General features: G+C 61.4%; 45 protein-coding genes and 2 pseudogenes (1 of these 47 only partly in view). 23 read left to right on the top strand and 24 right to left on the bottom strand.

Translation table 11 applies throughout. From position 1 onward, the window contains the following. Positions 1-114 precede the first annotated feature (114 nt). The 3 genes from BCA01S_RS21725 (at position 115) to BCA01S_RS21715 (ending at position 2,372) form a co-directional block, all read left to right on the top strand. Complete coding sequence (locus tag BCA01S_RS21725; RefSeq protein WP_027778730.1) at positions 115-690, top strand: sigma-70 family RNA polymerase sigma factor; 576 nt, start codon at positions 115-117, stop codon at positions 688-690. 5 nt (positions 691-695) lie between these two features. Then, positions 696-1,340, top strand: a complete 645-nt coding sequence (locus BCA01S_RS21720) for a DUF1109 domain-containing protein (protein ID WP_027778729.1) — start codon at positions 696-698, stop codon at positions 1,338-1,340. Positions 1,341-1,499: 159 nt separating this feature from the next. Beyond that, positions 1,500-2,372 carry an alpha/beta fold hydrolase gene (locus BCA01S_RS21715; RefSeq protein WP_027778728.1) on the top strand — a complete coding sequence of 291 codons (873 nt, stop codon included), beginning with the start codon at positions 1,500-1,502 and terminating at the stop codon, positions 2,370-2,372. Positions 2,373-2,489: 117 nt separating this feature from the next. Here the strand turns inward: BCA01S_RS21715 and BCA01S_RS21710 are convergent, their stop codons facing one another. The 6 genes from BCA01S_RS21710 to BCA01S_RS21685 all read right to left on the bottom strand — a co-directional run bounded on the left by BCA01S_RS21710 (position 2,490) and on the right by BCA01S_RS21685 (position 9,006). Beyond that, positions 2,490-3,074, bottom strand: a complete 585-nt coding sequence (locus tag BCA01S_RS21710) for a CGNR zinc finger domain-containing protein (RefSeq protein WP_027778727.1) — start codon at positions 3,072-3,074, stop codon at positions 2,490-2,492. Positions 3,075-3,195: 121 nt separating this feature from the next. After that, positions 3,196-4,506 (bottom strand): MFS transporter, encoded by a 1,311-nt coding sequence (locus BCA01S_RS21705; RefSeq protein ID WP_244146017.1) that lies wholly within the window; start codon positions 4,504-4,506, stop codon positions 3,196-3,198. A gap of 55 nt (positions 4,507-4,561) precedes the next feature. Next, on the bottom strand, positions 4,562-5,134 hold the full coding sequence (locus BCA01S_RS21700; protein ID WP_027778725.1) for a hypothetical protein: 573 nt from the start codon (positions 5,132-5,134) through the stop codon (positions 4,562-4,564). A 23-nt stretch (positions 5,135-5,157) separates the two neighbouring features. Further along, positions 5,158-5,970: a hypothetical protein gene (locus BCA01S_RS21695; RefSeq protein ID WP_244146016.1), complete on the bottom strand. Its 813-nt coding sequence runs from the start codon at positions 5,968-5,970 to the stop codon at positions 5,158-5,160. Positions 5,971-6,109: 139 nt separating this feature from the next. Continuing rightward, the gene (locus BCA01S_RS21690; protein ID WP_027778723.1) at positions 6,110-7,486 is read right to left on the bottom strand and encodes a sigma-54-dependent transcriptional regulator; all 1,377 of its coding nucleotides are present in this window, start codon (positions 7,484-7,486) and stop codon (positions 6,110-6,112) included. Then, positions 7,468-9,006 (bottom strand): sensor histidine kinase, encoded by a 1,539-nt coding sequence (locus tag BCA01S_RS21685; protein ID WP_027778722.1) that lies wholly within the window; start codon positions 9,004-9,006, stop codon positions 7,468-7,470. Before BCA01S_RS21685 ends, BCA01S_RS21690 begins: the two co-directional genes overlap by 19 nt. 425 nt (positions 9,007-9,431) lie before the next feature. Between BCA01S_RS21685 and BCA01S_RS39645 the strand changes: the two are divergent. Then, positions 9,432-9,821 (top strand): annotated as a pseudogene (locus BCA01S_RS39645) (GGDEF domain-containing protein); the annotation flags it as partial. Positions 9,822-9,837: 16 nt separating this feature from the next. Here BCA01S_RS39645 and BCA01S_RS21675 read toward each other — a convergent pair. Next, entirely contained in the window at positions 9,838-10,572 is a 735-nt protein-coding gene (locus BCA01S_RS21675) for a response regulator transcription factor (RefSeq protein WP_027778720.1), read from the bottom strand. Positions 10,573-11,160: 588 nt separating this feature from the next. Between BCA01S_RS21675 and BCA01S_RS21670 the strand changes: the two genes are divergently transcribed. The 5 genes from BCA01S_RS21670 to BCA01S_RS21650 all read left to right on the top strand — a co-directional run bounded on the left by BCA01S_RS21670 (position 11,161) and on the right by BCA01S_RS21650 (position 20,733). Further along, the gene (locus tag BCA01S_RS21670; RefSeq protein ID WP_027778719.1) at positions 11,161-11,838 is read left to right on the top strand and encodes a type 1 glutamine amidotransferase domain-containing protein; all 678 of its coding nucleotides are present in this window, start codon (positions 11,161-11,163) and stop codon (positions 11,836-11,838) included. 40 nt (positions 11,839-11,878) lie between these two features. Continuing rightward, entirely contained in the window at positions 11,879-12,718 is an 840-nt protein-coding gene (locus tag BCA01S_RS21665) for an enoyl-CoA hydratase/isomerase family protein (RefSeq protein WP_027778718.1), read from the top strand. A 136-nt stretch (positions 12,719-12,854) separates the two neighbouring features. Next, positions 12,855-18,818 (top strand): AAA family ATPase, encoded by a 5,964-nt coding sequence (locus tag BCA01S_RS21660; protein ID WP_027778717.1) that lies wholly within the window; start codon positions 12,855-12,857, stop codon positions 18,816-18,818. Between the two features lie 192 nt (positions 18,819-19,010). After that, positions 19,011-19,370, top strand: a complete 360-nt coding sequence (locus BCA01S_RS21655; protein ID WP_027778716.1) for a BON domain-containing protein — start codon at positions 19,011-19,013, stop codon at positions 19,368-19,370. A gap of 43 nt (positions 19,371-19,413) precedes the next feature. Beyond that, positions 19,414-20,733, top strand: a complete 1,320-nt coding sequence (locus BCA01S_RS21650) for an epoxide hydrolase family protein (protein ID WP_027778715.1) — start codon at positions 19,414-19,416, stop codon at positions 20,731-20,733. A gap of 56 nt (positions 20,734-20,789) precedes the next feature. Here the strand turns inward: BCA01S_RS21650 and BCA01S_RS35100 are convergent, their stop codons facing one another. The 3 genes from BCA01S_RS35100 to BCA01S_RS37265 all read right to left on the bottom strand — a co-directional run bounded on the left by BCA01S_RS35100 (position 20,790) and on the right by BCA01S_RS37265 (position 24,593). After that, the gene (locus BCA01S_RS35100; protein ID WP_027778714.1) at positions 20,790-21,059 is read right to left on the bottom strand and encodes a hypothetical protein; all 270 of its coding nucleotides are present in this window, start codon (positions 21,057-21,059) and stop codon (positions 20,790-20,792) included. A 117-nt stretch (positions 21,060-21,176) separates the two neighbouring features. Further along, positions 21,177-23,006 (bottom strand): hybrid sensor histidine kinase/response regulator, encoded by a 1,830-nt coding sequence (locus BCA01S_RS21640; protein WP_084166902.1) that lies wholly within the window; start codon positions 23,004-23,006, stop codon positions 21,177-21,179. 342 nt (positions 23,007-23,348) lie between these two features. Further along, positions 23,349-24,593, bottom strand: a complete 1,245-nt coding sequence (locus tag BCA01S_RS37265; RefSeq protein ID WP_169740540.1) for a sensor histidine kinase — start codon at positions 24,591-24,593, stop codon at positions 23,349-23,351. Between the two features lie 523 nt (positions 24,594-25,116). Here BCA01S_RS37265 and coxB point away from each other — a divergent pair. Genes coxB through BCA01S_RS21610 form a run of 5 tightly spaced genes read left to right on the top strand, consistent with a single transcriptional unit; the run spans position 25,117 to position 30,645 of the window. Beyond that, complete coding sequence (gene coxB, locus BCA01S_RS21630) at positions 25,117-26,175, top strand: cytochrome c oxidase subunit II (RefSeq protein ID WP_027778712.1); 1,059 nt, start codon at positions 25,117-25,119, stop codon at positions 26,173-26,175. Between the two features lie 26 nt (positions 26,176-26,201). Next, on the top strand, positions 26,202-28,193 hold the full coding sequence (ctaD, locus tag BCA01S_RS21625) for a cytochrome c oxidase subunit I (RefSeq protein WP_027778711.1): 1,992 nt from the start codon (positions 26,202-26,204) through the stop codon (positions 28,191-28,193). Beyond that, on the top strand, positions 28,186-28,785 hold the full coding sequence (locus tag BCA01S_RS21620) for a cytochrome c oxidase subunit 3 (protein WP_027778710.1): 600 nt from the start codon (positions 28,186-28,188) through the stop codon (positions 28,783-28,785). The genes ctaD and BCA01S_RS21620 overlap by 8 nt, the downstream gene beginning before the upstream one ends. A 7-nt stretch (positions 28,786-28,792) precedes the next feature. Beyond that, on the top strand, positions 28,793-29,296 hold the full coding sequence (locus BCA01S_RS35090) for a hypothetical protein (RefSeq protein WP_244146014.1): 504 nt from the start codon (positions 28,793-28,795) through the stop codon (positions 29,294-29,296). Between the two features lie 5 nt (positions 29,297-29,301). Next, positions 29,302-30,645, top strand: a complete 1,344-nt coding sequence (locus BCA01S_RS21610; RefSeq protein WP_042319091.1) for a c-type cytochrome — start codon at positions 29,302-29,304, stop codon at positions 30,643-30,645. A gap of 58 nt (positions 30,646-30,703) precedes the next feature. Here the strand turns inward: BCA01S_RS21610 and BCA01S_RS21605 are convergent, their stop codons facing one another. Both BCA01S_RS21605 and BCA01S_RS21600 read right to left on the bottom strand, forming a co-directional pair. Further along, positions 30,704-31,576, bottom strand: a complete 873-nt coding sequence (locus tag BCA01S_RS21605; RefSeq protein ID WP_027778707.1) for a YsnF/AvaK domain-containing protein — start codon at positions 31,574-31,576, stop codon at positions 30,704-30,706. An 89-nt stretch (positions 31,577-31,665) separates the two neighbouring features. After that, positions 31,666-32,043, bottom strand: coding sequence for a YsnF/AvaK domain-containing protein (locus BCA01S_RS21600; protein ID WP_244146013.1), 378 nt, complete (start codon positions 32,041-32,043; stop codon positions 31,666-31,668). Positions 32,044-32,329: 286 nt separating this feature from the next. Between BCA01S_RS21600 and BCA01S_RS21590 the strand changes: the two are divergent. Further along, positions 32,330-32,494: pseudogene (locus BCA01S_RS21590) on the top strand (STAS domain-containing protein); the annotation flags it as partial. Between the two features lie 110 nt (positions 32,495-32,604). On the opposite strand, the gene BCA01S_RS35085 reads toward BCA01S_RS21590, so the two are convergent. The 3 genes from BCA01S_RS35085 to BCA01S_RS38050 are packed head-to-tail and all read right to left on the bottom strand — an operon-like array spanning position 32,605 to position 34,823. Further along, positions 32,605-33,615, bottom strand: coding sequence for a porin (locus tag BCA01S_RS35085; protein WP_244146012.1), 1,011 nt, complete (start codon positions 33,613-33,615; stop codon positions 32,605-32,607). A gap of 18 nt (positions 33,616-33,633) precedes the next feature. Then, the gene (gene tehA / locus BCA01S_RS21580; RefSeq protein ID WP_042319089.1) at positions 33,634-34,656 is read right to left on the bottom strand and encodes a dicarboxylate transporter/tellurite-resistance protein TehA; all 1,023 of its coding nucleotides are present in this window, start codon (positions 34,654-34,656) and stop codon (positions 33,634-33,636) included. Then, positions 34,656-34,823, bottom strand: a complete 168-nt coding sequence (locus BCA01S_RS38050) for a hypothetical protein (RefSeq protein ID WP_156955072.1) — start codon at positions 34,821-34,823, stop codon at positions 34,656-34,658. The genes tehA and BCA01S_RS38050 overlap by 1 nt, the downstream gene beginning before the upstream one ends. Before the next feature lie 256 nt (positions 34,824-35,079). On the opposite strand from BCA01S_RS38050, the gene BCA01S_RS21570 reads away from it, so the two are divergent. Together BCA01S_RS21570 and BCA01S_RS21565 are read left to right on the top strand one after the other, a co-directional pair. After that, a complete protein-coding gene (locus tag BCA01S_RS21570; protein ID WP_084166906.1) occupies positions 35,080-35,670 on the top strand; it encodes a biliverdin-producing heme oxygenase in 591 nt (196 codons plus the stop codon). An 18-nt stretch (positions 35,671-35,688) separates the two neighbouring features. Beyond that, positions 35,689-37,362, top strand: a complete 1,674-nt coding sequence (locus tag BCA01S_RS21565; protein WP_027778702.1) for a sensor histidine kinase — start codon at positions 35,689-35,691, stop codon at positions 37,360-37,362. Between the two features lie 100 nt (positions 37,363-37,462). Here BCA01S_RS21565 and BCA01S_RS21560 read toward each other — a convergent pair whose 3' ends face one another. From BCA01S_RS21560 to BCA01S_RS21530, 7 genes are all read right to left on the bottom strand, one after another. Next, positions 37,463-37,900 carry a response regulator gene (locus BCA01S_RS21560; RefSeq protein ID WP_027778701.1) on the bottom strand — a complete coding sequence of 146 codons (438 nt, stop codon included), beginning with the start codon at positions 37,898-37,900 and terminating at the stop codon, positions 37,463-37,465. A gap of 4 nt (positions 37,901-37,904) precedes the next feature. Continuing rightward, entirely contained in the window at positions 37,905-40,283 is a 2,379-nt protein-coding gene (locus tag BCA01S_RS35080; protein ID WP_042319087.1) for an ATP-binding protein, read from the bottom strand. A gap of 99 nt (positions 40,284-40,382) precedes the next feature. Beyond that, positions 40,383-41,198: an amidohydrolase family protein gene (locus BCA01S_RS21550; RefSeq protein ID WP_027778700.1), complete on the bottom strand. Its 816-nt coding sequence runs from the start codon at positions 41,196-41,198 to the stop codon at positions 40,383-40,385. Then, a complete protein-coding gene (locus BCA01S_RS21545; RefSeq protein WP_027778699.1) occupies positions 41,195-42,202 on the bottom strand; it encodes a hydroxyacid dehydrogenase in 1,008 nt (335 codons plus the stop codon). Before BCA01S_RS21545 ends, BCA01S_RS21550 begins: the two co-directional genes overlap by 4 nt. A 4-nt stretch (positions 42,203-42,206) precedes the next feature. Next, complete coding sequence (locus BCA01S_RS21540; RefSeq protein ID WP_042319085.1) at positions 42,207-43,286, bottom strand: LacI family DNA-binding transcriptional regulator; 1,080 nt, start codon at positions 43,284-43,286, stop codon at positions 42,207-42,209. Between the two features lie 19 nt (positions 43,287-43,305). Next, positions 43,306-45,201 (bottom strand): TRAP transporter large permease, encoded by a 1,896-nt coding sequence (locus BCA01S_RS21535; protein ID WP_027778697.1) that lies wholly within the window; start codon positions 45,199-45,201, stop codon positions 43,306-43,308. 15 nt (positions 45,202-45,216) lie between these two features. Continuing rightward, the gene (locus tag BCA01S_RS21530) at positions 45,217-46,248 is read right to left on the bottom strand and encodes a TRAP transporter substrate-binding protein (protein WP_027778696.1); all 1,032 of its coding nucleotides are present in this window, start codon (positions 46,246-46,248) and stop codon (positions 45,217-45,219) included. A gap of 736 nt (positions 46,249-46,984) precedes the next feature. On the opposite strand from BCA01S_RS21530, the gene BCA01S_RS21520 reads away from it, so the two are divergent. From BCA01S_RS21520 to BCA01S_RS21495, 6 genes are all read left to right on the top strand, one after another. Then, entirely contained in the window at positions 46,985-47,410 is a 426-nt protein-coding gene (locus tag BCA01S_RS21520) for a hypothetical protein (protein ID WP_027778695.1), read from the top strand. A 230-nt stretch (positions 47,411-47,640) separates the two neighbouring features. Then, complete coding sequence (locus BCA01S_RS37260) at positions 47,641-50,025, top strand: hybrid sensor histidine kinase/response regulator (protein WP_052369478.1); 2,385 nt, start codon at positions 47,641-47,643, stop codon at positions 50,023-50,025. Between the two features lie 644 nt (positions 50,026-50,669). Continuing rightward, on the top strand, positions 50,670-52,190 hold the full coding sequence (locus BCA01S_RS21510) for a helix-turn-helix transcriptional regulator (protein WP_027778693.1): 1,521 nt from the start codon (positions 50,670-50,672) through the stop codon (positions 52,188-52,190). Positions 52,191-52,263: 73 nt separating this feature from the next. Further along, complete coding sequence (locus BCA01S_RS21505) at positions 52,264-53,745, top strand: ATPase domain-containing protein (RefSeq protein ID WP_027778692.1); 1,482 nt, start codon at positions 52,264-52,266, stop codon at positions 53,743-53,745. A gap of 153 nt (positions 53,746-53,898) precedes the next feature. Then, positions 53,899-54,576, top strand: coding sequence for a heavy metal response regulator transcription factor (locus BCA01S_RS21500; protein WP_027778691.1), 678 nt, complete (start codon positions 53,899-53,901; stop codon positions 54,574-54,576). Then, on the top strand, positions 54,576-56,000 hold the full coding sequence (locus BCA01S_RS21495; protein WP_027778690.1) for a heavy metal sensor histidine kinase: 1,425 nt from the start codon (positions 54,576-54,578) through the stop codon (positions 55,998-56,000). The genes BCA01S_RS21500 and BCA01S_RS21495 overlap by 1 nt, the downstream gene beginning before the upstream one ends. On the opposite strand, the gene BCA01S_RS21490 is transcribed toward BCA01S_RS21495, so the two are convergent. Beyond that, positions 55,981-57,477, bottom strand: a complete 1,497-nt coding sequence (locus BCA01S_RS21490; protein WP_027778689.1) for an efflux transporter outer membrane subunit — start codon at positions 57,475-57,477, stop codon at positions 55,981-55,983. The two genes, BCA01S_RS21495 and BCA01S_RS21490, sit on opposite strands and share 20 nt — an antisense overlap. A gap of 19 nt (positions 57,478-57,496) precedes the next feature. Then, positions 57,497-57,671, bottom strand: partial view of an efflux RND transporter periplasmic adaptor subunit gene (locus tag BCA01S_RS21485; protein ID WP_027778688.1) — the final stretch only. The gene runs 1,067 nt beyond the window's last position; 175 of the gene's 1,242 nt are visible here — the last part of the coding sequence; its start codon lies off the right edge, out of view — the gene reads right to left on this strand; its stop codon occupies positions 57,497-57,499.

Genomic DNA, 57,671 nt, shown 5'->3' with positions numbered 1-57,671 from the left:
GAGGATGCTGTAACTATCGGGCGCCTTCCGCCGACTTAACACTTATGAGGTGTGGCGGACGCAGCATCGCCCGCACGAATTTCTAATTGAGCAAGGGACGATGGATAAGTGTCTGTGATCGCGCCCGATGAAACGACCCATCGCGCGGCTGCGAATGGAGTGGAAGAACGATTGAAAGCTTTGCTACACCGGGCGATCGACGGCGATGCGACGGCGTATGCGTCGTTTCTGCGAATACTTTCCGGTTATCTGCGTGGCATGCTGAGACGACGCTTACGCGCCTACGAGGACGACGTCGAAGACGTGCTTCAGGAAGTGTTATTCGCGCTGCACAACGGGCTGCACACCTATCGGAATCAGGTGCCGTTGACCGCATGGGCGTCCGCCATTGTTCGCCATAAGGTAGCGGATTTTTTGCGGGCCCGTGCCCATCGCGAGGCGCTGCACGATCCGATTGTCGACGATGCAGAACTGTTCGCAGTGTCCGAAACCGAATCGCTCGATGCGCGGCGCGACATCGGCAGCCTGCTCGAACGGTTGCCCGAGCGTCAGCGCGCGCCAATTCAGCACGTCCGGCTACATGGCATGTCAGTAGCAGAAACCGCGAAGTTGACGGGGCTTTCGGAAGCCGCAGTCAAGGTCGGCATTCATCGTGGCATCAAGGCGCTGTCGCGCCTGATTCGAGGATAGGCAACATGAACACAGATCAGGTCATTTCCCTTCTCGCGACGGGCCTCGTACCGCAAAGCCGGCGCGCCGTGTTCAACCGTTTCTGCATTGCGTTGACTATCGGCGTGCTGGCGGCGCTCGTGGCGGTCGTCGTCAGCCGCGGAGTGCAGCCTGGTCTTGCCGCGCTTTTCACCAGGCCCTTGTTCTGGGGCAAGCTCGCGTTTCCGCTGTTGTCCGCAGCCGCCGCCATTCTTGTCGCCGCGCGTCTGTCGATTCCCGGCTTCTCGCCGGGACGCGCGTGGTTCTTGCTCGCCTTGCCATATGCGGCGGTGTGGGCGGCAGCGATTGCCGTGCTGATGGCGGCTCCTGCAGCGGCCCGCGAGGCGCTCGTGTTCGGTCATACATGGAGACAGTGTCCTGTACTGATCGCGTTGCTGTCGGTGCCTTGCTACCTTGCATTGTCGTGGGCGATGCGGGGGCTCGCGCCCACGCGGCTGCGGCTGACCGGTGCAGCCACTGGTCTGCTGTCCGGAGCGCTCGCCACGCTCGCTTATGTGCTTCGCTGTCCCGAAATGAGTGTGCCGTTCTGGGCGGCCTGGTATTCGGTCGGGATGGCGATTCCGGCGCTCGCCGGTTATCTGCTCGCGCGCGTGTCGCTTCGCTGGAGTTGAGCGTGTAAGGCAGCCGCGCCAGATTGTCCAGGGCAACGATCTATAAGCGGATCGAGTAACCAGTAAAAACAACTTTGAAAAGTTACGAAAGACGTCTACGATAGAGGCCACAACTCGCAGCGTAGTCGGCTCGATCCTGCGTCTCTACTGGAGGTCTTCATGTCTAACGGCAACAGCATTCCATCGGTATCGATCAAGCGTATCGAGGCGGATGGCATCGATATGTTCTATCGGGAAGCAGGCGAGAAGGACGCACCGGTGGTCCTGCTTCTCCACGGGTTTCCTTCGTCGTCTCACATGTATCGCGATCTGATTCCAAGACTCGCCGACCGCTATAGGGTCATCGCGCCAGACTTACCGGGCTTCGGCTTTACGAACGTTCCTGCCTCGCGCAATTACAAATACACATTCGATGCGCTGGCGGAGACAGTGGCGGCCTTTGTCGACAAGCTCGAACTTACGAGCTACGCGATTTACGTGTTCGACTATGGCGCGCCGACAGGTTTTCGTCTCGCAGTGAAGTACCCGGACCGCGTGCGTGCACTGATTTCGCAAAACGGCAACGCGTACGAAGAGGGGTTGGGCGACGCCTGGGCGCCGATCAGAAAATTTTGGGCTGAACCCTCGGCGGCCAACCGGCAGGTGGTTCACGACGCAGTGTTGAACTACGAAGGAACCAGGTTTCAGTATGTGCACGGCGTATCGAATCCGGACTCGATCGCACCTGAGTCCTACACACTCGATGCGGCGCTGCTGGAGCGCCCAGGCCAGAAAGATATCCAGCTGGATCTGTTTCTGGACTACGCGTCGAATGTGAAGATGTACCCGACGTTCCAGAAGTTCTTCCGCGACGTGAAGCCGCCTACGCTGGTCATCTGGGGCAAGCACGATCCGTTCTTTATTCCGCCGGGCGCTCAGGCCTTTCGCCGCGATATCCCGCAAGCAACGGTGACGATGCTCGATACCGGACACTTCGCACTCGAAACGCACGCGCAAGAGATCGCGTCGGCGATCAGGGAGTTGCTTGGTTAACTTGCCTGATTCGGGGTGCGTCGTCATCGCTTCGACTGACCGCGCTTCAAAAGTGGATGGCGCGTTCTTGTTATCGGAAAGTAAGGGCGGACGAAATGTAATTGCTCGCGGAGCGCTTTACTCAAGCTCCGCATTGTCTTTCTGACGTTGGCGAAATTGCGCCACTTTGTGGCGGTTCCCGCAAAGGGCCATGCTGCACCACCTTCTACGGTGCGCTTTGGTCCTGTCGTAGAACCATAGTACGCAATCGTCTGCCTCGCACTTGCGAACCAGATCGAAGTCGCCCGTCGCGATCAGCTCCGCGGCAGCTCGGGCTACGGGTGCCAAAAGCTGTTCGGGTGTGTCGATATCAAAGTGATCTCTGACTTCCAACTCGCCGTTGCTTGCCCGCGCCAGTTGCACTGTGTATCTGCCGTGCATTAGAAACGAGTTAAGCGCGCCGATATCAATGTTCTTGCCAAGTTTGCGCTGCGTAAGCAGTTTTCGGATCATTTCTCTCAACGCCCGCGCGCTCTCCGCCAGGACGTCACGCGGAAAGGCGCGCGGGCCCCGTTCGCTCACATAACCCGTTCTCTGCAGCCAGGCTATCACGTCTTTATTCGTTGACAGGTACTCCACCGGCCCGTCTTCACCTTGCGCGAGGGTGTTGAGAAAATCCAGCGCGGGGTTGTCGGCAAGTATCAGGAATTCTTGGGCGGGCATCAGGCGTTCTCCGGTAACCTGATCCAAATTGTAACCGTTGAAATTGCGTATAACAAGTTATTGAGGAGTCTTTGCCAACCGCAATCGCACGCAGAAGCAGAAGCACATATTCTGTGTGCAATCAGTTGCGAGCGGAGATCAATTCTGACGGCCGCGCGTCTGGAGCGGCTTCGGCATCGTCGTCCCGTCGTGTTTCTGGCATGAATACCGCGAAGAAGACAAGCGCAAACACGCTGATTGCAGCCAGGGTGAGAAACCCCGGGGCGAAGCCGAACTTCTCGACGACATAGCCACCCGTCACATTGCTGAGTGCCGCGCCTATTCCGACCGCAAGCGCCATCAGACCCTGCGCAAGATTGAACCGGCCCGTTCCGCGCATCACGTCGGACGCGATAACCACGCCGATCACGCCGAAGATGCCGGCAGCGATCCCGTCGAGTAACTGGATCAGGACCACCGCATACGGGCTGCTGGTCATGGAAAAGAGCACACCTCGCACCGGCAGCACAGCCAATGCAACGAGGAATATGCTCTTGCGTCCAATTCCCCTGCGTAGCGCGTGACCCACACCCGCCGCGACCGCGACCATGACGAGTTGCGCCGCGATTACGCACGCGCTCAGTGCGATGACATCCATTCCCGGATGCACTTTAGCGATGACCTGGCCCGCAAGCGGCAGCATGGCCGCGTTGCCGAAGTGAAAGAGCATCACGGAGACAATGAACACCTTCAGGTCACGCTTTTTCCATAGCGCTGAGAAGCTAAGCGGATTGTGGCGCGTGGGCTCATCTGAAGTGCTGTCGGCACCGCGTGCAAGCTCATGGTCAATTTCTTTCGGGTTGATCAACAGCACCACGAGGGCGCTCGCTATTGCGAACGCGCATACGAGGTAGAACAGCCATTTGACGCCGACATACTGTCCAAGCCCGCCCGCCAGGATTGCAGCCGTGAAGTTCCCGGCGTGGTTGAATCCTTCGTTTCGGCTGATCCGAGCGGGCATCAGACGGTGACCGACCACGCCAAGGCTCAGCGCGGCAAGGCAGGGAGGAATGATTGCGGACGCTGCGCCGAGCGTGATCTGCGCGGCGAGCACGGTGGGCAGCTTCGGAAAAAACGCGATCAGAATACATCCGGCTGCCACCAGCAAACCCGATATCGCGATCAGCAGCCGCTTCACGCGAACCGTGTCGACAATCAGGCCAGCGGGGATCTGGCAGATCGCCGCTGCAATGCCGCTCGCGGCCATGACGAGGCCGATGTTCCCCGAGCTCCAGTGCTGGGTGCCCTTGAGATACACCGACAGGAAGGGCCCCAAACCGTCGCGAACATCGGCCATCAGGAAATTGAGCGCATCCAGACCGCGCAGGCTTCGGGACGATGGACGCACGGTTGCTTCGCGCTCCAGTGATTGGTGTGCACGATCCGCGTTCACGATTTTCTCCCGTTAGGGTGCGGTTCGAATCCGCTTTCCACCAATGACTTTGCGATCAATCCGCGTTCATTGAAGCGTCATCGTCATCGTCATCGACGAGTTCCGCGATGTGCTCGACTTCGACAGTCTTTCCGTACCGGTTCTTCACTGCGTGACCCCACACCTGTATGTGCGCGCCGGGGGCGAGGTAACTGGACAGTTCGTCTGCGGCGTGCGGAGCCATCCGCAGGGAAGTGCCGTCGCTCAGCAATGCGCCGCGCAGTTCTCCTTTCGGCCCATAAAGCGAGAGCTTTATTTCTCCACTTAACTCGATGGGGCGCGTGTTTGCGTGCGGCTTCTCGTGCTTTTTGACCTGCCCGTGCGGGCCTTCGTCGACAATCTCGACGCCTGTTGCCGTCGTCAACTGAACAGCAGCGACGATATCGGCGGCGCGCGGCTTGACTCCTCGCACGCGAACCTTGTCGCCCACGCTGATGTGTTTGGCGATCTGCTGGGACAGATGCGGCGGGAAATGCACCTGTCTGCCGTTGCCGAGAATCAGGCCGTCCAGTTCTCCATGGGAATTCAGCAGAAACTGGCTGACGGTACCGCGGGTTTCCTGCAGGCAAGTCGGGTCGATCCAATGCATGGTGTAGCTCCAGTAAAGATTAATTAGTTGCGCGTGTCGCTATACAACTGCGTGACGTTGCCGGGCGCGCCGAAAGCGGTAGCCTGCAATGCTTCGCCGTATTGATTGCGCGTTCCGTAGCCGCTCGCGGCAACCACCACATCCGGTCGCAGCAGATTCGCAAACTGTTGCGCGACGGGCGGCGGCATCCTGATGATGGTGCCGTTGGCGAGCATCACGCCGTCGGGTTCTCCGTGGGGCGCCGTCATGACTCGCGCGACAGCGCCCTTAACGCTGAGTTTCACGAGACCCGCGCCGCGTAGTGCGGGCGGCATTGGCGTTGCGCCAAGGGGCGGCGGCTGATCGACGATCTGCTGCGACGTCCGTTCATTTGTGATCCGCTGCGCTGCGACGTCGCCCGCGCCATTGGACACGCCGGCAATCCGAACCGGATCACCTTGATGAACGACGCCCATCAGTTGCGAACCCATATGCGGCGGGAAGCGGACCAGCGAGCCGTCATGCAGAACGAAGCCATCGACATCGCCCTCAGGATTAATCACAAAGCGGCTTACCGTGCCGTTCGCGACTCGTACCTGTTGCTGATCTGTCGGAAGCACGGGTGCACGACCCGGTGGAGGAGGGGCGTCAGGTGCTGCCGTTGCCGGCGCAGGCATGCCTGCGAGCGGCGGCGATGGAGGCGCGCCCGGGCCTTCGGCGGGCCGCGTTTGAGCAGCGCAAGCAATGGTGACGGCACCGAGCGAGAGTGCTACGGCCCGGGCAAGCTTCGCGATGGAGTGCGTGTGACTTGCGGGCGTGGCATGCCGGCAAAACTGGACGGATTCGTTGACAGCCATGATGTTCTCCGATGAACGACACGGAGACTTTTGCAAAGGCTATGCCATGCAGCGCATCCCTTTAGAAAGGGGCTTCGCACCCGATGCAGCAGGATATCTGTCCATCATCCAGACACCTGGTGTCGGCTTGCTTGACACCTCACTCGATCTTGAGCGCGGCCAGCTTTGCATAGAGCGTTTGGCGGCTGATTCCGAGGCGTCGGGCTGCATCCGCACGGTTATTGCTCGCAAGCGTCAACGCGTGGGAGATCAACGCGCGTTCGAGTGTTTCCACTGCGTCGGGAAGCGTCATCTCGAGCAGGCCGGTACCCACTAGTGGCTCGCCAATGTCCGGCTTGCCATTGAGGAAGCCGAGATCCTCCGCCGTGATCATCGCTCCCGGAGCGAGTGCGCCGGCGCGTTCCACTGCATTTCTCAGTTCACGCACATTGCCGGGCCATGCGTAACCCACGAGCAGATGCTGCGCCGGTAGCGACAAACGCAGTTCGCGTGACCTCGCTTTCGCGACCTCAGCAAGAAAGTGTTCGGCGAGCGGAAGGATATCTGCTAGCCGCTCGCGCAGCGGAGGTAACGCGATAGGAATGATCTTCAGCCGGTAAAGCAGGTCTTCCCTGAATTCCCCCGCCTCGACCATGGTCTGCAAGTTTCTGTGCGTAGCGGCAACCAGCCTGATGTCGACGGGAATCACGCGGTTGGAACCGAGCGGGGTGATGTGCCGTTCCTGGATTACCCGTAACAGTTTGGCCTGCATGGGCAATGGCATGTCGCCGATTTCATCGAGCAGCAAGGTTCCGCCGTCTGCCGCTGCAAAGCAGCCGGGCCGGTCCGCGGTTGCACCCGTGAACGCACCTTTGACATGACCGAACAATTCGCTTTCGAGGAGCTCGGCGGGAATCGCCGCGCAATTCACTGCGACGAACGGCTTGCCGCTGCGCCTCGACGCGTCATGAAGCACGCGCGCCGCGACTTCCTTTCCTGTTCCTGTCTCACCGGTAAACAGGACGGTTGCTTCAGACGATGCCGCGCGTCCGATCTGTTTCTGCACCTCGCGCAACGTGTCGCTTACTCCGAGTAGCCGGGGCCTCGCGCCCGCCGACTCCGCGCTGAACGGATGCGATGCGTTTGCGGCGGAATCACTCGTGCCCGTGGAGGCGATGATGCGCGCGAGTAGTGACTGGATTGCCTGTCTACCGACCGGCTTGGTCAAGTGGTCGAACGCTCCCAGCGTCATTGCCCCAATCGTGTTATCGCTCGATGCGAAACCCGTGAGCATCACCACCGGCAACGCCTGTCCCTTTGCCGTTTTTCGAAGAGCGTCCAATACTGCCAGGCCGTCCATGCCAGGCAGGCGGAAATCCAGGAACATGCAGGTGAATGGCGTACCCGTGCTCTCAAGCATTTCCAGCGCCTGTTCGCCGGAGCGTGCCTCGTCCACGCTATGTCCGAGATCAACCAGCGTTTCGACGAGGCCTTCGCGAAAGCCGTTGTCGTCGTCGACTACGAGTATGTGTGCCATGGGACCTCAATGACGAAACACGCGCCGCTCTCCATATCGGCTACATACGCGCGGCCGCCATGCGCCGTAGCCACCTCTCTCGCCACTGCGAGCCCGAGTCCCGAGCCGTCGGGCCGACCCGTGACGAATGGTTCGAAAATGCGTTCGCGGTCGGCTAACGCAACTCCCGGGCCATTATCGACGACGGCAATTCGCATCAGGCTCGCGTGACCGGTTTCGACGCGATTTGCGTTGACGGTGACGTTACCTTGCCGCGGTGCATGCCGGATTGCATTCAGGATCAGATTATCGACTGCTCTTGCCATCTGTAAGGGATCGAACTTCGCCGGCGCGGCGTCAGTACCCCGCTCCGACGACGCCGGCAGGTCGGCATTGACGCTGAGCGTCACGCCCTTGATCCTTGCCTGCTCCTGATGTGTCGCGGCCGTCGACGTCACCCATTGTGCGGCGTCGACTGTCTTCACCGCGAGCGTGACTGGCTGCGTCAAAGCCAGCAGACTCGTTACCTGGGTTTCTATGCGCTCTACCTGGCCGAGAGCCGACGTCAGCGATTGACGCGGTGTGTCTTTTTCATGTGCCAGAGCGTTTTCCAGCTTCAGCCTGACGGCCCCAAGCGGATTACGAATTTCATGCGCGACCTGTGCGGCCAGTTTGCCGAGAGAGGCAAACCGCTCGGCTTGCGATAACTTCTCGTGCAAGGCGGAGGCCTGGGCTTGCGATTCCCTCAGGCGCGCAGCGAAGACGTTGACAGCATTGACAATTTTGTCGAGGTCGGGCTCGCCTGGAGACGGAAGCTCGGAACACGAGGCCGCCGTCCCGGACGATAAAGACTGCTCGAGCTGCGACAGGTTTTTCCGCCAACGGCGCAAGCCCAGGCCCAGGACAAGAGCGAGAAGCAGAATGGCCGTTAGAACGACGACCAGCGATAGCATGAGCATGTGCCCATATTGCCCGAGAGGAGCTTGTGCCCTGGTCAGGGTCCACGCATAGAGCGCAGGGCCACCGGACACGGGACACGCAGAGGCGACGGTTGCGCCTTCTCCTGCAGGAACGGAATCGGAAACGGTCGCACCTGCCGACGCTGCCCGGTGCAGCGCGCGAAGTATCAGCGGTGTTTCTGCTTGCGGAATATCGCGCTTAACGCCAGTGCCTTCATATGTGGGGAATGAATAGGCAAGAAAGCCGTTCGTCGTGCGGGACGTGTCTTCAGAGGCATGCGATGGTCCCGTGGCATCGTTCTTCCAGAAGCCTCCTTCGATTTTCGGAGCCTGAATGAGGACGGTATCGAGTACCGCATGCATCAGGTCGGCATCGTAAGGACTGTTGGCGGCGAGGCGAGACGGAGAGTAACGTGCCGCCACATGCTCGCAAGCCGCAATGGATTGTTGACTCGCGGCGGAAATCTGCCGGCTCTGGTCCGTCTGGAACAGGAGCCAGATCACGCCGGCGAGCAGTGTGCAGACCACGGCGATCAACGCCCAGAGAAGCACAAGCTGGTTGGCGAAAGAGATTCGTCTCATCGTGCGGTGCTCCGCTGCAGGAAGTTGAATCCAGCCCGCGATTCTAGACCGCGCCTTTTATCCAGCGTTCAAAACGCCGCTGAACCCTCTGCTCCGTTTCTATTACCACCGGAAAACTTGCTGTTATCGCATGCCGGCATCCATTGATTGTCGGTGCGCCAGGGAGTCTGATGGCATCAGGCGTGATGGCTATCAGCCTCGCCACGCTCCTCGCCTCCCGTGACGCCGCGATTCAGCATGCGCATGAAACGTCCAGGAATGTCACCGCGGTTCTAGCAACCAACATTGCTCGAACAATCGAAACGTCTGACAGTTCGCTGCGCACCTTGATCGCCGCGCTCGACAAGCCTGCTATCCAGACCATGGATCGGAGCTTGCGTCACGAATTGCTGTTCGACCGGACCGCTGCCGAGTATGTCACCGGCGACAGTCACGGTCATGCTCAAGGTGATATTGCGCTGAAACATCTTGCGGAATGTATCGATCGGCACGTGCGTCGTCGTGGCGATCTTGCCGCGCGATATGGCGGAGAAGAGTTTGTTGTCGTGCTGCCGAATACCGACGAAGCCGGAGCGTTTCAGATCGGCGAAGCTATACGTCGAGAAGTTGAACACCGGGAGCCGTCAGCGTCGTCGGGGGTGATTCCACCGTTCACGGTCAGCATCGGGTGCGCGACCGGTCGGCGGTCGCATCCGTCGTCACTGGAAGAATTGACGAGTTCCGCCGATCTGGCGCTGTACACGGCCAAAAGACGGGGAAGGAATGTGGTTGTCTGCGCCGGCGATATCGTTGAACCGGCTCAGCCGCAGGTCTGATTGCCGTCCCGACACGCTAGATGCGACGAGCGACGCCCGGGTTCTCGCCTGGCGCACCCCACGCAGTGGGCAGAAGAGCCGATGAATTGCCGCGCGTGGCTTCCATGCCGAGAGCCTCGGCCTTTCTGACAAGATCGGGCAAGTTGCGCGACGCCATCTTCTTCATGACTTGCCCGCGATGGATCTTCACGGTGATCTCGCTGAGATTCAACTCATACGCGATCTGCTTGTTCAACATGCCTGTGACGACCCGTTTCATTACTTCCCGTTCACGGACCGTCAATGACTCGAACGAGGAGATCACGGCGGCTAACGCTCTATCGGAAGCTCGACGCAGGGTATCGCGCTTCAGCGCATCCGCGATTGCGTCGACCATATCCTGCTCGCGAAAAGGCTTCTGAAAGAAGTCGAGCGCACCCGCCTTCATTGCTTTCACGCTCATTTCGATGTCACCAAACGCGGTCATGAAAACGATCGGCATGCGAAGGCCGTATCGCGCGAGTTCCGCCTGAAACGTGAGACCGCTCGCGCCTCGAAGCCGGACATCGAGGATAAGGCAGCTCGGGGCGTCGTGCTTCGGGAAGGCAAGAAAGTCTGCAGGCGAATCGAACGTCTCGACCCGCAGCCTGACAGAGCGAGCGAGGCTCTGCAGCGTGAAGCGAATGGACTCGTCATCGTCGACGACATACACCACCGGCGTCTCGTTTTCCGCCTTCGTACTGTTCAAGGTGGACTGCGATCTGGGCACCATGTCTGCTCCTGCGGGAGTAGGCGACGCACGATCAATGGGCCGTTGAATAACGGACTTGGCGAAGCCCCGTTCCGACGCGCCGGATGTAGGGGCGGCGCCGCTCGAGCCTCGGGCAGTTGCGTCCGGCGAACGTCAAGACCGATTCGATGGGAAGTGGGGGGAGGGGAACGACCATCGAAGCGGCCGCGTGGCCGATCCGGCCTGATGTTTGCGGGCCGGTTTTGCGATTGAAGCGCTGACGTCATTAGGGTTTGCTTCAGCGATGCGGCTAACTCTAGCAGACTTCCATGGGAAAAATCTGTCGAGTTGCAGCCGGGTACGTTGGCGATTGCCGACCAAACAGAATCGTTACAGGTCAATTGTTGCTACACGCCAGAGGGCAACATTCTGGTGCATTCACAACAGCCGTTCCACCGAACGATGGCACGACCGCAAGTCACCTGGTCAACGTAGCCCTTAGTGCGCGACCTTGTATAGAACACTATACGTTGGTATGCGCCAGCCGCCCCCGGCGCGGGTTCCATGCCTATAGTTCCTCCACCACGCCACCGCGTGGCACGACGTTATATTCCGACGCAGGGTGCGACCATGAAGATATTGATGGTGATGACTTCACATGACCAACTCGGCAACACCGGCAGAAAAACGGGTTTCTGGCTGGAGGAGTTTGCAGCGCCTTATTTCACGTTTCTCGACGCGGGCGTCGATGTCACCGTGTGTTCGCCGAAAGGCGGACAGCCGCCCATCGACCCGAAAAGCGACACGCCGGAAGGCAAGACCGAACTCACCGAACGCTTCAAGAGCGACCCCGCCGCACAGCGTGTGCTCGCTAACACCGCGAAGCTCGGCGACATGAAAGCCGACGACTACGACACAGTGTTTTATCCCGGCGGCCACGGACCTTTGTGGGATCTCGCTGAAGATCCGCAGTCGGTGGCGCTAATCGAGCGGTTCTACGACAGCGGTAAGCCCGTCGCTTTCGTCTGTCATTCGCCAGGTGTATTGCGTCATGTCAAGGCGAACGGCGAGCCGCTCGTCAAGGGTAAGCGCGTCTCCGGATTCACCAATTCGGAGGAAGAGGCGGTGCAGCTCACTCATGTCGTGCCTTTCCTCGTGGAAGACGAGTTGAAGCGCCTGGGCGGCCGCTTCGAGAAAGTCGACGACTGGCAGCCGCTGTCGATCATCGATGGACGGCTGATCACTGGACAGAATCCCGTGTCGTCGAAATCGGTGGCGCAGGACCTGTTGAAAGTGCTGCGCGGATAGCCCGCATCATCGAACCGATATTGCCTGCATGGAGAGCGTCATGACCCAGGATAGTCCCAACGCGCAGATCCGAATCGAACGTCCCAGCCCGTCCTACTGGCGTGTCGTCTTCGACAATCCGCCCTTCAACATCTTCGGGCCCGATACCACGCCCCAGCTCAACATGGTCGTCAGCGCGATTGAAGCGGACCCGCACGTGAAAGTGGTCGTGTTCGAGAGCGCGGTGCCCGGCTTCTTTCTCACGCACTACGACTTTGTGCCGCCGCTCGACGCGACTACGAGCATGCCGCCGGGACCAACGGGCATGCCGCCGCTGCCCGATATGCTGGTGCGCATCGGGCGGTCGTCTGTCATCTCGATCGCGAAGATTCGAGGACGTGCGTCAGGCGTCGGCAGCGAACTCGCATTGGCGAGCGACATGCGCTTTGCCAGCAACGAGCACGCCTTGATGTCGCAGTGGGAAATCGGCGTAGCGCTTGTCCCCGGCGGCGGGCCAATGACGCGTCTTTCGCGGCTGATCGGCCGCGGGCGTGCGCTGGAGGTGCTGACGAGCGGCAACGACTTTCCCGGCGCGCTGGCCGAGCGGTACGGGTACGTCAATCGCTCGATGCCGGACAGCGAACTGGATACGTTCGTCGACGACCTCGCCACCCGTATCAGCCTGTTCGACAGGCAATCCCTTTCGGTCATCAAGCAGCACGTCAACGCGCAGACCCTGCCGCCTGACGCGAGCGTCGCGACCGAGTGGGACGCCTTCATCGCGTCGGTCGGTCGCCCGGCCGCGCAGGAGAAGATTGCCCAACTGATGGATCTCGGCTTGCAGAAGGTGACGGACGTGGAAGCGAGGCTCGCGGATTACACGGGCTCGCTCTGGCGCTAGCCGCCGAATCAGACGACTCATTCGAGGGGCATTGCGCTCCTCGCGTGCTAGGCTACTTTTCGCTTCGCAGAGTGAGACGTGCCCCTCGGGCACGTGTCGCCTTCCTCGGAAGAGAGCAGCGAGAAGGAGCATCTCCATGGATCTCACCGGCTTTTCGCTCGAACCGCTGCACGAAGACGGCGAACTGTTGTTGTGCCGTGCACAGCGGCCCGGCTCGCATATCTCGATGCTCGCGCTAGTGGCCACGCAGTCCGCGTCGCAGAGCATCATGCGGCTCGAGCACGAATACGGTCTTGCGCCCTTGCTCGAACCGGAGTGGGCCGCGCAGCCACTCGCGCTCGACCTTGGGCGCGTGCCGCCCGTGCTGGTTCTCGACGACAGCGGCGGCGATCCGCTGATCCGGATTCTCGGCAAGCCACTGGAACTGTCGCGGTGCCTGCGCATCGCCGTAAATCTCGCTCAGGCGATCGGACACGCGCACGAGCGTGGAATCGTCCACAAGGACATCAAGCCCGCCAATGTGCTTGTCGATGCGAACGACAACGTCCGACTGACCGGCTTCGGCATTGCGTCGCTACTCCCACACCAACATCAGCCGCCCGCGCCGCCCGAGGTAATCGCAGGAACGCTGAGGTATATGGCGCCCGAGCAGACCGGCCGCATGAACCGTTCAATCGACGCGCGCAGCGATCTGTATTCCTTCGGCGTGACGCTCTACGAGATGCTGACGGGTTCGTCCCCGTTCGTCGCGTCCGAAGCGATCGAATGGATTCATTGTCATATCGCTCGCAGGCCGGTGCCCGCCGCGCAACGTGTCGAAGGTCTGCCTGCGCCGGTCGGCGACGTAGTCGAGCGCTTGCTCGCCAAAACGGCGGAGCAGCGTTACCAGACTGCCGGTGGTGTCCGGGCCGATTTGCAACGGTGTTTGTCCGCATGGGAAGCGGATGGTGAAATCCCGCCCTTTGCGCTCGGCAAGCACGATGCGTCTGACCGCTTGATGATTCCGGAAAAGCTTTACGGACGCGAATCGGAGATCGATGCGCTGCTGGCGGCCTTCAATCGCGTCGTGACGTTCGGCGACGCGCAGGTGGTGCTTGTCTCGGGCTATGCGGGCATCGGCAAGACGTCGGTGGTGAACGAGTTGCACAAGGCGCTGGTGTCGTCGCGCGGACGCTTCGCCTCAGGCAAGTTCGACCAGTTCAGGCGCGACACGCCCTACGTGCCGCTGGCCCAGGCGTTCCAGTCGCTCGTCCGCGATCTGCTCAACAAGACCGATACAGAACTGGAGCGCTGGCGGCGTGAGTTGACGGAGGCGCTCGTGCCGAATGGCCAACTGATGGTTGGTCTGATTCCCGAACTCGCTCTCATCATCGGGGAGCAGCCCCCGGTTCCGGCGTTGCCGCCACAGGACGCGCGCAACCGCTTTCATATCGTATTTCGCCGCCTGCTCGGCGTGTTCGCGCGGCCCGAGCATCCGCTCGCGTTGTTCATCGACGATATGCAGTGGATCGACGCTGCCACGCTCGATCTGATTGGACACCTCGCGACGCATCCGGACGTGACGCACGTGCTGCTCGTCGGTGCTTATCGCGACAACGAGATCGATCCGGCGCATCGCCTCACGCGAATGATGGAAGATATGAGCGGTGCGGGAACGGGCGCCGGCACGACGCTGCAGCGCATCGATCTCGCGCCGCTTGGAGCCAGCAGCGTCACGGAGATCGTCGCCGATTCGCTGCGCTGTTCTGCCGCGACTGCCGAGCCGCTTGCGCAGCTTGTTCATCAGAAGACCGGCGGCAATCCGTTTTTCGTGATCCAGTTCCTGACGACGCTTGCCGACGAGGGCCTGGTTGCGTTCGATCATCGTGCCGCGATCTGGACGTGGGATCTGCCTCGCATCCGCGCCAAGAGATTGACCGAAAACGTCGTCGAACTAATGGCCGCGAAACTCTCCCGCTTGCCGGACGATACACGCGACGCGCTGAGCCGGCTCGCCATTCTCGGCAACGTCGCGAAGATCGACGCGCTGAAGCTCGTTCACGGGGAGTCTGCGGCATCGATCGATGCGAAGCTCTGGGAGGCCATGAAAGCGGGGCTCGTGCACCGTGTCGACGATGCCTATGTGTTTGCCCACGATCGCGTTCAGGAGGGCGCCTACGCGCTGATTCCTGAGAGCGAACGTGCGGCGACGCACCTGCACATCGGCCGCACGCTTGCCTCCGGACGCGCGGCGGGTGAGCTCGACGAGTTCCTCTTCGACATCGTCAATCATCTCAACCGCGGCGCTTCGCTCATGACCGACGCGGACGAGCGTGAGCGTACGGTCGCGCTGAACTATGCAGCGGGACAGCGAGCCATGCACTCGACCGCGTTCGCGTCAGCACGAACTTATCTGGCACAAGGCGTTGCCCTGCTTGGCGCGGACGCATGGAGCCGTCAGTACGAGCGCACGTTCGAACTCTATCTGGCGTTTTCCGAATGCGAATATCTGGCCGGTGACTTCGCCGACGCCGATACGCTGTTCGACATGATGCTCGGGCGGTCGCGCTCGAACCTGGATCGCGCAAAGGTCTATGGCTTGCGCATGGAGCTATACCAGGTCGCCGGGCGGTATGACGAGAGCTTCGAGGTGGCTCGCCTCGCGCTGCACGATTTCGGCGTGCTGCTGCCGCTGCACGACGACGCCGCCAGTAGCGAGGTCGAAGCCGAGCTGCGGAAGATACCCGTTAATCTTGCCGGGCGCCCCATCGACACGCTCGTGGATGCGCCGGTCGCATCGGACCCGGTCACCTGGACGATCGTAGACCTGCTGGTTGAATCAATGCCTTGCGCGTTTATCGCCCGGCCGGCGTTTTATCCGCTCATAACGCTTCAGGCGGTGAACTTGTCCTTGCGCGCGGGCAACACCGACAAGTCCAGTTTTGCTTACGGCAATTACGCGTTGATGCTGGTGTCGAGTTTCGGAGACATAGAGTCCGCGGTGCAGTTTTCGGAGATGTCGCTCAGCTTGAACGAGAAGTTCGGCAACCGGCGCTTCCAGGGCAAGTTGCTCCATCTGCACGGCAATCACATCAACTTCTGGCGGCGTCACGTCGTAACCGATCTGCCGATACTCGAAAGAGCAAGCGCCGCATGTCTCGACGTGGGGGATCTCGCTTTTGCCGGGTACCTCGCGTTCACCACGGTCTGGCAAATGATCGAGAAGGGAACACCGCTTTCCGACGTGCAGCGCAGTTCCGAGCGGCACGCTTCGTTCGCACGCCAGAGCCGCAATGACGCTGTCTACGAAACCATTCGACTGCAGCAGCGTTTTGTCGCGGCGCTGCAAGGTCAGGCAGGCGGTGAACTCACGGATGCGGCGGCATTCGACGGCGACGCGTCTTTCGCCGTTATCGCGAAGTCGAATTTCGGCTGCGGCATCGCATTTCACCACATCATGAATCTGATGCTCGCCTATCTCGAAGGACGATACGACGATGCGCTTCACGCCGCACACTGCGCGCAATCTGTGATCGGCGCCGCGATGGCGCTGCCAATAGAGGCGACGTTTTACTTCTTCCACGCGCTGACACTTGCGGCGCTCGACGCATCGGCCGGCGACGAACAACGAGTCACCCGTCGTCGCACGATTCACGCGACGTGCGAAAAGTTCGCTGTCTGGACGAGCCACTGTCCGAGCAACTTCAGGCATCGTCATGCGCTGATTTCGGCGGAACTGGCGCGTGTCGAAGGCCGCGATTCCGATGCGATGCATCACTATGAGGAGGCCGTGCGCTCGGCCCGCGAGCATGGCTTCATCCAGAACCAGGCGCTCGCGCATGAACTGGCAGCGCACTTTTACGCGGACCGCGGTCTTGAAACAGTCGCGGATACGTATCTGATGAACGCCCGTTCATGTTACGAGCGCTGGGGCGCCTGGAGCAAGGTCACCCAGTTGACGCGCAGTCATACGCGAGCGCGTCCCGGCACATCGAAATTCGACGGCACCATTGCCATGTCCAACGAACAGCTCGACCTGGCAACCGTCGTCAACGTCTCGAGCGCGATATTCAGCGACATCGACCTGAACGAGTTGATCCATACGTTAATGGCCTTGTCGCTTGAACACGCCGGCGCCGACCGGTGCGTGCTGGTGCTCAAGCGCCGCAACGAATTGCGCGTGGAGGCAGAAGCGACGGCAAGGGCCGATGCCGTCGAGGTGCGTCTGCCCCGACTGCCCGTCGAACAGGCGACGCTACCGGAATCCGTGTTGCGATACGTGATGCGCACGGGCGACAGTCTGTTACTCGACGATGCATCGTCCACCAGTCCTTACTCGTCCGATGAGTACGTGATGCGTCACGATTGCCGCTCGATCCTGTGTCTGCCGCTCATCAAGCGCAGCCGGATGATTGGCGTGCTCTACCTGGAAAACAACCTGGCTTCGAATGTATTCACGCCGCCGCGCACGGTCGTGTTGCGAATGCTCGCGTCTCAGGCTGCAATGTCGCTCGAAACCGCGCGGCTTTATGCCGACCTGCAACACGCCGAAGCGCTGCTCGCCGACGCGCAGCGGCTCAGCAACACCGGCAGCTTCGACTGGCATGTGTCGAGTGGCGAGCTGTTCTGGTCGAAGCAAAGCTTTCGCATCTTCGACTACGATCTCGCCACGCTTCCAACACTAGACCTGATGCTGGCGCGGGTGCATCCCGACGACGCGACGTTCGTGCGTCTCATGTTCGATCGGGCAACGCATGACCGGCAGCCGTTCGATGTCGAGCACCGGCTGCTGATGCCGGACGGCTCCGTGCGGCATTTGCAATTGCTCGCGCACGTGATCGCCGACGCCGACGCGGGCATTCGGGTGCTCGGAGCACTCAAGGACATCACGACGCGCAAGCAGGCCCATGCCGCGTTGCTGCGCAGCGAGCACCGTTATCGCAGTCTGTTTTTCGACATGCCCGTCGGCTTATGGCAGATCGACGCGCAACCGCTGATCGCGTTGCTGTCGTCGCTGCGCGGGCAGGGCGTGGAAGATCTATCGGAGTACATAGACAACCATCCCGGATGGCTGGATCGCGCGATGGAGTTGCTCATCGTCGAAGAGGTCAATCATCACGCGGCCAAAATGTTCGGCGCGCACGACCGGAGCATGCTGCTCGGACCGTCGCCGTGGGTATGGAGGGAAAGCCCCGACACCTTCAGGCGCGCGCTGGAAAGCCGTTACGGCGGCGCACCGCTCTTTCAGGAGACGACCAGGCTTCCCACGCTCGACGGGCGCGTCATCGACGTGCTGTTGACGGTCGCGCGTCCTGGCGCGGCCGAAGATCTCGGCATTGCGCTGATCAGTCTTGTCGATCTGACGGAGCGCGTCCGTGCGCAGGAAATGCTGCAGCGGCTTCAGGCCGACTTCGCGCACGCCGCGCGCATTTCGACCCTCGGAGAGTTGAGCGCGTCCATCGCGCACGAGTTGAAGCAGCCGCTTGCGGCGATTGCGATGAACAGCTCGATCGGCACGCGCTGGCTCGATCGCGAGACGCCCGATGTAGCAGAGGCGCGGCTCATGAATCAGCGCATCAAAGTCGATGCGCAGCGCGCGGTCGATATCGTCGATCGCATTCGCACCATGGCAGTACGCCAGGGCTCGAAGCGCTCGATCGCGCTGCTCGATGAGTTGATAGATGAAGCGTTGGTGTTCCTGCGTCACGATGTGAACGCGCTCGGCGTCACGATCATGCGTAAGCGCGCGCAACCGGCGCCCGCCGTGCTTGCGGATCGCGTGCAGTTGCAACAGGTGATCGTGAATCTCGTCGTCAATGCGATGCAAGCTATGAAAACGACGGCACGCCCGCACGGCGACATAACGATTCGCACCAATCTGCCCGATGCCACGAGTGTCACCTGTTTCGTGGAAGACAGCGGCCCAGGGCTCGACGAGTCCAACATGCAGCGCGTATTCGAGAGCTTCTTCACCACCAAGGTAAGTGGCATGGGCATGGGTCTTCCAATCTGCCGCTCGATCATCGAAATGCACGGTGGCGAAATTAGCGCCGACAACGCGTCGGTGCATGGCGGTGCGCGCTTTTTCTTCACGCTGCCGCTAGCTTCCGAGGCGGCTTGAGTCGATGTCGAATCACCGAGTCAATCGTTGTGCCCGTAGTCGCGTTCTCTTTGGTTTATGAAAGGCATACCGGCGGCATGGTTTCACATACCCGATGACGATTGAAACGACGCATGCAGTGTCCTGTAATTGAGACTGGTATCCGATGTACCCGTGCATCGTGCGTGAACTTATCACCGAAAGGAGTCAGGCATGCAAACCAGAGCAATCATCCTCACCGTGGCGGCGGCAACGGCATTCACTGCGACTTCCCTTATCGGCGTTGGCACCGCGTGGGCTGCCGACTCATCGGCTGCCAGTACCGGCGGCACCAGCAAGAAGCAGATGCGAGCCGAGAATCGCGCGCTAAGCCACACAGTGCGTCAGTCGCTGACGAAGGTGAAGGGGCTGAACTCTTCGCACATCAACGTGCTGGCGCACGGCAGCACGGTCACGCTGACGGGCACCGCACCGGATCAGTCGCAGATCGACTCCGCACAAGCGGCTGCTTCGAAGGTTACAGGTGTCAGCCACGTGAACAATGAGCTCACTGTATCCGAGCCCGGGAATTGAAGGCCGCATGCGCTCGAGTAGCAATGCGTTCGAAGGAGTTGGCATGTCAGACGATCTTCTTCCGGAAGTCTCTTCGCGCCGTAGGTTCATCAGTGCGGCGGCAGCCGTCGTCGCTGCAGTTTCAGCGCCACGGTTGTCGTTTGCCGATACGTCGATCACGAGCACTTCGCAGCCGGGCGGCGGCGACAAGACTGCGCTGCGTCCGCTTCGCGTTCACGCGTCGGACGCGCAGCTTGCCGACTTGCGACGGCGCATCAAGGCGACGAAGTGGCCCACGCGCGAAACTGTCTCCGACGCCACTCAAGGCGTGCAGCTCGTGACGATGCAGCGCCTCGCGCGCTACTGGACTACTGACTACGACTGGCGAAAGGTCGAAGCAAAACTCAACGCCCAGCCGCAGTTCATCACCGAAATCGACGGACTCGACATTCATTTCGTCCACGTGCGGTCCAGGCACGCGAACGCGATGCCGATGATCGTCACGCATGGTTGGCCGGGTTCCATCATCGAGCAAATGAAGATCATCGATCCGCTAACGAACCCGACCGCTTATGGTGGCACGGCCTCAGACGCGTTCCATGTCGTGATTCCGTCGTTGCCGGGGTATGGTTTTTCGGGCAAACCGACGACGACCGGCTGGGATCCTGGGCGTATAGCGCGTGCATGGGTCGTGCTCATGCAGCGGCTCGGCTACACACGTTATGTCGCGCAGGGCGGCGACTGGGGCAATGCCGTGACCGAGCAGATGGCGCTGCTGACGCCGCCCGGTTTGCTTGCGATCCATACGAATATGCCGGCCACTGTTCCGGACGACATCGCCGATGCGTTGAAATACGGCAAGCCTGCGCCGGCCAATCTGTCAGACGACGAAAAGCATGCCTTCGACCAGCTCGATTTCTTCTACAAGCATGGGCTGGGGTATGCGCTCGAAATGGCGAACCGTCCGCAAACGCTCTACGGTATCGAAGACTCGCCAATCGGTTCTGCTGCATGGATGCTGGATCACGACGCGAGCAGCCAGGCGATGATCGCGCGCGTTTTCGACGGACAGCCGGAAGGGCTGACACGCGACGACGTTCTGGACAACGTCACGCTTTACTGGCTGACGGGCACGGCGATCTCGTCGGCGCGGCTGTACTGGGAGAACAAGTTGAATTTTTTCGCGCCGAAACATGTACCGATTCCGGTCGCCGTGAGCGTCTTTCCCGACGAGATTTACGCCGCGCCGCGCAGTTGGACGGAACAGGCTTACCCAAAGCTGATGCATTACAACCGCCTTCCCAAGGGCGGCCACTTCGCGGCTTGGGAACAGCCGCAGATATTCACGCAGGAAATTCGCGCAAGCTTTTCGTCGTTGCGCTGATCTGGCGCCTGCCGATTCATGAATGACCGCAACGCGCGGCCACGCCTCGCCGACGACTACACACCGAGGATCTTGCCGACCGTTTCATTAAATTCGTCGGTAGCGTTCTGGATCGCCTCGTCGGCCTCGTCGTCCAGGTTGTCCGCGTTCTCATCGAGCACCTCCTGCAGCGTCAGATACGCTGAAATGATGCCGTCCAGCTGGTGGCTTTCGACGCGGGCATAGACGGCCTCGCCCACCGCTTCCATGAAGTCGCCCCGGCTTCCGCCCACCAGGCCGTCAGCGTTATTTTCCAGGTCGTCCTTGAATTGTTCGACGTTTGCCATGTTTTCCTCCGGAAGGTCATGTCAGATCAGCGGTTTGATTTTGTTGCGGTGGTTGCGCCGCGTAATGCGTGCGTCAACAGTACGGCCATATCATGCAACCGGCAACAGGATCTGCGGCTACGTCGCCATGCCCAGCGTTCGCACGAGATCGGCCAGCCGATAAGGTTTATGAATAAACGCGAAGTCGTCGAGATTGCCGTGCTGTGCCTTGAGGGCGGGCAGAGGATACCCCGATGCAAGCACGATCCTGATCTCGGGATGGCGATCGCGCGTTGAACGCGCGAGCTGGATGCCATCGATTCCCTTGGGCATCACGACATCGGTGAACAAAACGCGGATATCGTCGCGACGACCCAACGCGTTCATCGCTTCAGCGCCGTTGCTCGCGGTCAGTACTTCGTATCCGAGGCTGCGGAAGAGCGCCGCCGTCGCATCCAGTAAATCGGGCTCGTCCTCCACGACCAGCACCGTATCGAGCGTCGGGCCGGCTAGAGAGTCCGCGTCGCCCGATGCGCTTTTCGCTATCGGCAGATACATGCTGACGACCGTGCCCATGTCCGGTTCGCTGCGAATGAGCACGTCGCCGCCAGACTGCGAGATAAAGCCGTACACCTGGCTTAGACCGAGACCGGTGCCCTTGCCGACCTCCTTGGTGGTAAAGAACGGTTCGAACGCGCGCTCCGCAACCTCTGGCGGCATCCCCGAGCCGGTGTCTGCCACGGAGACCTTGACATACGGGCCCTCGACGAGCGTGCCAACCGTGCCTTCGCGGACTTCGACGTTTTTAACGGTAATCGCGATCTTTCCGCCTGCGGGCATTGCGTCGCGCGCATTGACGATCAGATTCAGCAGCGCGGCCTCGAAGCGGGCTACGTCGAGCAGCACGGGCCGCGGCTGCGGCTCTGGCCTGATCTCCAGTTCGATCGTGCTGTTTCCCGCGCGGCGAAGAACCGCTTCAAAACCGCGGATCACCGCGTTCAGATTGCATCTTTCGACCTTGAGCGGCTGCTGGCGCGCAAACGAGAGCAACTGCTGTGTCAGCGTCGCGCCCCGGGCCACTGCGCGTTGCATGGTTTCCAGCATCTTGAGATCGGCGTGGTCCTGTACGCGCAGCGACAGCACATCGAGTCCGTTCGACATGACTGCGAGCAGGTTGTTGAAGTCGTGCGCGACGCCGCCGGTCAACTGGCCCAGCGATTCCATCTTCTGTGACTGGAAAAGTGCGGCGTTGGCGCGCTCGAGAGCCTCCGCCGCCTGTTTGCGTTCCGTGACGTCGCGCGTCACTTTCGCAAAACCCACGAGCTCGCCCGCGCCGTTGCGGATTGCATCCACCACCACGTGAGCCCAGAACCGCGAGCCGTCCTTGCGGACCCGCCATCCTTCGCGCTCCGCTCGGCCCTCCGCGGCGGCGGTCGACAGTGTCAGCGCAGGCAGGCCGCTCGCGCGATCCTCCTCTGTATAGAAGCACGAGAAGTGTTTGCCGAGAATTTCCTCGCGCGTGTAACCCTTGATCCGTTCCGCGCCGACATTCCAGTTAGTCACCTCGCCGGCTGGCGAAAGCATGTAGATCGCGTAGTCCGTGACGCCCTGAACCAGCAGCCGGAACTGCTCCTCGCTTTCACGCAACGCTTCCTGGGCCATCTTCCGGTCCGTGATGTCGCGTGTGATTTTGGCGAAGCCGATGAGCTTGCCGGAATCGTCACGCAGCGGATCGATTACCACGCTCGCCCAGAACTGGCTGCCGTCCTTTCGGACCCGCCAGCCTTCGTCCTCGAACTTACCTTCGTCGCGCGCAGTTCGCAGCGCGAACTCCGGGCGGCCGCCAGCCCGGTCACTCTCTGTGTAAAAAACGGAAAAGTGCTGACCCAGAATTTCCCTGGGAGCATAGCCTTTGAAGCGTTGGGCGCCTGCATTCCACGTTTTGATAAAACCTTCTGCGTCCAGCATGAAAATCGCGTAATCCCTAACGCCTGCGACGAGAAGTTGGAAAGATTCCTCTCCCGAAACGTCCCGGGGGGACGGTGCGAACTTAGTCATTTTGTGTTTTTACCGGGCAGCGCCCTGTCAGCGGTTTGTCACGCGGGGCTCTTGAAGCCTGTGCCATATTAGCCGTCGCAAGAGTTGCGCCAGCGCTCCGGGATGTTAGGCAGTCGAGCGCGTGGTCCGCATGGGGCTCAGCCGGGAGTCTTCCCGACGGAAGCTCTCCGGTGCTCCGCGGCTGCCCTGATTTGGCCGCAGGGTGCCGGCGTGCCGTGATTCCGATTCCGCCAGCCGACGAGAGCGTGTCGGCTATGTCCGTTCGCTTTTTGGGAACACCAGGCGCGCTATCAGCCCGCCGCCGGGATGATTGCCAAGAATGAGATGGCCCCCTGCGCTTGCCACGAGTTTTTTGACCAGAGCCAGCCCTAGTCCCCAATGGCGTCGGCTATCATCGGCGCTGCCCAGGCGTACGAATGCTGCGGTTGCATCTGCCAATCCTGACTGCGTGATGCCTGCACCGTGGTCCCTTATGCTCAGGATCCACTCGGCTCGGGTTTGCGAGGTTTTAATTTCGATCGGCGGAATTCCGTGGTCCTGCGCGTTGTCGACCAGATTGAACATGACGCGCTCGAGAACCGGGCGCGGCAGCTTGAATTCTGCGCCCGCTTCGAACGTGCAGACGAACAGGATGGCCTCCAGCGAACTGGTCATTACGAATCGATCGTGGATGAATGCTTCCACGGACAGATCGGTCTGCGGCCCGGTGGAAGGCTGAGTCCCTTCGACGAACTGCCTGGCAAGATGCGAGAACAGGTCGATGTCCTCTACGAGCGCGACGCGCTTGTGCCATTCCTTCACCTGAAGGGCTCGTTCACGCAGTCGGGCTGCGTGCGATTCGAGATGAAGTTGCAGGGCCACGAGCGTGGACGATTGCTCCGCACGTGAGTCGATGCGCCGAGCGAGCAATTCATTGGATGTTCGCGCCAGTCGCCGCAACTCCTTCGAACCTCTTTCCGGAATGATTTCGTGGGGACGGTATTCGCCGCCAACCTTGCTAAACGCTGTCGAAAGACTGCGTAGGGGCCGCCCAATTGCCCAGCTTGCTGCTAATCCGAGACCAATAGATAGAAAGACAATCGACCATGCCGGGAACGCAATACAGTCCCAACGCAGATAGGTGGGCGCATTTTCGAATGGGAACGCGTCATCCGGCGAAATGGTTTGGCGGTTCCAATATCGATAGCCTGGAACGGGGAACCAGGCTTGGGCGCCCCCAGCTTCACCTTGGTCCCGCCAGAGATCAACCAGCGTTGGCCGTTCCACAACCACCACAGCGGGCGGCGCCGCAGAGATCGACGTCAATAGCGGGGAATATGAGCGCTTTCCCACGTCAGCTTGTTGAAACCTCGCAGGCACAGGGCTCGCCTGCGGCGCATACGATGAGTCCGATCGTGTCAGGCCGACATGTTGCGAAGCAACTGCCACCGCGCCGCAGTCGATACTTGAACTGAGCACGGCAGTCAATATGATGACTCGGTGAATCGACCTGTTCACGGGTTCCTCTTCAGCTTCGTTTGAAAGTAACGTGCACGCACTGGCGGGCATATTCCTTTTGGAGATGCCGGTCCGCGACGTACATAGTGGGAATGCGAGTCCGTGTCTTGCCCGGCATCGCCAGGCTCAACGTTAGCCAATGATCCAACATCGAGACGCGTCGAGATGCGGCGAACACTGGCGGCATCGATCAAATCCTTACATTTTATTTCGTGCTATCGGAACTCGGGTGTTCGCGACGACGAACGTCTATGGTTCGTGCGATGAGCGCATGCTTCATCGAAGTTACATCGCCCGACGGTTTTTACAAGCGCTTCATGTACTGGTCACCTCATGCGAAGGCAGAAGCAAGCGCTTGCCCAGAGCAGCCACGGCGCAAGAGCCTGCTTGCGGTGCCAGGCAAGAATTTTGCAATACATCACGTCGTGACACGTAACGCGCGGGGTTCGCTCCGACAACCGCAATGCACATGTAAGGATATAACCGCCTGCGAGTCGGCTTAGTGCGGGGCCGGAGAACAAAGATGAGTCAGACGGTCAGCGATTTCCCTGTCGGACGCCTGCATCGATGGCACGTCAGCGGGTTCAAGCTCGCACTTCTAACGGCGCTTACTTCCGCGCCGCTTGCGCACGCCGATGCGCCGCTCGAATACTTCCTGCATTCGGCCGGCCCCGCGGCGACACCGACCATGCATCTTGGCTGGGGTCTGACTGCCATGTGCATCGCGGTTGTCGTCATCATTGCGGTTCTGCTGGCGGGCGCACTTTTGCGGCGGCGCCCGCCGACCGCGCAGCGAGTGCTGGGCAAGGAAGGTGGTGGAATGGCGTGGATCTACATCGGCGTGGGCGTGTCTACGGTCGCGTTGCTGGTGTCGCTCTTCTACACGCTCGTTACGTTGGAGGCAGTCGCGCAACCTTCGCTGACACCGGGCCTGACTATCACCGTCACCGCCTACGACTGGTGGTGGAAGATCGACTACGGGGACGACACCGAGCCGGCGAACCATTTCGTGACAGCCAACGAGATCCACATTCCCGTGGGCGTGCCGGTCAAAATCAGTCTGAAAAGCGCGGACGTGATCCACGCGTTCTGGGTCCCACGCCTTGCCGGCAAGACCCAGGCAATTCCGGGGCAGGTCAACACGCAATGGATAGAGGCGGATGCGCCAGGCGTCTACCGTGGTCAGTGCACGCAATTTTGCGGCCCGCAGCATGCCCATATGGCGTTCGACGTCATTGCACAGCCGCAGGCGGATTTCGATGCCTGGCAGAGCGCGCAGATCCGTCAGGCGGCTCTCCCGGCCGGCGGCCAGGTGCGAGACGGTCAGAAGATTTTCATGGATCGCTGCGCAGGCTGTCATGCGGTACGGGGTAGCGACGCAGCCGGTGCGCAGGCCCCGGACCTTACTCATGTGGGCTCGCGCCAGCAGCTTGCAGCCGGCACATTGACCAATACTCCGACGCACCTGCTCGACTGGATCGAGCACGCCCAGCAGATAAAACCCGATTCGCTGATGCCCAGCTTTACGCTAGAAGTGCAGGATGCCGCTGCGCTCTCCGCCTATCTCGCGACGCTCCGCTGAAGCGCCCCCATCCGACAAGGAAGAACATGGCCGACCTTGCACCCGATACGCCCGACCTGCGGCTCGCACGCCGACCGGAAATCGGCCGCATGCCGCAAGGTTCGCCGCGCGAGCAGCGCCTGCGCGAACTGTGGGAAAGCGAACCCGGCTGGCGCGGCTGGCTCTCGACGGTGGACCATAAGCAAATCGGCTTGCGCTACATTGTCACGGCTTTTGTCTTTCTGATCGCCGGGGGCATCGAGGCGCTCATCATGCGCGTACAGCTTGCGCGGCCGAACGCACATCTGCTGTCGCCGGAGCAGTACGACCAGCTTTTCACGATGCACGGCATCACGATGATCTTTTTGTACGCACTGCCTGTGTTGTCCGGCTTTTCGAACTACCTGTGGCCGCTCGTGCTCGGTGCGCGGGACATGGCATTTCCCCGTCTTAACGCGCTGTCGTTCTGGGTCTTCCTCTTCGCGGGCATTTTTCTTTATGCGAGCTTTCCACTCGGTCAGGCTCCCAATGCCGGCTGGTTCAATTATGTGCCGCTCGCGAATCTCGAATACAACACCGGACCGAACATCGACGTCTACGCGCTCGGCATGGTGCTGCTCGGTGTGTCGACAACGGTTGGATCGGTCAACTTCGTCGTCACGCTACTGCGCATGCGTGCACCGGGAATGTCGATCGACCGGTTGCCCATTCTGGTCTGGGGCACGTTGACTGCATCGGCGGCTAACCTGGTGGCGGTGCCATCGGTCAGTCTCGCGTTTCTCATGCTGTGGCTGGACCGGCAGATCGGCACGCACTTCTTCGATGTCACCCACGGCGGCCGGCCGATGTTATGGCAGCACATGTTCTGGATGTTCGCTCATCCGTGGGTATATGTCGTGGTGTTGCCGGCAATGGGCATCGTTTCCGATGCACTGCCGACGTTTTGCCGCCGGCCACTCGTTGGCTACACACCCGTTGCGATTTCGACCGTCGCCACGATGATGATCGGATTCGTGGTCTGGATTCATCACATGTTCGCGACGGGAATCGGGCCACTCGCGCTGGCTTTCTTTGGCGCCGCAAGCACGCTCATCTCGATCCCAAGCGCCGTCGCCACCTTCGCATGGATTGCAACGATCTGGCTTGGGCGACCGGTCTATCGCGTGCCGTTCCTGTTTTTCGCGGGCTTCGTGCTCATGTTCGTGATTGGCGGCGTCTCCGGTGTGATGACAGCGGCGGTGCCATTCGACTGGCAGCTGACCGACACCTACTTCGTCGTGGCTCACCTGCACTACGTGCTGCTCGGCATCAACGTATTTCCCGTGCTCGGGGGCATCTATTACTGGTTTCCCAAGTTCACCGGCCGGATGACCAGTGAGCGGCTCGGCAAGCTGTCGTTCTGGGTCACCTTTGTCGGTTTCAACGTCGGCTTTTTCCCGATGCACATCTCGGGCCTCCTCGGCATGCCGCGTCGGGTCTATACCTACCCGGCAAACATGGGATGGGACACGACGAACATGATCACGACCATCGGCTCATTCGTATTCGCCATTGGCATTCTCATCTTTCTGATCGACATGGCCGTGAGCCTGCGGCGCGGTGCACCGGCAGGCGACAATCCCTGGGACGGCGCGTCGCTCGAATGGTCCGTCCCGTCGCCGCCACCACCCTACAACTTCGCTGTCGTGCCCGTCGTGGCGAGCCGCAATCCGCTGTGGGAAGACCGGATTGGAGAGGGCGGCAACTCGAAGCTCGATGAAGGGTTCCTGCTCGATCATGGCCGTGAGGCGCTCGGCACGACACCGCTCGATGCCAGGCCCGACATCATCCTTAAGATGCCGACCGATTCCTACGCGCCGTTTTTGCTCGGCTTGTTCAGTGCGCTGCTGTTCGTTGCCATGCTGCTGCGCACCTGGATCTTTGCGGGGGCCATGGTGGCTGCGTGCGGCGCGGCGATTCTCGTATGGCTGTGGCCCGAACGATTGCTGATACAGCGCGAGCCGGAGCCGGTGCGGGATGCGGGAGCCGGTCATGAGTGAGCTGACGGATAACGTGCCGGTTCTTCCTGTCGGCAGCGCCGGAAAATTATCGAGCGGCTGGTGGGGCATGATGGCGACGGTCGCCACCGAAGCGTCGCTCTTTGGTTATCTGATCTTTTCGTATCTGTATCTCGGCTCGCAGACCGAGATGCACTGGCCGCCGGAAGGGCTGCCCAAGATCGGCATCGGGGCGCTCAATACGTGCGTTCTGCTGTCGAGCAGCCTGTTCGTGTGGTTGTGCGAGCGCCTGGTGCGCCGGCGCAGAATTCGCTGGGCGGTGGCGTCGATGGCATTGGCGATCGTTCTCGGCGTCGTCTTCGTCGCCATTCAGATGAAAGAGTGGCACGACCACCCGTACGGCATCGCAACGCATCTTTACGGATCGCTTTACTTCACGATCACAGGCTTTCACGTGATCCACGTGCTCGTCGGACTTGTCGTGCTGTCTTGTCTGCTCGGCTGGACGGCGCTCGGTTACTTCGACGAAAAGCGTTGTGCTGCGCTGAGAATCGGCGGCCTGTACTGGCATTTCGTCGATGTCGTCTGGCTCTTTATTTTTACCACGCTGTACGTCACGCCTTTTCTTTTCTAGGAGCGCGATGATGTTAGCCGCAGAGCTTTATCAGAAGCCGCCGGGCGAGCCGGACCCGGCGACCGCGCGGCAAGGCGCCGGCCGCAGATCCGACCGTCTGAATCCCTACCCACGGCGCGGCGGGGCGCTGATGATGCTGTTCGGTCTGTTGGGCGCGGCCGCAGCATGGGGGTTGCAGACGGAAGTTGGCGAGACGCTCGCCGCTCAGGCGTGTTACCCGCATCGGCGTGCGCTCCCCGCGCCTCAATGGTCGTGGCTCATGCCGGCATTGAACGCGATGAGTATCGTCGCGCTGCTGGTCGGTATCGCGGGTGTGTGGGTGGCCTGGCGAAGCTGGCGCATAGCGCGCGGCGCGCGCCCCGATTCTGCTGCTTCCGTGTCCGACACAACAGCGGGAAGAACCCGTTTTCTCGCGATGGCAGCGCTCATACTCAGCGTGCTCTTTCTCGTCGGCCTGGTCACGGCAGGATTGGCCGTACTGCTCGTCTCACCGTGCACCGCGTGGCGATGACTGATATGAAACGGATCCGGCCGCGCGCCGCGTGCACCGCCTTCGCTTTGACGCTCGCCATGACGATGGTGGCGGGGCTGTGCGCACGCAGTCTTGCGCAGCCAGCTTCGCCCAGCGTCGACGATGAAGTTGCACTGTCGGACCCCGCGCTGATTTCACGTGGCGCCTATCTCGCGAAGCTCGGTGACTGCGCCGGCTGCCATACGGTGCCGAAGCAAGGCGCGCCGTTCGCCGGCGGCCTCCCGATGGGCTCGCCGTTCGGCACCATCTATTCGACCAACATCACGCCCGACCCGCAAACCGGAATCGGCCGCTACAGCTATGCCGACTTCGAGCGCGCGCTGCGCGACGGCGTGGCGCCCGGCGGCAAGCGGCTCTACCCGGCCATGCCGTATGCGTCGTTCACGAAGATCAACGACTCGGATATGCACGCCCTCTACGCGTACTTCATGCATGGCGTGCAGCCGGTCGCGCACCGGCCGCCTGAAACGAAATTGCCGTTCCCGTTCAGTCAGCGCTGGGGCCTCGTCTTCTGGGATTTCGCATTCGTGCGGCACGAGCGCTTCGTTCCGGACGGCAAACGCGACGCGCTATGGAATCGAGGCGCCTACATCGTGCAATCGCTCGGCCACTGCGGCGCATGTCACACGCCTCGTGGCCCCGGGTTCGAGGAGCGCGGCTACGACGAGTCGTCGAAGCTGTACCTGACAGGCGGAACGAACGATCACTGGTTCGCGCCTAACCTCACCGGGGACCCGGGTTCCGGACTAGGGCGTCTATCGCCGCGTGACATCGCCTCTTTTCTCAAGTCCGGCCACGGCGTGGATGTGCATGTCGTGACGTTTGGCAGCATGGTGGAAGTGGTCGAGGACAGCGGGCAATACTTCAGCGACGACGACCTGAACGCGGTCGCACGATATCTGAAGAGCCTCCCCGCGCGGCAGAGCTCCGGTGCTTACATGCCGGACACGCAGAAGTTACAGGAGACGGCTGTGTCGTTGAAGGCGGGTGAGATAGAGCGCCCCGGGGCTGGACTCTACATGTCGTTTTGCGCGAAGTGTCATCAAGCCGACGGGCGCGGGGAATCACACAAATTCCCCGCGCTGGCGGGCAATCCGGCAGTACTCGCGTCGGACACGTCGTCGTTGATCCGGCTCGTTCTTGAGGGCGGCACCAGTCCGCAGACGGAGAATGGACCAATACATCGCGAGATGCCGGCGTTCAGGAATCAGTTCACCGACAGAGAGATCGCCAGGGTCTTGAGCTTCGTGCGTACTGCGTGGGGTAACGAGGCACGGCCGGTTGCAACGCGCGACGTCTCGACTGTGCGCAGCAAGATCCAGAAGTGAAGCAGGCAAGGCCGGTTCGAACGCTCTCTTTCGCAATCGGCCTCACCGTTCCCTGAAATTAGATGGGCTTGTTCCCAACTTCGTCGAGCCGCGTGGTCTTGTCGGTTCCTTCCACTCGCTCAACTTCGACTTCGGTACCGCGGACTGTGTCGTTGACAGTTTCAGTGCGACTGCTCGACTCCTTGCCAACCACCACTTCCTCAACGACTCTAGCTGTCTTCGCGACGACGGCCTGCTCCGCAGTTTCGCGAACCTCGACAGAACTCTCGGTCAGGTCGGCCGTAGTCGCGGGGCGGTCCACCGCGCGCCGTTCTATCGTGGCGTGCTCCTCGCGCAGGGTAACCGCTTCGCTCACGGGCGTTTCGGTGACGCGCGAATAAACACGTACGCCTCCCGTCGAGACTTCGCGTTTGCCGACTTGGAGCGACTCCTGTACGACTGGAAACGCCTTGCGTTCGGCTGCTATTTCCTCGCTCGTGTAGGCGGGCGCGTTGCGGTCGTATCCGGTATAGCCCGCGCCGCGCCATTGTGCAACGCGCGAATCGATGTCGACAGCACCGGCGGCGTACAACGCCTCTTGCACTCTCTCCACCGACGATTCGTCATTCACATCCACAGACAGCAATGCACCGCCGCGACGTACCGCTTCCTGATAGTGGCCGGCTTCTTCCGGACGGTCGTCGTCACCGAAGAGCCGTTTGAAAAAATGTTCGATGCGTCCCATCGCGCCTTCGTGCTCCTGGCCCGTGGCGTCTGTCGAGGAAACCGGTGTTGTCCCGAGGCCCGTATCGGTTGTGGCGGACGCGCCGAGCCCTGCGTCCTGAGCATGCACGGCCATGTTCGCAGCTGCAACGCCTTCAGTTTCCAGGCGGATTTTTGCGGCTTCCGCCCGCGCGAATGAATCGAATACGCCGATGATAGTGTGAGTCATTGCAGATCTCCCAAAAGAGTTGACCAGGCCTACGCAAGTCCAAATGGAACGCGTCCCGGCTGTCGCGCAACGACCGTTCCCAGGACGCGCTACTCGGTGCCCGTTTCGGGTTTCCACTCGCCATCCGTGCCTTCACGCCGCTCAATGACTAATTCTTCGGACTTCAAAGTGAATTCGCGAACTGCTTCATGCTGTGATTCGACGGTTGTTATGTGCACCTCTTCCTTCAACATGAGTTGCATTTTTACTACCGGCACGTACTCGAAGACCGGAATGATGAGCGTGTCGCCTTCCTGCCGCGGCGCATAGCGGTCATCGACAGGCCGATTGACCGGCACGCGCCGAACTTCAACGTGCTCCTGGCGCAAGGTCACGGAAACCGGCTTCGTCTCCTCCTGAATGACTTTGCGGACCCGGACTGAACCGGTCTCGATTCTGTCGACATCGACCTGCAGTTTTTCTTGCACGGCAGTGAGGCGCAATTCGTCGGACGTATTGCTTGCGTCAGACGTGTCCGCGCGATCAGCGGATTGCGACGTGGATTTGGCCGATTCGGGCATGTCCATCAGTTGCCTCCGGGCGAAGCGGACGTTCAGTTAGAAAGGGACACCTTGAGGTGAAGCACGGCGACCATGCATGGCACGTGGCTGCTTGTGTCGGAAGATTCTCTGGCGTCTACCGGCGAGGTGAACCGGCGCCACGTCATGCAGCGCCGCAACGTTTGAGGCCGCAAGGGGCATGCCGTGTCGGCGGGACGGGGAACGCACCCGCCTGGTAGGGCAATACGAGAGTCTGCTCGACTACATCGTCGAAAACGAGGCGGCGACCGCGATCATAGATATCACAGGCGTGCCGACCGTCGACACGCTGGTCGCGCAGCATCTGCTCAAGATTGTTGCGGCGGCACGGCTGATGGGGTTTCTGGCGAAGGATTGAGTGTTCACGTCACCGCCATCATGCAGGCAGTGAAACCCGGTACATGAGCAGCCATGCCCAGCTTCACTGGCCTGCCGGGAGCGGACCGGGCGTCAGAAGATGTTGCGCAGGCCCACGGCAACGCCGGTCTGGTTGTTGCGGCCGGGGAAGTCGGCGGTGGCCGCACCGGTGCCGCGAATGAAGTCGACCGTTCCATACACTTCAGTGCGCTTGGACAGCGAGTACTCGGCAAGCAGTACGCCCGAGTAGCGGGTGCCGCGGCTCAGCGTGGTTTGATCCGCGTTCAGCGCATTGCGCGAATGGTCGTAATAGGCCGCGGCGGTCAGCAGCAGCGGCGGCGTGATTTGCCACGTGGTGCCGAGGTAGAAGCCGTCGTCGATACGATTGGTGTTGGCCACCGGCGTTGTCCAGGCCGCTGCCGGCGAGTTCGCCGCCGCCATGAAGAGGTCGACCATGCCGGTGTTGTCCTGCGCGTGCAGCCAGCCGGCGTATGCCTTGACCGTGCTGAATGCGTAGACCGCGCTCACGTTGACTACGTTGAACTTGCGGTTGTTCGCGTCGCTGTTCTGCTGGTAGCCCGCGTCGAGCGACAGGCCGCCATATGTGTACGACGCCGTCAGGCCGTACATGTTGTTCGCGCCGGTGCAGCCAGCCACGCCACCGAAACCGTACATGGCTTCTACATTCAAACCGCCGAACTGCCCGCTGTACTTAACCGAGTTGTTCTGACGCAGACCATAACCGAGTGCGCCCGGCAGCCATCCATCCTGATCGTAGTTGCCAACCGTCAGCGGGTCGTACACGTTGCCGAGCTGATCGAACAGCGGCGTGTTCTGGCGGCCGAACGTGACCGTGCCGTACTTGTTGCTGGACAAGCCGACGTAGGCCATCCGGTTGAAGAGCGTGCCGGAGCTCGCGAGCTGACCGTTCCAGAGATTGAAGCCGTTCTCGAGCCGGAAGACCGCGGATAGACCGCCGCCCAGATCCTCATTACCCTTCAGGCCCCAGCGGCTGCCGGTGATCGGGCCGACGCCCATTGCGACTTCGTTGTCGTTCTTTGCATCGTCCGGTTGCAACGGTGCGGGGTACCGACACGTCAGCAACGGAGCATCGCCTTCAGGTTAGCTCGCCCGCGTCACTCGCAAATCCGCGGGTGTTTGCAGTGCCGATTGAGCGCCTGCAACTGGCGCCGCGGCCGGCGGAATCAGCTTGCCCCGCACCAGCAACGCGAGCGTCTTGACGGCCAGAATCGCGATGATCACGTTGGCCAGAATGAACAGAGCCGGTGCAGCCCATTCAACGGCTCCTGCGGTGCCTCGTTCGACCATACGCAGCGCCATCGTCGGTAAAGCGGCTACACCGAAGCTGAAGGCCCAGTAACCAGGCACGAAAGCCTGTTGACGAATCCACGGCAGCAACCGCAACAGCAACAGTCCTTGATAAACCCCATATCCGAGCAGGATCAGCGCGAACAGATCAGGCGTGCCGCTCGTCAAGCTGAGGTAACTCACGCCACCCACCACCGGCGGCGCGAGCTGGATGCCGAGCGTGGGACGCAGTGCTTCAGGCAGCGGTTCATGCACGGCTGCACGATGCAGAATCAGCGATTCGATGGCAAGCCAGGACAGCAAGCCCGCACCGAAAAAGAGGCCGCCCAGCTGATGAAAACCGAAGGCCGCCGCCGCTGTGCCCGCGACGAAACCCGGCGCCACGGTCGGCAGGTAAATGGTCGGCGTGACGAGTTCCGGCTTGCGTCCGCCTTGCCAGAGTCGTCCATGCAGATACACGCCGAGTGCCAGTTGCGCGACCACGGCCACACCGAACAGCGCGAGTGCGAGGCGATATGCGTGCGGCTGCAAAAGCTGCGCGGCCAGCATGCTCGACACGGGCGCGAGCGCCGCGAACGACGACTGCACCGGATGCTGCATTTCCTCACGAGCCTCGGCAGTGCGGGTCAGCCACTTCAGCCCGTAGGCGACGAGAATTGCGAGCCACACGACTAACGCGGCTACCGTCGTCAACGTTCCAATGGCGGGCGGCAAGTGCCACAGCCTGATCGCCACGCGCCACAGATTGGCGAGCGCCAAAGCGCCCACCGCGATACCGAAGAATGCAACGGGTACTGAGCCACGACTGGTGTCCATCACCGATCCTCCAGGAGTTGCGTCGCGCTAGACTGTTCCGGCTTCGCGCGATCGATGACGTACTGTAGAACCGGCCCCGCAAACGCAGAACGCTGGCCGCGCTCAACAAATTGCGCAATCGTCTCAAGATGCGCAGCTTGCGGTTTAGTTTGGATCATGCGTTTCATTCGAGCGTTCGGCGCGGTGCGCGCGTTGCGCGCTTGACATTAGCCCCTCTTCCAACTGATCATTTGATGCGGTACGCCCAGTTGTAATGGCACGCGTTTCCTGCGCGGCGCCCATCGCACGCAGCGTCTCGTCAAGCCTCCTCCCGTCATTCGCTTCAGCTATTTTCCAGTTTTCGCCAGCACGTTGACCCCAAAATCCGACATCGCCCGCCAGCCCACGGGTACAGCTAGTGGCCCGCCCAAGGTGCTCACCGCTTTGCGTGCAGCAACTTCGCAACGCCACGAGTCGACTCACCTCCTGATGCCGCTGTCGGTCGACAGTGTCGCGCTCCGCGATTACGTCGCGCATCTGGTCATTCTTCGCGAATGGCTCGTACAACTCGAGGCCTGGCTAGCGCATTTCAGCGATGGACCTCAAGCAGGGGCGCTGGTCCCAGCCCGTAATCGCGTCGCGTTGATCGACATGGATCTGGCTCACGTATCGGTAAAACCGGAAGATCGCGCTGGTGCCCAGGAAGTAAGTAGTACGCGTCACTGGACCGGCAGCAAGAGCGCCGCTTATCGTTGGGGCGTGTGCTATGTGATCGAAGGTTCGCAGTTGGGCGGCGCGGTTTTATACGAACGCCTGAAAGAACGGCTCGCGCCTCATCCTCTCGGATACCTCAAGGCGGGCCGCGAGGCACTCGGTGTGCGTTGGCCGGCGTTCGTTCGCGCAATGTGCGCCGATGTCGATATGCAAACTCAAGCCAGTATCGAAGAAGCGTGCCGCGGCGCCTGCGACGCGTTTGACCACCTCATCGAACTCGCGCCGCGTCCCGCCATGGCCACCTCCGCGGGCGGCGAATAACCGCGGGCGACACACGTAATGAATCGCTTCCAGGAGGACGGTCCAACGCCGTCGCCCCCGCTCGACGCGGCGTCGGTTTTCGACCTGCTACCCGAGGCTTATCTGATTCTCAACCGGCACTACGAAATACAGCTTGCCAATGCACGTTATTGCGAACTGGTGAGCCAATCGTCGAGTGACCTGTTGGGCAAATCGATTTATGAGGTCAACCAGTTCGGTCCCCAGGAGCAGCGCGAGGCCCGGCGCTCGTGGCTGGATAGCGTGCTGCTCGACCTCGCGCCTGGCGAGCCGAAGTGGTCGGCGTTGTTCCGCTACGAGAGTCCGCGGCGCGCTCAGGATGCGGCGCGCGCCGCTGCTTCAGACCCGGATGGCTCTTCCGCGCAGCTTGCGCCACGTTACTGGAAAATCAAGGCTTCCTTGCTGGACTCGGCGCAAAGAGGTGGCGATATCGCTTTGCGCGTGAGCGAAGTCACCGACCGTCTCGACGAATACGAGCGAAATCAGCGGGAGCGCGCGAAGCTCCGTTCGCAGGCGCAGTTGCGTCTGTTGCTGGCGAAGGAAGCAACAGAGCAGTTGCGCGAGAACGAAGAACGCTTTCAACTCGCGCTTGCGTTTTCACAACTCGGTGCGTGGGAATTGGACCCGCACACGATGCTCATCGACTGCACGGATCAGTGCAAGGAGAACCTGGGTCTGTCGCACAGTTCGGTGCTGACCGAGCAGCGACTCTTCGGCGAGATCGCGCATCCGGAAGACAGTGTCCGTTTGCGCGATGAAATGAATCGCGCCTTCGCCAGCCGGGAGCATTTCGAAGTGGATTTCCGCGTCGGCTGGGCGACTGGTTCCATCCGCTGGATCTTGGTGCGCGGCGTGGGACGATTCCTGGCCGACGGCGCGCTCAATTCGGTCATTGGATTTACCCTCGACATCACGACCCGAAAAGAAGCCGAGCTGGAGCAGCAGCAAATCGCGTTGTCGGAAAAGCGGGCACGTGAGGAGAGCGAGCGCCTCGCCACGGCGATGGACCATTTCGTCACGACAGTCAGTCATGAATTGCGCTCGCCGCTCGCCGCGATCGTATCCTGGACTCATTTGCTCGAGCGCACGAAAGACGCTGCGCAGGTAGCGCCGCGCGCCGCTGGCGTTATCAGCCGCAACGCGCGGCAACTCGCACATATGGTCGACGATCTGCTCGATAGCGGCGCCATTGTTACGGGCAAGCTGTCGGTCAATCTGAGCCCGGTCGATCTGGGTGCGCTCGCGGGCAACGTCGCGGAAGACATGCGCATGGACGTCGAGGCAAAAGGCTTGCGTCTCGTCGCCGACGATCTCGCATCGGTCACCGTGCTCGCCGATGAAAGTCGCATGAAGCAGGTTGTGTGGAACCTGTTGTCGAACGCGCTGAAGTTTTGTCCGACCGGATTCATCCAGCTATCCGTCACAACCGGCGCAGAACATGTCGAACTCGTGGTACGCGATACCGGCGTGGGCCTGGATGAAAGATCGCTCAAGCAGATTTTCGAACGCTTCCAGCAGTTCGCCGGCAATGGTTCCGGACGCGTTGCCGGGCTCGGCTTAGGCTTGTGGCTGGTGAATAACCTGGTCGACCTGCATAACGGCACGATCTTCGCCGAAAGCGCCGGCCTCGGGCATGGCGCCGCTTTCCGTATCCGCCTGCCTGTGTATCGCTAAGCCGTGCAGCGCCTCTTTGGCTCGCCATGGACAGCGTGCGTGAACCGCACTGTCAGCCACGCGTTGAGCGTGCATGACACGCATACGGGCGATGTATGCATCAGCGCGGAAGAGGCGGCGGTTCGTTGAGTACGGCCCAGAACACGCCAAGGTCTTTGATGGCGTCCATGAAGTCTTCGAACTGAACGGGCTTCACCACATAGGCGTTCACGCCCAGATCGTAGCTGCGCAGCAGATCGCTTTCTTCGCGCGATGAGGTAAGCATCACCACCGGAATGCGCCTGAGATCTTCGTCGGCGCGTACGGTTTTTAGCACCTCGTGACCGTCTACCTTCGGCAACTTCTTGTCCAGCAGAATGACCGCCGGGATCTCGGCACCTCGGTCCGCCCACTGTCCCTGACGGCGAAGGTATTGCAACGCCTCTTCTCCGTCGCGCAATGACACGACCGGATTCGCAAGCCGCGTTTTTTCCAGCGCGATCAGCGTCAGTTCGATGTCGTTGGGATTGTCTTCAACCAGCAAAATTGGTTTTAGCACGCGTTCATTCTCCTTTCATCTTCGTTTCAGCTCTTCGGTCAGACCGCGTCCGGTTGTGCGCCAGCAAGTTGTCTGGGCGTGCCGCGGATACCGCCGGCGATTCTTCGTTCCCCGTTGCAACAGCCGCAAGCGAACGGGGTAGTGAGAATGTCACGGTTGCCCCTTTGTCCACTTCGCCGAACGCCCACGCCTCACCGCCATGACGTTCGACGATTCGCTTCACGGTCGCGAGGCCGATACCGGTTCCGCCAAATTCTTCGATGCGATGCAGGCGCTGGAAGACTTCGAAAAGTTTGCCGACGTAGAGCATGTCGAAACCGACACCGTTGTCTTTCACGAAGAATACGTCGTGGCCGGCCAGTGAATCTTCTCCTGCGTAACGGCCGATTTCGATTACAGCGGGATCGCGCGTCGCGGTGAACTTGACGGCGTTCTCGATCAGATTGCGCAGCACGACGTGAATCAGCACAGGGTCGGCCGTAATCTGGCCGAGGTCGCCCACGTGCCAGGTGATGTTGCGCTCGGACGCGTGCTTGAGTTCGTCGGCGATCAAGGACTCGACCAGTTCCTTCACGTCGATCAGTTGCGGACGCAGCGCCGTGCGGCTCATCTGCGAGAACGCCAGCAGGTCGTCCACTAGCTCGCCGCCAAATTTCGCCGATGAAATGATCCGTTCGAGAAAGTGTCGGCCGCGCTCGGACAGCGCGCCGCTTTCCATCTGACGCAGCAGATCCGCGAAGCTGGCGATGTGCCGAAGAGGCGCCCGCAAATCGTGCGATACCGTATAGGAGAACCCTTGCAATTCCTCGTTCGCACGTCCGAGTTCGTGAGCCAGTTGTCCGAGTTCCTCGGCCCGGCGCAGCACGATGCCGAGCAAGGCGGTCCGGAATTCCGAAGCAATCTCCAGTTCGGCAGGGCGCCATGCGAGCGAGCGGTCGCGTACCGTGTCCGTCCAGACGTCGAAACTCTTGCGCGGAGACAGCGAAGGCGAAAGACTTGCGAGCTTCTCTCGCGGATCGCCCGCCCATTTGATTGTCTGAATGGCTTCCTTGCGGAACCACAGCACGTAATTCCGGAACAACGTCGAAATCGATACGGACAGCAGGCCGGCATAATCTGGATTGGCTGGCACGACCGGACAGGTGAACGCGAGTGCGTCGGTTTCGAACGTCTCCTGAAACTTGGTATCCAGCCATTCGACGAGTTTCCCGACATCCGCCTCGGATGGCGTGCTACCGATGAGCAGCACTCGACCGTCAACGACGATTGCTGCGCCGTCTGATGCGGTCAGTCCAAGGAAATCGCCAGGATCGTTGACGAGCGCGTCGGTAAAACTGTCCGCATCTGCCATTGCACCGAGAAGCCGCGTGAGGGTGCGGCGCAATTCGAGTCGGTATGCGGCTTCCGCGTGATCTTCTTTCGCTTCGACCTGCAGCGACAGCACTTGTGCAATGTGTTCGCACGCGGTGCGTACCTCGAAAGGCGGAACGCGCCCGCTATCGTGATGACAGGAGATCAAGCCCCACAGCTTTCCGCGAACCACGATGGACATGGACATGGACGACATCGTGTCCATGTTCTTCATGTACTGCACATGCACAGGAGATACGCTTCGCAGCGAAGCGTAGGTCAGATCGGTGGGCTTGCCTGTCGACGGGTGCAAGGACGGCACGAGCGGCGCGGGCTGATATCCGGCGTCCGCGATCAAGCGGATGCGATTGCGTACATACAGCGCACGCGCCTGTGCCGGAATGTCCGAGCCCGGAAAATGCTGGTCGATGTAAGACGCGTACCCCGGTTCGACGTGTTCTGCGATCACGTGACCGATACCGGCTTCGTCGAAGCTGTAGACCAGAGTTCGCCCGTAACCGGTGATGCGATGCACTTCGTCGGCAGCGAGCTGCGCGAGACACTCAATATTGTTCGCCTCTTCAAGGCGGTTGATGAATGTGCGCACGAGCGGATACATCGACGAAAACACGTCGCCGGTTCCCAGCGCCGGCTCGAGTTCGACGATCGCGACACCCTGGTAGCGATGCACGATAACGGCGAAGGGTGATGGCCGCCCGGATGCTTCTTCACCGCGCGGATCGCTCATCGAACCGATATAAAGCGGGATGCCGTCATCGACCTGCGAGGCGAGCCCGTTGACGATGCGGGCCGCCCATTCTTCGCCGAGAATGCTCGCGATCGAGCCGCCCAGTGTGTTCTCCGCCGGCGAGCCTGTCAGGCTCGCGATGTTGGCGCTGACCTGCAACAACGTTCCGTCTGGGGTAATGCTGAACAGAAAGCCGTGCGGCTGGATGCCGCCTGGGATATGAATGGGTTCTCGCGCGCAGTCGACCTCAGCTGCCGATGAACCGGAATAGGGCAGTTCTGCCATGCTTGCTCCGCAAACGGTGTGCTATATTTTCGCATATTCGTTTCATCGGATCCTGCACTGCAGATCGAAATGTATGGGCCCGGCGCGTCTGGAATTCGCCTAAAACCCGTACAACTCAGCCGGATTGTCTACAAGCATCTTGCGGCGAACTTCGTCGCTTTCCGTTAGCCGCATCGTCCAGTCGAGCATGCGCGCGTCGTCGGGCACGGGCTTTACGTTGGGATGCGGCCAATTCGACGCCCACACGCCGCGCTCCGGAAATCGGGTTGAAAGCGTGCGCACGAGCCACGACACGTCGTCGAAATCAGGCGAGCCGTTGCGCGAACTTTCGTAGGGCGCGGACAGCTTGATCCAGCAACGCGGACCATCGAGCAGGCGGCACAACGACGCGAAGCCTTCGCTTTCCGGTGTGACGGGCGCGAGAAACTTGCCGAGATGATCGATAACCAGATTCGACGGCAAGCTCGCCAGCATCGCTTCATGAGCAGGCAGCGTGTGTCCGTCGAGTTGCAGGTTGATATTCCATCCCATCGGTGCGATGCGCGCCGACATGTCCTTGAGCACACTCCACGGCAGCACGCCGCCCGACAGCATCATGAAACGCACGCCACGTATGCCGGCATCGTGCAGGCGCTGCAATTCGTCATCGCTGACGTCGGGCGGCACGACCGCGACGCCGCGCGCACCGTCGCCCAATTGAGCGATGGCCGCGAGCGTGCAGCGGTTGTCGAAGCCGTACCCCGTCGGCTGCACGACGATCGCGCGCGACAAACCGAGCCCCCGCTGCACTTCGCGATATGCCGAAGCAGGTGCCGGCGGCGGCGTGAAGGTTGCGCTTGCCGCTAGCGGGTAGCCTGCCTCGTACACGTGGATATGGCAATCGCACGCGCCTTCGAAATCGATTGGAGGGATCATCGCGCGTCCGTCGGCATGGCGAATCCCGAGACGCGATACGCGTGCGCCGCATTCACGGCGCCCGCAGGCATGCGGCCCTGAAACAGTGCTTCGGTTTGCGCGACCGTTTCCATCGATTGATGCTCGATGGCGCCCGGCGTCAGTCCGCCAATGTGCGGCGTCGCGATCACGCGACAATGGGCCGCCAACTCAGGCGATGGCATCTGATCCGCCGCGCGGCCTACGTCGAGCGCGCATCCTGCCAGATGACCACGCTGCAGCGCGGCGAGCAGAGCGGCGTCGTCGACCAGTTCGCCGCGGGCCGCGTTGATGAAGTACGCGCCCGCTTTCATCGTCGCGAAGGTCTGCGCATTCATCAGGTTCGCAGTCTGCGGCGTGGCGGGCGCAAGGCAGACGACGAAGTCCGACTCGGCGAGCAGATCGTCCAGGCCGACTTGCTGCACGTGCGTGTCGTCGATCGTCGCATACGGATCGGACACGATCACGCGCATGCCGAAGGCCGACGCGAGAGGGCACAGGTAGCGCGATATCTGCCCATACCCGATCACGCCAAACGTGCTGCCGCGCAACTCGCGGCCCATCTTCGGAGCAGGCGCTTCATGCCGGTGATACGCCGCCGCATACGCGGTCGTTCCTCGCGCGAGATCGAGCATCGCGCCGATCACCCACTCGGACACGGCCGGTATGAAGCCAGCGCTCGCCTGCGTGACGAGCACGCCGAGTTCGCTCGCGGCATCTACATCGACCGTACGGATATCCACCGCGCAGCGCACGAAGGCGGCCAGCTTCGGCAGCGCTTCGAACAACGCGCGCGGCGCCGGCGTTTGTCGGTAAGCGATGATGACATCGGCCTCGCGCGCGGCACCAGCGAGTTCAGTCAGCGTCAGTTCGCGATCTTCGGGGTTGTACGTGACGTCGGCGAACTTCGCGAGCGCCGCCGCCGCGCGCGTGCCGAAGTAATGGTCCAGCATGTGCCGGGGATGACTCACGAATACCTTGTTCATGTCCTTATCCTGTCTTTCTGGCTTGCTTCGCTTTCGCCGCGGTTTTGCCCGGGCGTGCGACCGATTCGCGCTCCACGAGCGTGATGTCCGTGAACAGCGCCTGCTCCGATGCGGGCATGGGTTCGTCGTGCGGACGCATCGCGCGCTCCACCATCGCGGCGGCCATTGCCGGCACCGGAAGTTGCACGGTCGTGAGCGCGGGGTTCGAGATCGCCGCGAGGAAGTGCCCGTCCATGCCAACGATCGACACGTCTTCCGGCACGCGCAGTCCGCACTCGCGCAGGCCTGCCATGAGGCCGAGCGCCATCAGGTCGTTGACCGCGACAATGCCGGTCGGGCGCGCGTCGTCTTGCGAGAGCAGGCGCGCGAGCGCGCGACCGTTCTCAGCGATCATCGAATCGCCGTATTCGTTCACCGGGCCGCTGTCGAGCACGCGCGCCTCCTCTGATAACCCTGCCTCCTGTGCTGCCGAGAGGAACCCGTTGATCTTGTCGCGGCGGCTCATCGTCACGCCGGTCAACGTTGCAAAGGCGAGCCGCGCGTGGCCGTGCGCGATCAGATGGCGCGTCGCGAGGCGCGCTGCTTCGAAGTTGTCCGGCGTGACGTGTTCGACGCGCGTGGTCTCACCTTCGGTCGCGCGGCGGTCGTAGCTGACAACAACCATGCCGCGTTCGACGGCGGTTTCCAGGTGGCGCTCGTTCGCAAGCGACGAGATGACGATCACGCGCCGCACGCCTTGCGACAGCAGGTCTTCGAAGAACGACGCTTCCTTCGCCGGATCGCGATACGTGTTGCCGATCATCACACGGTAGCCGTAGCGCTCCTGTGCGTACGTTTCGACCTCGCGTGCGATATAGCCGTACATCGGATTGGCGATGGACGGCACGAGCAGTCCGATGAGCGGCGTCTGTCCCGTCTTGAGCTGACGCGCGAGCGTGCTCGGCCGATATTGCAGCGAACTCATCGCGGCCTGCACGCGCGCGAGCGTTTCCTGGCGCATCTGGTCCGTGCGGCCGTTGAGTACGTTGGATACCGTGCTCACGGATACACCGGCCTCGCGCGCGACATCCTGAATGGTGCTCATAAGGTTTTGCATCTGCCGGCTACAGGCCGAGCCGGGTCGGCAACCACAACGAAAAGGATGGCACCAGAACCAGCACCACCAGTGCAATGCACAGCACCAGCAGATATTTGAGCATAGGACGCGCCACAGCCTTCATTTCCGTGCCGGTGATGGCGCATGTTGCAAACAGGCCCAGGCCGACCGGCGGCGCGAACAAACCCAGGCCCATTGCGACGACGATCACCGTGCCGAAATGCAGCGGGTTGATGCCGAGCTGCGTGGCGATCGGAGTAAGCAGCGGGCCGAAGATGATGAGCGCGGGTGCGCCTTCGAGCACCGCGCCGAACACGATCATGATCAGCACGGAAAGCAGCAGGAACATCGTCGGGCCGTATTGATGCGCGAAGGCGATCATCGAATCGGAGACAAGCGCGGGAATCTGCTCGATGGTCAGCGCGAACGACACGCTGGAGGCCGCCGCGACGATGAACAGAATGCTGCTCGCCATCGATGCCGAGCGCACGAATACCCGTGCAACCGATTTCGGCGTGAGTTCGCGAAAGGCCAGCCAGCCGACGATAAGCGCATAGACCACGGCGAATGCGGACACTTCGGTCGACGTCGCGATACCCGACGTCACGCCCTTGCCGATCATGGTGATCATGACGAGCGCGACCAGCGCGCCGCCGAGCAGCGGCATCCACGCGCGCGGATTGGTGAGCGCATCGGCGAGATTGATGCGGCGCCCGAAAATCACCGCGACGATCGCCAACGCCACGGCAAGGACGGCTGCCGGCACCACGCCCGCGAGGAACAGCCCCGCGATCGATATGTTCGCGACGAAGCCCATGATGATCATGTTCACGCACGGCGGAATGGTTTCGGCCATCACGGCGCTGCAGGCGAGCAACGCTGCGGCTTCGTTCGGGTCTTCCTTGCTCTGGCGCACAGCCGGCATCACGACACCGCCGACGGCCGCGATATCCGCAAGCTTTGAACCGGACACACCGGAGAAGAAAGCCGTCGCCATGATCGTGATGAGCCCGAGGCCGCCGCGCACGCGCCCGAAAATTCGCAGCAGCAGTTCGATCAGGCGCGACGACATGCCATTGGTTTCCATCAGCAGGCCGGCTAACACGAAGAACGGAATGGCGAGCAGCACGAAATGGTCGGTGCCGGCCATTACTTGTTGCGAGTAGACGAGCATCGGCAGCGAAGGGTCCGCGATGAAATACAGCAGCGCCGAGAACGCGAGCACGAAGCCGATCGGCACGCCGAGCACCAGTGCGCCGATGAAGCCGGCTATCAGCAGCGAGCCGGGCTTGATCGCGTGAGCGGGCACGGAGGCGTTCCATGCGAACACGGCCGCCGCGAGCAACAGGCAGCCGATCAATGTGCCCAGCACGGTCTTGCGCGCGCCGTTCACCGCGTTCGCGAGCGCGAAGATCGTCATGAATACGCTGCCAATGACGAGTGGATACACGTTGATCCACGCGGGGAGGCCGCTCGGCGTCATCTGACCGTAGGAATCGACCAGCAGCAGGCACGACGACACGCACAGATTCCCCGCGACGCCAACGATTACCCAGTGCCCCACATGAACGAGCGCGGGTTGCCAGCGTCTTGGCAACATGCCGCGAAACAGGTCCACGCCGACGTGCTGGCTGCGCGCAAGCACCGTGGCGGCGCCGAAGAACACCAGCACGATCATCAGCGCGCCGGCGACTTCCTCGGCCCAGTCGAAAGGATCATGCAGGAAATAGCGGTAGATCACGGAGAGGAACACCACGAGCACATCGGCCGCGAGCACCGCCGCGCACAGGTATTCGATCCAGCGCATGAGACGGGCGAGGCCGCGCGCGAGCACGGTCTCATGACCGAAGCCCGGTGCGGCGAGTTGCGTTTCCGGTCCGGGCGTCGCGGACAATGTGGTCATGATGTGCCTGCCTCGTTAGCCGCGCGCTGCGGCGATTGCGCTGAAGAGCGGGGCGGTCGAGGGATACTGCTTCGAGAAGCTCGCGTACAACTGCGACTGCATCTCGCCGCGCGCGGTATCGCGGTCGGCCTTCGACATCGGATAGAACGTCATGCCGCGCTTTTTCAACTCCTGCTCGGCGCGGGCAGCCGTTTCGATGGCTGCGACGCGCTGCTTCACCGTCGCGTCTTGCGCCGCTTTCTGAAACGCGGGGCGCAAATTCTCCGGAATCTTCGCCAGCGCACGGCGGCCCATCGCGACGACGAGCGGGCTGAACACATGCTGCGTCTGCCAGCACGACTTCACCACTTCGTCGTACTTGCTCGCTAACACGGTCGCGCAGTCATGCTCGAAGCCATCGACGACACCTGTTTGCGCGGCCATGTATAACTCGCCGATCGGAATAGGCGTCGGTACTGCGCCCATCAGCTTGAAGGTTTCCATAAAAGCGGGCGTGGGCAGCACGCGCAGCTTCACGCCCTTGATGTCGGCAAGCGATTGCGTGGGCTTCTTCGTGAACACGTTGCGCGCGCCGAACGAATAGCCCCACGTGACGACCGAGCAGCCCGCGCGCTGTTGCAGCATCGTGTCGAACGTTTTGCCGACGGTGCCGTCCATCGCGCGCCCGACATGGTCGAAGCTGTCGAACACATAGCCCAGATCGAGCATGCCCAGCTCAGGCAACACCGTCGCCCAGATCGACGAGCCGGTGACCATCATGTCGACGGCGCCGACCTTCACCTGCTGCACCACGTCGCTTTCCTTGCCGAGCTGGTTGTTCGGGAAGTAGTCGATCCGGATCTGATCGCCGACGCTCGCCTTCAGGTTCGCAGCGAGGTTTTGATACCACACGTAATGCGCGGCGTTTTCGTTGGGAGGCATGGACGACGACAGCCGCAACGTGGCGGCGGGCTGCGCACGCACGATCGCGGGAAACCCCGCGCCCGCGGCGGCAAGCGAAGCTGCCGAAGCCGTCTGAAGGAACCGTCGCCGGGAATTGGAATACATGGTGTTGTCTCCTGAATGCCGCTCTGAGCGCGGACGAGTTTGTCGGGCGCGGCAAGACAGAACGCGCGACTGTATCGATTTAGTGTATCGATACAGTAAATCGCGGCATCGCTGGAACAAATGGGCGTTTACCCGGGTCACGTTGGTTGACGGTGACGCGGCGCGCCCAGACGCACAGCATAAAGCGACGGCGGTCCAGCCATGAGTAACCGGTTCGCGGCTCCCGATGGTCAACGCCGCATCAAGCTGCGTGGGTTAGATTTCTTTGCCGATGGCCTTGTCGATCGAATAGCGGCCTGCGCCCTTGAACGCGATATGCAGCGCAAGCAGGACCGGCATGACTGACCGCATTTTTGTCGTTGCCCGTCTTGAGATAAAGAGTGGGAGATGGACAACTGCATTCGAGGTCGATCAATAATGAGCGAGCGAAGGGGCTGTAGACGGGCGCGGTGTTGCTTGCCGCCCAACAGTGCGTCACCTGGAGATCGCTGTAAGTCGGTTTAGCTCCGATAGCGGTGTCGTCAGACGATTCGTTGCATCGTGAAGGAGCACCGGCTGCGCGCCGGGCGGACCGCTGCTGCACGGTGGAGCGCAATGTTTGCCCTATTTCGACGGACGATAATGAGTCGGTACAAATAATGCTGACGCATTTGCAGCCAGGTCGGTTGCATGCAGTTATCGTTGATGCAAGACAAGGACTACAACCGGGGTAACGATGACTTTGAAAAAGTACCCAATGCGACTCTTTTTATGGCTGCTGACGCCCGCCCTCTTTTTGCCGACACCGGCATTCAGTCATGCACTGGACCAGGAAATGGCATGCGAGGGCACGCCGCATGACTTTGTCGAGGGACTGGTCAATCTGCAATCGATTGAAACGCCAGCGAACCGCGTTCAGCCGGATTCAGTCAACGCGTTTCGCCCAACCCGCGGTGCACATCTGACTGCGTTCGGTTTTCGGGTGAAGGTGATTTTTGGATATCAGCCCGGCGATCCGCTTTTCGAGGCCGGCACCGGCAAGCCAGCGTCCGAACCGCTCTATGGCGTGGTCGTGTTCGGCTCGTCCGAGTCGGTGCAGCGGGAACTGGCTGCGGCGGGCAGCCATGCCGTCATTCATTCGGTGATTCCGATGGTGCTGACCGCAATTGTCTGTGCGCAATGACACATGACGAAGCGCCGCGCCTGGCCAGCTCGACCGGTGGCGGATACGTTCAATCATGCCAGCGCCAACGGCACCCGCGAACGCGTCGTGCAGGCGGTGGAGACCGTTGAGCAGGCAACTTTTGAAAGATTTCGATTGCGGTGGAACTGTGTATGTTTGCTAACAGTAGAGCATTGGCTGTCGCGCTATTAGACGCGAACCCCGCTGCGTGTGCAGTGCTCGCTCGTGACTTGACCGTAATTGAAGCTAACGTCCGTTTCAGCGACCTGTTCGACTACCGCCCGTCACCGTCGGTGTCCACCAGTTTTGTTTCTCTCGTCATCGAGAAACTGCCGGTTCTGTCGAGGGAGGCGTCGCGAGCAGAACTCCTGGCGGCCGCGGCCCGAGCACTTGAAGAATGTCGAACGCAGAGCGTCGTCATTGCCGACGCTGCGATCGATGTGGACGTCGCGCAGGGTGCTGCTGGTTCTGAGTCGGGCATCACGTGGTGGATCGAATTCAATCCGCTCGCCGTGGAAGATGCCATCGGCATGGCGCCGGCGATGGTGGTGCTGGTGAAGTCCAAAGACGCGACGGGCGCAGTTTCGCCGGCAGGCAGAAAGTTCGAGGGCGCCGCCGCGTCCGGGAACGATGACAGTTCGACGGCGACGTCGGATGTCGCCGCCCGTGACGATTCGGAACTGCGTCGATTGCTGTTGGAGGCCCGATATCACGCGCTGGTGAAGGTGGCCAGCTCGGCGGCCTACGTGTGCGACGCCATGGGCAGATTCGTGGTGCCGCAACCTTCGTGGGAAAGCTATACGGGGCAGCCTTGGGAGAAGCACCAAGGTTATGGGTGGGCCGAAATGATCCATCCGGACGATCGGCTCGCTGCGCAGACAGCGCTGAACAAGTCTCTCGAAACAGACGGGCCGTATCGCGCGGACGTCCGGCTGTGGCACGCCGCATCCTCGACATACAGGCGTTGCCAGATTCGCGCGGCGGGCTCGCATGACGAACGCGGCGCGATCTACGAATGGGTGGGGATGATTACCGATGTCGAAGAAACGCTAATCAACGCGCAAAGTCTCACGGAAGAACGCGAGCGTCTTGATCTGTCGATTCAGGCAGCCGAAATCGGCACGTTCCATTGTCCGATCCCGCTGGACCGGATCATCTGGAACGTCAAGTGCAAGGAACACTTCTGGCTGCCTGCAAACGCCGAGATCGGCTTTGACCTGTTCTACGCAAGGATTCACCCGGACGACAGGCAAAAAACCCGGGACGCTGTCGAGAAGGCTGTCAACGAAGGTGTCCCCTACGACATCGAATACCGAACCGCTTCGCCATCGGGCGATATCCGGTGGATTCGAGCCAAGGGAAAAACACATGTAGACCAAGCGGGTCGGCCGTTGCGGTTCGACGGCATCACCATCGACGTTTCTTCTCACAAAGCGCTTGAAATGGAGCGCGACCGGCTTCTGACAAACGAGCGGCTGTTGCGGTTAGAGGCGCAACATGCCAATCAGCTGAAAGATGCCTTTCTTGCTACGGTGTCTCACGAGTTGCGAACGCCACTGAATGCGATGCAATCGTGGCTCTACCTTCTGCAGCACGACAACACCGATCCCGACCTGATCGCGCGCGGCATCGAGGCGATAGATCGTAACGTCGAACTGCAAACTCGGCTTGTCGACGACCTGCTGGATCTAAGCCGGATCGCCGCCGGCAAGCTGTTCATCAACTCGAGCGAGGTGGACCTAGTGCCGCTGCTCGTCGCCGAGATCAGTGACGTTGAGTTGGCTGCGCGCGCTAAAGGAGTCGAGATCGTGCCGCGGCTGGCGGATTCGTTGCTCGTGGAGGGCGACCCGCTCCGGCTGCGTCAGGTGTTTTCCAATGTCCTCAGCAATGCGCTGAAATACTCGAAGGCTGAAGGGAAGATCGATATCGTTGCCAGTCGCGCCGGCAATTGGGCAGAGATACTGGTTGAGGACAATGGAGCGGGAATTCCTGCTTCTTTCATCAACCACGTATTCGAGCCATTTGCACAGGCTTCACAAGCGACGACACGCCGCTTCGGCGGGCTCGGTATTGGTCTCGCAATCGCGAAGAGCATCGTGACTCTGCATGGCGGATCGATCACGGCCCATAGTGAAGGCGACGGGCGTGGGAGCACTTTCGTCGTTCACATTCCTTTGCTTGCCGAAGATAGAGAACCACCGGCTGGACCGCCACTGACCGACATAGTGACATCGTCCCGCGACGAGGCGCTCGCCGGCATCAGGCTGCTCCTCGTCGAAGACGAAGCGGACGTGCGCGATGCGATGCTTGCCGTGCTGGAGTCCGCTGGAGCCGTGGCGTGCGGTGCCGAATCGGCGCCCGAGGCGCGTCGGCAGATCGATGCGGTGCAATTCGACGTCATTCTTTCAGACATCGGCATGCCGGACGAAGACGGCTATTCACTTATCCGCTCACTGCGGCAGCAGGGCAATCAAACGCCCGCGATCGCGGTGACGGCTTTCGGGCGTCCCGAAGACAGGGCTCGTGCATTGCAGGCCGGCTTCGACCTGCATATGCCGAAGCCCGTCGAGCCGATGAGCCTCTTCAGGGCCATTCGGGAACTGCTCCGAATCTAGGTTCCCAATGACGTGGGCTGACGCATACCGAGGGCGGCCTACGCTACGAGCGTGATCGAGGTCCTGCGTGCGCGCGCCGCTCTTCTTCGCGTGTGGATCGTTGTGTGCGTCGTTCTCTCGCGGCCTTTTTCTCGGCCGCCCCCTCCGCTTCCGCATGAGTGTCGCCGATTACCTTGCCGATCGCTTCCTTCACCGAGCCTTGCGCTTCACTGGTCTGATTCGTCCTTCCTCGTGGGTGATTCATTTTTTGTCTCCCGTCTTGCACCAAACAGAACCATTGTCTTTCATAAGGTAAGGAAGAGCGGCGCCTGGAAAGTTCCCGACCGACATTCGAACCGGAACTTTGGGCGCTAAGAGGGCTGAATCATTTGCTGTCAACATGCAATTGCCCCCACGCTTTGGGTGCATTTGCGGCTACCGGTCGGTAAATACATCCCTGATAATCTCGCGATACCGAACGTCCGGAAGACCCTGTCCGCACGTTCTTCTGCATGTTGCTGCCGCATATGCCGTTCGGGACGATTTCCATGGCGTGTGCGCGACCCAGGCGGTTGCAACCGGCGAGTTCGCCGGTGCGCCGCCGCGGGCGCTTTCGTCCTTGAACCTTGCCGCGACGCGGCGCCCGAACAGAACAGCCAGCCGCGATGGACGCTTCCGTGCAACGCCCGAAAACTGACCGCCGTCAGCTCCAGCAGATCATCGCAGGCCTGAGCGAAGGGGTCATTCTCATAGAACCCGACCAGAGCATTCGTTGGGCCAATCAGGCCGCCCTCGACATGCATGGAGCCAGCAGCATCGAGGAACTCGGCCGAAATGTGTCCGAGTACCGCCAAAGGTTCCAGCTTCGGTACCGGAACAATCACCGCGTCGAACCGGGCAGCTACCCGATTGATCGCGTGGTCGCCGGTGAATCTTTTAGCGACGTATTGGTGGAGGTCGCACCTGCCGGGCAAGCAGAGCCGCGCTGGGTTCACCGCGTGCGAAGTCTGGTGATTACCGACACGGACGGCGAGCCGGATTGTCTCGTGCTCATCCTGCACGATGCAACCGAGTGGGCAAGCGCGGAAGAGCGCTTCGAAAAGACATTCGGCGCCAATCCAGCGCCTGCCGTTATCTGCAGGCTCAGCGATCTGCGCTTTATCAAGGTCAATCGCGGCTTTGTCGAGATGACGGGCTATACACGCGAGCAGGTAATCGGGCGTTCAGTCTATGAACTGGATGTTCTGGAAAATGCGTCGCAGAAGGAGCTGGCTGTCGAGCGCCTGACAGCAGGGCAGACGATTCCGCAAATGGAAGCGTTGCTGCGCCTCGCGGACTCGGAGTCCACGCTGGTTATCGTCGCCGGACAGCCGATCGATCTCGCCGACGAACCGTGCATGCTCTTCACGTTCATGGATCTCGAGCCGCGCAGAAAGGCCGAACAAGCGCTGCGCCGCAGCGAGGAGCAGTTTGCGAATGCGTTCAGGATGGCGCCGATCCCGACCATCGTATATGCACGCGATTCGCTCACGCTCCTGGAGGCGAATCAGGCGTTTCTCGACGCCACGGGTTTCGCGGCCGAAGAACTTGTCGGTCACACGCTCGAGGAATCGACCTTCTGGGACGCGGAGGATGCGCACGCGAAGATAGAGCAGATGCTCGCCACGTCGGGCAACCTGCGCAACGTCGAGTTCAAGGTGCGCACGCGGGCCGGGCTTGCGGTGGACTGCCTGATCTCCGCCGAGTCGGTCCCCATTCATGGCGACGACTGCGTGCTGATGGTGTTTCAGGACATTACCGAGCGCAAACGCACCGAGGTCGAACTTCTTCTCGCGATCGAAGCGGTCATGCAGGACGCGTCCTGGTTCAGCCGGTCGATTCTGGACAAGCTTCGTCATATCCGCAGCGGGACGGCACCCGGCAAGATCGATGCGGCGATTTCAGACCTGACACCGCGCGAGCGCGACGTTCTCGCGCTGATCTGCGAGGGCCTGGCCGACAAGGAAATTGCCACGAGACTCGGCGTGGCTCCGAACACCGTCCGCAGCCGCGTGAGCACGTTATACGCGAAGCTCGGTCTGCACAGCCGCAGCGAGGCGATTATCTGGGCGCGCGAACATGGCCTGCCGGCTGGCGGCGTTGCAAGCACGCGTCCTGCGGCACGCGCTTCCCGACGTTCTTCCTGACTCCGATGCCGGCACAGCCGGCGTCTCTTTACCTCTCATGGAAAATCAAAGTTCTGACCTCTGTGGCAGTCACATGGACCACCGCGTATCAACCGGCGTTGCCGGCCTCGACGAGATCCTGGCCGGCGGTCTTACGGCAAGCCGGGTCTACCTGGTCGAAGGGCCGCCCGGCGCGGGCAAGACGACTCTTGCACTGCAGTTCCTGCTCGAAGGTCAGCGCCTGGGGGATACCGGTCTCTACGTCACGCTGTCCGAGACCGCGTCCGAGTTGCGTTCCGTTGCGGCGACTCACGGATGGTCGCTCGACGGACTGGCGCTCGTCGAGTTGTTGAGCGACGAAGGGCTCACGCCTGAATACGAACAGACGGTGCTGAATCCGGCCGAGCTCGAACTCGGCGAAACGGTGCGCAATGTGATGCGAGAGGTCGAGCAGGCTCGTCCGACACGTGTGGTGTTCGACAGCCTGTCCGAGCTACGGCTTCTGTCGCAGAGTCCACTGCGTTATCGCCGGCAGTTACTCGCGCTCAAGCGGTTTTTCGGCAACCGGAATTGCACGGTGCTGCTGCTCGACGACGAGACGTCCGACGCCGGCGACGTGCAGTTGCACAGTCTGGCGCATGGGGTCATCAACCTGAATCAGGTCACGCACGAATACGGCACGCAGCGTCGGCGTCTGCGCGTCGTCAAGATGCGCGGCGTTGCCTTTCAGGGAGGTTTTCACGACTTCACGTTGAAAAGCGGCGGCATTCAGGTTTTCCCGACGCTGGTGGCCGGGCATCGGCACGTACAGTTCGACCACGAAAACCTCTCGACCGGCGTGCCGGAACTCGACGCGCTGCTGGGCGGCGGCCTTGCACGCGGAACGAACACTCTGCTGGTGGGGCCGTCGGGCGCGGGCAAAACCACTACCGTGCTCCGGTGTCTGCAGACGGCACTCGAACGGGGCGAGCACGCCGTCTATTATCTCTTCGACGAAACGCTCGGCACGCTACTGCGTCGCGCAGCAGCGCTAGGCATGAATCTTTTGCCTCATCTGGAAAGCGGTCTCCTGTCGATCGAGCCGATAGATCCAGCAGAGCTTTCGCCAGGGGAATTTACTCACCGCGTCCAGGCGGCGGTCGAGACCCACGGTGCGCGCGTGGTGGCTATCGACAGCCTCAATGCATATCTGCAGGCGATGCCTGGCGAAAAATACCTGTTGCTGCAGATGCACGAGCTGCTGACCTATCTGAACCAGCGGGGCGTCATGTCCCTGCTCGTTCTCGGTCAGCACGGGATCATCGGCGAGATCCAGAGCAATATCGACGTGAGCTACCTGAGCGATGCGCTGCTGCTGTTCCGGTTCTTCGAAGCAGAAGGCTCGGTGTTGACTGCGGTGTCGGCCGTCAAAAGCCGGACCAACATGCACGAACGATCGATCCGGCAATTCCGGCTAAGCGACAAGGGACTCGAAGTAGGCGATGTGTTGAGCGACTTCAAAGGCGTGTTGTCGGGACTGCCGTCTTATGCCGGACATACGCCTTTGCTCGGCGCGAATTCCGTCGCCTCCGGGTGAGAAGCCGTTGCCTAAAGCGGGCACATCCCGGTAAAAGCTTGCCCATCGAGCGAGGCGACGCCTCTCGAACACCGCGGCGCGACGGAACATTTCGGTAACATTCGTCCAGTCCCTTAAAATGCCGGGATTGATCCAATGACGCCGGAGCTGGTGATGCGTATCCTGGTGATCGAAGACGAGCCGAAAACAGGCGCGTACCTGAAAAAGGGCCTGGAAGAATCGGGCTATTCCGTCGACCTCGCCAACGACGGCGCCGACGGTCTGCTGCTCGCACAGGAGCAGGACTACGACGTGATCGTCCTCGACGTGATGCTGCCGACAATGGACGGTTGGGCCGTGCTGAAAGTACTGCGCGCGACTCATACCACGCCGGTGCTGTTCCTTACCGCGCGCGACGACGTGAACGACCGCGTGCGCGGTCTCGAACTGGGCGGCGACGATTACCTCGTCAAACCGTTTGCGTTTGTCGAACTGCTGGCACGGGTGCGTACGTTGGCGCGGCGCGGTCCGCCGCGAGAGAGCGAACTTCTCGCGGTCGGCGACCTGGAGATGGACATCAACCGGCGGCGCGTGAAACGCGGCGCAACGCGCATCGATCTGACGCCCCGCGAGTTCTCGCTGTTGCAACTGCTTCTGCGCCGTCAGGGCGAGGTGCTGAGCCGCACGCAGATCGCTTCATACGTGTGGGACATGAACTTCGACAGCGATACGAACGTGGTCGAGGTGGCGATTCGCCGCTTGCGCGCGAAGATCGACGACGCTTTTCCCGTCAAGCTGATCCAGACCGTGCGCGGCGTTGGATACGTAATCGAAGCCAAAGAGCCGGACTGATGGCAGCACGCTCGCTGACCACCACGCTTGCACTCGCATTCGCGGGCACGACGCTGCTCGTATTCGCGCTGGTCGGCAGCGTGCTGTACTTCGCGCTTGACCGCCAGGTGAAGCGGCAGGACGACCTCGATATCGTGCTGATAGCGCGGCACACGCGGCGTCTCGCGCAGGAGCTCAATACGCTCGACGAACTGCGCAGCCACGGCGACCGTCTGACTAGCCAGGTGCTGGGCAACCCGGCGCTATCGATGGAAGTGCGCGATCCGCAGCGCAAACTGCTGTTCGAACACAACACGGCGGCCATTGCCGACGCCACCACGCCGTCGCCTGCGCTCACGAAACGAATCGGCGCCTCGCAACGCATCACCGAAGCGGACATCGCAGAGTGGCGCACCTCGCAGGGCGTGCCGGTGCGCGGACTTGCTGCGGATGCGATGTTGCGCGACGGCACGCCGGTGACGGTCATCATTGCACGCAATATGGCGGACCGGTGGCGTCTGCTCGACCGGTATCGCGATCGGCTGTATGTCGCGGGTCTCGCGGGTATGCTTCTCGCGTTCCTGATGAGCTGGTTGCTGGTGCGCGAGTCGTTGCGGCCATTGCGCGAGATGGCGCGCAGCGCGGCCACCGTCACCGTCGACAAATTGCACACGCGCATCGAAGCCCATGGTGCGCCAAACGAACTGGCGGCGCTCATTGCTTCGCTGAATGCGATGCTGGACCGCCTGCACGGCGGCTTTGAACGGATGTCGCAATACACGGCGGATCTCGCCCACGATATGCGCACGCCGCTTGGCAATCTGCGCGGATCGACTGAAGTCGCGCTGGCACGCCCACGTTCGGCCGATGAATATCAGTCCGTGCTCGCATCGAATCTCGAAGAGTGCGAACGATTGTCGCGCATGATCGAAAGCGTGCTGTTTCTAGCCCGCGCCGAACACCCGCAGTTCGTCAAGACGTTGACCCAGGTCGATGCGCAGCAAGAGCTGTCGCGCATCGCCGAATACTTCGAAGGCGTCGCCGACGAAGCCGGCGTGCAGATTCGCGTAACAGGCGGTGGCCAGTTACGCGCCGACGTCGAACTGTTCCGGCGCGCCGTCAATAATCTGCTTGCGAATGCGCTCCGTTATACGCCGCGCGGGGCCATGATCACATTGGATGCACAGACCCCCGCCGAGGCTCCGCATACGCTGCGTGTGACCGTGGCTAACCAGGGCAAGCCGATCGATCCGGCCTTGCTCGAGCGGGTGTTCGACCGCTTCTATCGCGTGGACCCCTCGCGCAAAAGCGAGCCGAACGCGTCCGGATCTGCGGGTCTGGGTCTTGCCATTGTGCGCACCATCATGGAACTGCATGGCGGCCGCGCGCATGCCGAAAGCGACGCGGCCGGTACACGCTTCATCCTCACGTTTGCGGCCGCTTAGACGGCGAGTTCGGTGGCGCGGTCGCCGCCGTGTTCCCGCTTTCGTCGAGCGACTTGCGACTCCAGCCGCCGCCCAGCGCTTTTAGCAACTGCACGCTGGCATCAACACGCCGTGCGTCGATCAGTTCCTGCGTGCGTTCATTCGTCAGCGCAATGGTTTGTGCGGTCACGACATCCAGGTAGCTCACGGCTCCTGCCTGATAGCGGTTCGTCGTGAGCTTCAATGACAACTCAGCGGCCGATGTCGCGCGTTGCTGGCTGTCCGCCTCGCTAGCCAGTGTCGTCAACGTGGAGAGGTTGTCTTCCACTTGCTGGAACGCGGTCAGCACAGTCTGCCGGTAATCCGCCACTGCGCTGTCGTACTGCGCGTTGGCGCCCTTCAACGAGGCATCGCGGCGGCCGCCGTCGAACAGCGTGCCGGCCAGTTGCGCGCCGAGCGACCAGAAGAGGCTGGGCGCTGTGAGCCACGGCGCGAAGAACGTGCTTTCGAGCCCCGCCGTGGCCGACAACGTCAGGTCGGGATAGTAGGCGGCACGCGCCTCGCCGATCTCAGCGTTGGCCGCCGCGACGCGCCGCTCTGCGGCTGCGATATCCGGTCTGCGTTCGAGCAGTTGCGACGGCACGCCCGTTGGAATTTGCGGCAACCGCACGCTTTTCACTTCACTGGCCAGCGCGAACGACGACGCGGGCATGCCGATCAGCGTCGCGATGGCGTGTTGAAGCTGCGCACGCTGTACGTCGATGTCCGTGTCCTGGCTGCGGGTGCTTTCCAGTTGCGTCTGCGCCTGCGCAACGGCCGATGCGTCGATCGCACCGTCCTTTAACTGCTGTTGCACGATGCTCAAGGCCGCGGCATACGCGGTAACGCTGTCGTCGAGCAGCTTCTTCTGACGATCGAGCGAACGCAGATCGAAGTAGTCGGTCGCGAGATCGCTGGCGACCGACAGGCGCACGGCCTGAAGGTCCGCCTCGCTTGCCTGCGCGTTGTCGCGCGCATAGACGGTCGCGTCCTTTACCCGGCCGAACAGGTCGGGTTCCCAACTCGCGGTGGCGCCCACCGAGTAGTCGGGCACCGTCTGTCCCGCGAGCGAATGCCCGAGCACGTTCTGCGACAACCTCGTGCGCGACTGCGCCGCGCCCGCCGTCACCGTGGGTGCGTAGCCGGCACGCTGGTAGTCGAGCATCGCGCGGGCGGCCTGCAACTGAGCAACCGCTTTCGCCACGGTCTGATTCGACACGTCGACGCGCGCTTCGAGCTGGTCCAGTTCCGCGTCGTGAAAGAGCGTCCACCAGGGGCCGGGCGGTTCGGCATCGGCTGGCGCAGCGACGCTCCAGCCCGGCGCCGCGGCGCCTGCGTATTGAGTGGGCACGGCCGCTTCCGGTTGATGATACGTGGGGAGCGTCGAACATGCGGTCAACGCGCAGGCAGTGACGATAGCCGCGCTGCGACGGGCGAATGGATGAAGAAGAGTGGGCATGATCCGTCTCCTGGATCGCTTAACCGTGCCGTGCCGCGGGCGCGGCGACGCGCACCGGCTGGCCGTCCGCGAGCGCATCGCCCGGATTGTCGATTACCTGATCCGTCGACGTGACACCGGTCGCGATTTCAACGTAGGTGCCGAAGTCCCGGCCGATCGTCACCTTGCGAAGATGCGCGCGACCATCCTGTCCG

The organism is Paraburkholderia caledonica NBRC 102488, assembly GCF_000685095.1.
Lineage (GTDB): Bacteria > Pseudomonadota > Gammaproteobacteria > Burkholderiales > Burkholderiaceae > Paraburkholderia > Paraburkholderia caledonica.
This window is presented reverse-complemented; position numbering and strand designations above follow the sequence as displayed.

Bases quoted from the DNA above. Each gene is read 5' to 3' on its own strand.
- BCA01S_RS21505 (WP_027778692.1), top strand. From the start codon at position 52,264: ATGGACCACCGCGTATCAACCGGCGTTGCCGGCCTCGACGAGATCCTG.
- BCA01S_RS21690 (WP_027778723.1), bottom strand. From the start codon at position 7,486: ATGGCACACATACTCGTAGTCGACGACGACAACGGCTTTCGCGAAGGC.
- ctaD (WP_027778711.1), top strand. From the start codon at position 26,202: ATGGCCGACCTTGCACCCGATACGCCCGACCTGCGGCTCGCACGCCGA.
- BCA01S_RS21490 (WP_027778689.1), bottom strand. From the start codon at position 57,477: ATGCCCACTCTTCTTCATCCATTCGCCCGTCGCAGCGCGGCTATCGTC.
- coxB (WP_027778712.1), top strand. From the start codon at position 25,117: ATGAGTCAGACGGTCAGCGATTTCCCTGTCGGACGCCTGCATCGATGG.
- BCA01S_RS21610 (WP_042319091.1), top strand. From the start codon at position 29,302: ATGAAACGGATCCGGCCGCGCGCCGCGTGCACCGCCTTCGCTTTGACG.
- BCA01S_RS21640 (WP_084166902.1), bottom strand. From the start codon at position 23,006: ATGCTGGACGCAGAAGGTTTTATCAAAACGTGGAATGCAGGCGCCCAA.
- BCA01S_RS21650 (WP_027778715.1), top strand. From the start codon at position 19,414: ATGTCAGACGATCTTCTTCCGGAAGTCTCTTCGCGCCGTAGGTTCATC.
- BCA01S_RS21715 (WP_027778728.1), top strand. From the start codon at position 1,500: ATGTCTAACGGCAACAGCATTCCATCGGTATCGATCAAGCGTATCGAG.
- BCA01S_RS21510 (WP_027778693.1), top strand. From the start codon at position 50,670: ATGGACGCTTCCGTGCAACGCCCGAAAACTGACCGCCGTCAGCTCCAG.
- BCA01S_RS21605 (WP_027778707.1), bottom strand. From the start codon at position 31,576: ATGACTCACACTATCATCGGCGTATTCGATTCATTCGCGCGGGCGGAA.
- BCA01S_RS21720 (WP_027778729.1), top strand. From the start codon at position 696: ATGAACACAGATCAGGTCATTTCCCTTCTCGCGACGGGCCTCGTACCG.
- BCA01S_RS21700 (WP_027778725.1), bottom strand. From the start codon at position 5,134: ATGCATTGGATCGACCCGACTTGCCTGCAGGAAACCCGCGGTACCGTC.
- BCA01S_RS35090 (WP_244146014.1), top strand. From the start codon at position 28,793: ATGATGTTAGCCGCAGAGCTTTATCAGAAGCCGCCGGGCGAGCCGGAC.
- BCA01S_RS21660 (WP_027778717.1), top strand. From the start codon at position 12,855: ATGGATCTCACCGGCTTTTCGCTCGAACCGCTGCACGAAGACGGCGAA.
- BCA01S_RS21665 (WP_027778718.1), top strand. From the start codon at position 11,879: ATGACCCAGGATAGTCCCAACGCGCAGATCCGAATCGAACGTCCCAGC.
- BCA01S_RS38050 (WP_156955072.1), bottom strand. From the start codon at position 34,823: ATGAAACGCATGATCCAAACTAAACCGCAAGCTGCGCATCTTGAGACG.
- BCA01S_RS21540 (WP_042319085.1), bottom strand. From the start codon at position 43,286: ATGAGCACCATTCAGGATGTCGCGCGCGAGGCCGGTGTATCCGTGAGC.
- BCA01S_RS35080 (WP_042319087.1), bottom strand. From the start codon at position 40,283: ATGGCAGAACTGCCCTATTCCGGTTCATCGGCAGCTGAGGTCGACTGC.
- BCA01S_RS21620 (WP_027778710.1), top strand. From the start codon at position 28,186: ATGAGTGAGCTGACGGATAACGTGCCGGTTCTTCCTGTCGGCAGCGCC.
- BCA01S_RS21520 (WP_027778695.1), top strand. From the start codon at position 46,985: ATGCGACTCTTTTTATGGCTGCTGACGCCCGCCCTCTTTTTGCCGACA.
- BCA01S_RS21655 (WP_027778716.1), top strand. From the start codon at position 19,011: ATGCAAACCAGAGCAATCATCCTCACCGTGGCGGCGGCAACGGCATTC.
- BCA01S_RS35100 (WP_027778714.1), bottom strand. From the start codon at position 21,059: ATGGCAAACGTCGAACAATTCAAGGACGACCTGGAAAATAACGCTGAC.
- BCA01S_RS21550 (WP_027778700.1), bottom strand. From the start codon at position 41,198: ATGATCCCTCCAATCGATTTCGAAGGCGCGTGCGATTGCCATATCCAC.
- BCA01S_RS21670 (WP_027778719.1), top strand. From the start codon at position 11,161: ATGAAGATATTGATGGTGATGACTTCACATGACCAACTCGGCAACACC.
- BCA01S_RS21685 (WP_027778722.1), bottom strand. From the start codon at position 9,006: ATGAGACGAATCTCTTTCGCCAACCAGCTTGTGCTTCTCTGGGCGTTG.
- BCA01S_RS21530 (WP_027778696.1), bottom strand. From the start codon at position 46,248: ATGTATTCCAATTCCCGGCGACGGTTCCTTCAGACGGCTTCGGCAGCT.
- BCA01S_RS21500 (WP_027778691.1), top strand. From the start codon at position 53,899: ATGCGTATCCTGGTGATCGAAGACGAGCCGAAAACAGGCGCGTACCTG.
- BCA01S_RS21695 (WP_244146016.1), bottom strand. From the start codon at position 5,970: ATGGCTGTCAACGAATCCGTCCAGTTTTGCCGGCATGCCACGCCCGCA.
- tehA (WP_042319089.1), bottom strand. From the start codon at position 34,656: ATGGACACCAGTCGTGGCTCAGTACCCGTTGCATTCTTCGGTATCGCG.
- BCA01S_RS21675 (WP_027778720.1), bottom strand. From the start codon at position 10,572: ATGGTGCCCAGATCGCAGTCCACCTTGAACAGTACGAAGGCGGAAAAC.
- BCA01S_RS21710 (WP_027778727.1), bottom strand. From the start codon at position 3,074: ATGCCCGCCCAAGAATTCCTGATACTTGCCGACAACCCCGCGCTGGAT.
- BCA01S_RS21535 (WP_027778697.1), bottom strand. From the start codon at position 45,201: ATGACCACATTGTCCGCGACGCCCGGACCGGAAACGCAACTCGCCGCA.
- BCA01S_RS21565 (WP_027778702.1), top strand. From the start codon at position 35,689: ATGAATCGCTTCCAGGAGGACGGTCCAACGCCGTCGCCCCCGCTCGAC.
- BCA01S_RS21495 (WP_027778690.1), top strand. From the start codon at position 54,576: ATGGCAGCACGCTCGCTGACCACCACGCTTGCACTCGCATTCGCGGGC.
- BCA01S_RS21545 (WP_027778699.1), bottom strand. From the start codon at position 42,202: ATGAACAAGGTATTCGTGAGTCATCCCCGGCACATGCTGGACCATTAC.